The organism is Bradyrhizobium monzae (assembly GCF_021458635.1).
Lineage (GTDB): Bacteria > Pseudomonadota > Alphaproteobacteria > Rhizobiales > Xanthobacteraceae > Bradyrhizobium.
In genome coordinates this window covers 1-57,671 of record NZ_JAIRDQ010000018.1, presented here as the reverse complement: position 1 = coordinate 57,671, position 57,671 = coordinate 1, and the positions used below count along the sequence as shown (strand labels likewise).

The window sequence follows — 57,671 nt, the reverse complement described above, 5'->3', positions numbered from 1 at the left end:
TACATGTGTTAAGCTTCTCAGGCCGATTCAAGGTGATAGTGAGTATCTTCTCGACGAGATCATATTTGATGGTCTCATACATGGTGTTTCCTTCACTTGTCGTCTGGATGAACGGTCAGCTCACCGCGAGCTTGGTTTGCTTTAATGTTTCGGTCAATGCTTCCTCGAATATCTCAAGGCCTTGATTTAGCGTGTCGGAATCTATCGTGAGTGCAGGCAAGAATTTTACGACCTGATCGACAGGTCCGCATCGTTCTATGATCAACCCCTTCTCGAATGCCTTGCGTGTGGTGGTCTCTGCGATTTCGGTCGTTCTGCAATCAAACCCCAACACCATGCCCCGCCCTCGAACAGCAAAAACATTTCCATGTTGGGATGCAATGGCCTCAAGTCGGCGGCGCATGAGGCTTCCCATGCACTCAACGCCCCGTGAGAAAGTGCGACAGCGCCAGTAAATATCTAGGGCTGCGGCTGCAGATACGAGCGCAAGGTTGTTACCCCGAAACGTTCCCGTGTGTTCCCCTGGTCGCCACGCGTCGAACTCTTCTTTGATCAATAACATTGATAGTGGCAGACCGTACCCACTTAGCGATTTCGATAGCACGACAATATCTGGCGACAACGCTGCGAATTCGAAGCTAAAGAATTCGCCCGTGCGACCACAGCCCATCTGGATATCGTCAACGATGAAGAGGGCGCCAACAGCTTTTGCGATAGCCTGAACTGATTGCAACCACTCCCTGCGAGCTACATTTATGCCGCCTTCTCCTTGTACAGTTTCGACGAGGATGGCAGCTGGATAGTCGATGCCACTGCTCTCGTCTAACAATATCGTTCGCAGATAGTCGGCCGTATCCAGAGCGGACCCAAGATAGCCATCATAGGGCATGAAAGTCGTGCCCGACAAAGAAACGCCGCTGGCTGTGCGGTAGAAACGACTACCGCTCGCGGCAATCGCTCCTAAACTCATGCCGTGATACCCATGCGTAAATGAAATGATGTTTTGACGTCCGGTGACTTTGCGTGAGAGCTTTAAAGCTGCTTCGATAGCATTAGCCCCCGTTGGGCCTGTGAATTGGAAACGGTATTGCAGGTCCCGCTCCTTTAGTATGACAGAGCTAAAGGTCTTCATAAATTCGAGCTTTGCGGGAGTGGCCATGTCGAGCCCGTGGATTACGGCATCCGATGCTAGATACTCGGTAAGAGCCGCTCTAATCCGATGATTGTTGTGGCCGTAGTTCAACGCTCCAGCGCCGGAGAGAAAGTCAATGATCTTTCGACCATCGTCCGTTAGCATGATCGAGCCACGCGCTCGACTAAAAATCGAAGGAAACGAACGTGAGTACGAACGGACGTTTGATTCAAGGTCTTCAATAACCTGCATTCTACGTGGCTCGCTAATCAATCCATCCATGGTCGCATTCTCCGCAACAGATGAGCAAACGCACACTTCTCTCAGAATGCGCGAGTTGTAGATAATAGCTACCTAGGACGTGCGGCGCGCCATCTCTTGGACGCCGCGCTTCCAGAACGGCTCGCTCATTTACCTGAGAATTGGGAGCAATGGGCCTACCAAGGTTGGTGGTATCTGTGATTCAGAGTTACACTCATGTCGCTTCAAGTTGATTTCAGAAACTGAACGCCCCTCAGTGCTTTCGAAATTAGATCCGGGTTGAGGCCGGTGGAATCAAGGGGCCAGTTGGTCGTGGCCGGGAAACAACCTGCGCTGCGGGCCGAGCCAACCGCCAATAGCTGCGCAGGATGCGCAACAGCTGCGAAGAGAGCATGGCGCAACGGTCCTTGCCGCCTTTGCTCTAGCTGTCGATGTCCGTGATCTTCAGCAAAACTGCCTCAGACAAGCGCAATCCGGCGGCATAGACCGTCGTCAGCGCCGTTCGGCTCTTGAGGCTTGGGATTGCTCCCAAGGAGCGCACGACCTCGTCGGCGGTTAGCCAAAGAGCAGCGGTCGGTCCGCACCCTGCACATTCGCCGGCTCGAGATTGCTCGCATCGCAAGACGGACCAACTCGGCAACAATATCGGCGTTATGGTCTACGGTGAGTTCGACTGCGACATGGCCGCAGCTTACAACGCGCGTGATCTTAACCGCGCTGACCATCCGGTAGAAACGATTCAGCATCTACGTCTCACGTCGGAGCGAGCGTGCACACTATAAAGCCGATGAGTCTGCTGCGCTGCTCGCCCGCCCAAAGCCGCCGCGGGACACCTTCCCCCAGAAGCGTAGGGTATGGCATTCGAACTTTAGCCGTGAGGGCTATATTGCCCCGGTAAGGCGAGTTATCGACTTGATTTTGGCCGGTCACGTCTTCCAAGCCAACATTGCGCAGCGCTTCAGCGCCAGGTTGCCGACGTCATTCGATCCGCTCGCCGTCTCCTGCCAACTACAATCACTGAACCCAGCACCCTTTGGAAGCGCTCCTGCGCTATGGGAAGCTCACCATTGCATCGAGCTCGCCGGAACAATTCCTAAAGCTTCGCGGACGCCGAGTCGAAACGCGCCGCCGTCAGGGCATGATCGCGCGTTCCGCTGAGTCGAACGAAGACCAAGGCAGCGCTGAAATCCTCCCTGCGTCCGAAAAGGACCGTGCCGAGAACATTATCGTCGTCGACCTCGCACGCCGCGATCTGTCACGTCTTTGCAGTACGCATTCGATCGAAGTTACAGCACTGTGCGACCTCGAATCCTATACCTTGGTGCACCAGCTCGTGTCGGTCATACGGGTGAACTTGCAGGAGGCCAAGACGCTATACATCTTTCTTCGAGCCTGCTTTTCCGGCGGCTCCGTTACCGGGGTGCCAAAGGTGCGATCGATGGAAATTATTGTGGGAACCGAGCGTGTGGCGCGCGAGATTTATTGCGCGGCGATCCGCTTCAACGGCCACATGGACACGAACATTGTCATCGCACTGTAACGATCGACGACGACCGGGTTGTTTTTATGCGGGCAGCGGCATAACTGCGATCTCGGATCCAAAGGCCGAATACAAGGAGACACTGCCAGGGCGCAGCGGGATCTTTGACGCGTTTCGTGCGGAACCGGTGCATTGTGACTATCATCATCGACAGCTACGGCTCCTTCGTCTTCAACATTGCCCGCTGTTTCCGCAAGTTTGGTGCAGCAACGGAGTTATCCGGAACGACGTCGCCAGCGTCACCGAGCTTATAGGCTTGGCGCCGCGCGCACTGGTCATCTCCCCCGGTCCCCGAACTCCAATTGAGCCCGAAATATCTACCAGCGTCGTCCGCGAACTTTCAGGTCGCGTTACAATTCTCGTCATCTGCCTTGGACAGTCTACACGATCGAAGAACTTCAGCGCACGCCTTGGCAGAATCGCCTCGCTTAGCTGGGCGCGCTAAACGCGTAGGTTGGCGCTAGCCGAGGCATGAGCATCAGTGGGAGCGGCGCGAACTATGCACCTCGGCACAGCCTCATATTCGGTCGGACATTGGAATGCTGCCGGCCCTCATATTCTGATGTCGGGAATGGGACACCAGTTACCGCGATCCTTGACGGAGGGCTAGATCACAATCACGGATAACAATTCTTCGACTACGATCATCTTGCGGGCTCTTATTGAATCTTCGGCCGGTTAGAAATCCTGATCTACCGCCCAGAGGCACGCCAACCGCAACAATGCCCCGGTCACGAGGTGGATGCGCCGTCGCGACCAACATGCCACGCCAGTTTCGCACATTGGTTGTGTCTAGGTCCTGAAACTTAAAAAGCCTCCGGGGAGCATCCCGGAGGCCATCTTGGAAGTCAAACTTATTATCTGAAGAGCCGTTTCTTGTTGGGAAGAGCTGGCAGAGACTCAGAAGTTGCGCTGGGCGTGGAGGAGCAGCGTAAGGCTATTTTGATCCCTCAGCTCATACGTACCAGCCGGCTTTGCGATACTGGACTGCACTGGCAGCGTGACAGTGCTTCCGCTCGCGAACTTCTGGTCCAGCATCGTGTAAGCCAATTCGGCCAAGAAGGTCAGATTCTTGACGGGCGTCCACGAGGTGTATGTACCGACAGTTGCATAGTTGAAGTCAGGGTTACAGCCCGCAACCCCGCTCGACAGCGCGAGGCCTGGGACGAACGCACCGCAGATATAGCCCTTGGCTGTGCCGTTATAGCGGACAGCAGCCCACCCGCCGAAGACAGTAGTGGCCCAGCGCGGATCCCAGTTGTGCGTATAGCCACCATTGACGCCGTAGGTTGTGGTCAACTGCTGGCCTTCGCCCGTAACGAAGACTGTGTCGGAAAGACCAGCAAGTCCGAGACTCTGGTACGCACCCGCCAAACTCGTGCTATTATACCTTGCGAAGCTGGTGTTCATAAAGTCATTGAAGGTATAACGGCTCGCCCCGTAGGCGTACACGCCTGATACGTTGAGCGTGTCACCCGGGCCTGTCGGCAAGTTCTTAATCGACAATCCCAACTGCCCAGCCCAGCCCCACTTGTCAGAGGGATGGCCAGTAGTCTCGGTCGCGCCATAATAGGCAGCATGATTCTCGTGAGCAGCGACCGACGCCTGGAAGAGGCCCCAAGCCTGGTCAACACGAAGCATTGCCACAAGGTCTGGAGCGCGCGAGCCACCGAAGTCGGAGGCACCGTACACACCGGTGGCTAGTCCTGCAGGCGTCGCGCCGCTCACGTTCCAGATGTTGCTTGTGTAATTGAGGACCTGTTCCTGGGCAGCCACAGAGGCCGTGATCCCCTGACCGAAGTCTGCGGTATAGGCGACCTGATTGACCCGATCCCAACCACCCGCGCCTGGTAGCTCGTTCCAGTTTGCCGGATATTCGGCCCAAGGCGTCGTGAACTGCGACTGCGCTCTACCGAACGTAAAGCCAGCAAACTGAATGAAAGCGTCGTAGAAAGTCAGCGCGGGCCCGGTGGTGCTAGTCGTCGTCGCACCACCGCCGGCACCCGTATAACTACCCGTTGTCCAAGTGAACAGGACTTGGGCGTAGGTGCGGACCAGGCCATACTCGGTTGCGGTGCGCGTATCGATATTCACGCCCTGACGAGCACGGCCAGTATAGTAGTTGCTGAGGCGGTTCTGCGCGCCAGCCACACCGGTGTCGGGTGCAATGGCAATACTATTGCCCCCCAACTCGGCTTGGGCACGAAGATACCCGCTCAGCCTGATGCAGGTATCGGTACCCGGAATGTAGTAGAATCCGACACCATATAGCGAGCAGACCTTCACGTACTCGACGGCCTTGGCCTTCATCGGAAGATCGGCCGCCTGCGCCCCCGCGCCAGCAAATATTGCCACAGAACTGAGGATAATGCTCTTTCCCAGCTTCATGAATAGAACTCCAAGCTCGTTTCCGCCGTTAAAGATCCGCCGCTAGGGCGCTCGCCTAATGCGAGCGCTTGACGGAACGACTTCGAGGCCCCCCTTGTTCGGCTTATCTCCATCGTGTGGGCAATATTAGCGCCGCCTATCGTCGAAGTTCCCTTATTTGGGCCGAAGTCACCTCGAAATTCTGCGTTTGAATGGCAAGATGCGCAGGTTTTAAGTCTACGAAGCGTTCGTCAACCTCCATGTCTGCGCCCGCAAGGTATTGGAGGTGATCTAAGCTTTGACACTAGCGCGTCGCAACGCATCCGCCTCGCGTCGGACCGGCCGCCAACCTTCGCTTCATCGCGCCTTGTACACTTCCATGGTCAAGATGAAGAGCCGGCTCGCAGTTGAGTCAAAGAACTCCCAGTTACCTGGCAGCAATGGACCGCGTTGGAGTTTGGAACAAGCAATGCGAGCGTATTCGGGAAAATCATCCGCTTCGCGATGATGATGGGCGTGGCTTGCCCCCCCTCCTGGGATTCCGAGACCAGCAAGAAGGGCGCGCTTCTCAGGGACGTGCCCCTCGCACCACACAGCGCCCCGCCTTCGGCGTGGCGCCCCACAATCCGCTCGCGAGGGACGGTGAGCTTGGGTGGTTTCGATCGCCCTGAGCACGGCGCTAAGAGACGCGCCCTCGATTTGTTCGCGAGGCGGCGGCGCAGTACTGAAGCCCTCCGCGCGGGAGATAGACGGCATTGCTTCCACTTTCTTCCGGCAGAGGAATTGAAATTCCACCTGGAGCGGTCATTTTTCGAGGACCACCATATCGGATAGAGACCAGCAAAGTCGCACTCTCGCTCCCGGCGCTGGCCTTGACTCGGCCCGGTCGGATATCATCTTGGCCGTGATTTTCAAAGCGTTCTCCGTTTCAACAGTCAGGCGGGTCATGCCGCCGATAAACGAGCTCGACTTGACTTCGCCACTCAGGACATAACTGCCTTCTTCAACAGGCTCGTCGCAGTCGCAGATCCGCACTTTCTCGGGTCGGATCATAGCCAGGAGCTCCGTTCCTTCGGTCCATCTGCCGGTGGGAACCGCAACAGAGCTGTTTCCCGCGATCACCATGCCCCCGGCGGCCCCAATTCGTCCGCTAATCAGATTAGATTCGCCGATGAACTCGGCGACGAAGCGGTTGCGCGGCTGAAAGTACAATTCATCCGGCGTTCCAACCTGGGCGATTTCGCCCAGGTTCATCAGGCAGATGCGATCAGACATATTGAGCGCCTCTTCCTGATCGTGGGTAACGTAAATGAAGGTTGTTCCCAGGTCCTTGTGGAGACGTTTGATTTCTCCCTGCATTTGCTCGCGCAGGTTCTTGTCAAGCGCGCCGAGGGGCTCGTCCATCATGATGATCGTCGGCGAATAAACGATGCACCGCGCAATGCCGACGCGCTGTTGCTGACCGCCGGACAACTGGCGCGGCTTTCGATCCTCGAAGCCGCGGAGCCCGACACGCTCGAGAGCCTCCATCACCTTGGCGCGAATCGTCTTGGAAGGATGGTGGCGCGCACGCAAGGGATACGCCACATTCTCGAACACGGTCATGTGCGGCATCAGCGCGTAATTCTGAAACACCATCCCAATCCCCCTCTCGCGTGGAGGCATTTGAGTAATGTCGCGCCCGTCGAGGAGAATAGCGCCCGTTGTTGGCCCGATCGCGCCTGCGATCAGATTGAGCAGAGTAGTCTTACCCGAGCCTGAAGGACCAAGCAGTGTCAGGAATTCGCCCTTCTCCACGCTCAGATCAGTCGAATGCAAGGCCGTAACCGGACCGAACATCTTAGATATGCCCTTCAGGGCAATCGCGTGGGCGCCGCGACCGTCAAGATGAATGCCGCCCTGCATCCGGTTCACTCCTTTACCGGCACCGTACAGGCGACGTGCAGAAGTCCGCCACCTGGGTACGCCGTCCTGCCGGCCATGAAATTGAGACTCTTCAATGGCTTCCTCTTTCCTTATCTGAGGTGTCATACAGTGTTACGTCCTTATGCGGCCAAACCGGATCGCCAAACGGGACCGGTCAGCCATCGATTGGAGTTGATCTCTTCAATGCGACGGCGACGATGCAAACGACCAAAGAGACTGTCATCAGCAAGGTGGAAACTGCGGCGATGACCGGCGACACCTCCCATTCGATGGCGCTGAACATCTTCACCGGCAGGGTAATCGTGTTGGTGCTGGCCAAGAACCAGGAAATGATGACTTCATCGAACGACAGCAGAAAAGCAAAGAGTGCAGCACTCACGAGCGACGGAACGAGCTGTGGTATAACGACCGTCAGAAACATCCGTATCGATCCAGCCCCCATCAGTTCCGCACCGAATTCGAGATTGCGGTCGAGTTTGTGAACGCCCGCTATGATCAGAAGCAGTACGTACGGCAAGCCATGCATGACGTGACCGAGCACCAGCGATAGCGTCGTCCCGCTGATCCTAAAGTAGGAGAAGTAGAGATAAAGTCCGAGGCCCGAAACGATTGTAGGGACAACAAGCGGGCTCATGATTAGGCCAGCAACAAGTCTCTTGCCGACGAATTCGTGGCGTGCGATCCAGTATCCTGCAGGCACGCCGGCCAGCATTGCCAATACTGTGGATCCCAGTGCGACCTTTATACTCTCGAAAAGGGGGTCTAGCCAGCCGGGAGAATTGAAGAAGATTCTGAACAGGTCGAGTGAATAACTCGTCGGCGGGAAAGTCAGCGCATTTGTCGGGCCGAATGCCATAGGTACAGTCACGGCGAGCGGCGCCAAAAGGAAAATATAGACAGCCACGGCCAGCCCGGTACCGATTAGACGGTAGCGACGGGCATGCGGGTCACGAATGTTGTGCGACACGATACACCCTACAGCTTATGTCGACGCCGAAGCGCCAGAGGAGCGGCAAAAACCAAAGCCATGCCGAGCAAGAACACACTAATGGCGGACGCTTTGGACCAGCTCAATACCTGTCGGTTGTAGAAATCGACGAGATTTGACAGCATTTGATCTTGCGAACCGCCGAGCAGCGCCGGAACTACGAACGAACCTAGGGACATCACGAAGATGCTGAGCAGACCGGCAAACACACCGGGCAGACTCATGGGAATAGTAACCGTCCAAAATATGCGGGCGGGCCGGGCTCCCATAATAGAGGCCGCGCGGTAGATTGCGGGATCGATAGCGAGCAGGCTAGCGAGAACCGGCAAGACGACGAGCGGAATGAGATAGTTGGTCATGCCGATAAGTGCACCAATCCGATTGAGCACCAGTGGTAGCTGGATCTTCATATCAAAGGCCCAGCTTAGAGCGCTGTTGATGATCCCTTCACGCCCCAAGATAATCGTAAATGCGAAGCATTTGACCAAAACACTGGTCCAGAGCGGAAGGAGCACGAACATCATCAAAACTGCCCTGCGCCGCGCTGTTTGACGAGCGAGGTGCAACGCGACGACAAATCCGAGAAGCAAGCTCAACAACGACGCCGAAGCGGCAATAACAAGCGTTGTACCCAGCGTTCGCACAAATAGACTACTGGTGAGAACTTCGCGGAACGCCACCAACGATAGGGCCGATCCATCGACGCTGGTATAGAACACGTACAAAAGAGGCGGCAACGTGATCGCGGTCGCAATCAACGCAGCCGGTGAAAGGAATATAGCTTGGGCGCGCATATTGGTCATTCGGTGCATGAGCGTTCTTCAGCGGGTTAACCGAAAATGGAGTGACAGAGCGTACACGACGTGCCGGTCATCTGTCCAAGCAGCGACTGCGTCTCAAGTTATGAGCCATTCCTTGAAGCGACGCGACACCGCCTCGTAGTTATCTGCCCAGTACTCGCTGTTCACCACGAGATGGCTGGGCTTATTCAAATCTGGCTGCCACTTGCGAGCCTCGGGCGACAACATCGACGCGGCCATCTTGGACACCGGAACAGTGCTCACTTGGTTCGCGAGCCGGGCCTCAACTTCGGGGCGCAGCATGTAGGCGATAAGCTTCATTGCGTTTTCCTTGTTCGGCGCGCCCTTGACCACTGCAAGGGTGTCGGTATTGAGCACGTTCTGCTCAAAGGAGAAGGCCAACGGTACCCCGCCATCCGGGTCATTCGTCGTTCTGGCGCGGTTGCTGTAGATCAAGCCGAAATCGACCTCGCCAGCCTGCAAAAGGGTGACTGATTGAGGAGCCGTCGGAGGCCAAACGGTATTCGACTTTATGCGATCGAGCGCCTTGAACGCACGATCGAGATCTAGAGGATACACGTCCTTCACCGATACGCCATCGGCAAGCAGCGCTGCCTCTAGCGTCCCGTCGGGCACAGGTCGCATGCCGCGACGCCCCGGAAACTTCTTCAAGTCGAAGAATTCAGCAAAATTCGTCGGATGATTTCCCGGACCATATTTCTTGGGATCCCACGCCACACCCATGACAAACATTTCATAGGTGGCGAGGTCGCTTGTCAGCGGCACCGCTAAATCCCTCTTGAGTTCAACGATAGAAGGATCAAACCTTTCCCAAAGGCCCTGCTTCGATCCAGAAGCTAGCCACGTGCCACTGCCCACATAAATATCCCATTCGACATTGCCCGTGAGCAACATCGCCTTAACTTTGGAGAGATCCGGCGCATTTACCAACTTGACCTCGATTCCCGTCTCCTTGGTGAACGGATTCGTCACGGTTCGGACGAAGGCCTCCTCGTAACTTCCGCCGTACGAGACCATGGTCAAAGAACTAGAAGGAGCGGCAGCACGAGAGGGCCCGGTCACCATGGGCGCCATGAGCACGCCCGCCGTCCCAGCAAGGAAGGAGCGACGCGTGACGGTCGAGACGGATCCGTTCATAGAATTCCTCCTTTTTCAACTTGGCTATGAGTTCTCAGGTGACACCCGCGAAAGCTTGCCTATCGGACAGATGGCAAGTCACCGAACGACCCGAAATTTGGTTTCAGAAGCCGATAGCATCGTGAGACGCTTCTTCTCGAACGAGACGCTTAGCTTAAGCCCTTTCGGGAGGTCGGACAGCTGGCGCCGACGGCTACAATGACGGCACAATCGTCCAACCTTGTTGGCATCACCCGCAAGAGCAGGCCATCGCGAGAAGCCAATACCACCTCAATACTCCTCCCCTTAGCGAAGCTGCTTTGGTTGGAAATTTTCTTGAGCGCGACTCTTACGATATCCCAAGAGCCGAACTTGCCTATCTAGGGGCTAATTCGCCGAAATTCTGCTCTTATGAGCTCCATATCGCCGGAATTCTACACCGCCGGCGCCTACTGCCCTTATGTTCCGATGACTTGTCTGCTTGATCGTCGAGATGAGCGGCCGCGAGGCACCGTGCGAGATGCGGGGTAAGTCAAGTGAAAGCAAGGACAGGATGAGCGATTCTGCCGATCGCGCATTGAGCAAGACTGCAGTCGTGGTCCGCAGGCGCGACGTCTGACTGACCTCTCCCACGACGATCGCCGTGGAGCGCCCGTCTCTCGAACATCGTTGCCCCGCGCAACAGATACAGGTCGCGAGCGTGAGCCGCCTCTTAGTATCGCATGGAACGGCCGCTCGCCTTGGCGACGAGCGCAGCCTTATCCGCCAAATCGTGGAGCGCGGGCCGCTCACCGGTAGCGTTTTTCAGGACTACCGAACCGCAGCGATCCGCTGGTGAGCCACGAGCGCTATCGCAAGATGACGTGAGTTGGCGCGACGCAAAATAACACACGAAAGCTATTCTGGCCGGGCCGGATCGTCGACATCGGAGTCTACCGCCATTGAGGCGGTTATCGATGCGCCACTTTTTCCAGCGAGCCCGGCAAGTCACGCGCGTCGAGTCCGAGACAGCCAGATTCTTCACCATTTGTCCGCTCACGTTTTAAGATTTCGCGACACTCGGCTCCCATGCACCGGAAATGAGACATCCAAAATGGGCGCCTGGTGTCAGTGTCAGCGCAGCATCCATGCGGTTAGAGACAAGCCTGCCGGCCAAGTTCGACACCGCTCCTGCCAGATCACCTTTCCCCTAGTTGCTGGCCGCGTCAGAACAGCTCATCTCAGCACCGTCGGGGAAAAGCGGTCACGATAGTGATCGAGCCACGGCCGGTCGGCAGCCGCATCGATCGTCAGCTGGGCTATTCACCCTTGGGCCGGCTGAACGCAGAGCGGGCCAAAATCAACGGCATACCCGTTCATATTTGCAGGATTCCTCCAATTCCGGTCGATCTGCGCGGTCTTTAAGCGGTCGAGCCGCCCTATGTTTTCGGGCGGTTGAGTCCGAGGTAGCTCCCCTTCGGCTAGAACAGGCGAGCACAGAGATATGCGGCGCGCGCGAACGTGCCGCCGATAAGACCGCAATGGTAGCTCTAAGGAGGTAAGTAGCCGTGGGAACCGCGATTCAAGCTTCGTCGGAAGCAAAAGAAGGCCGCGATCAACTTGAGTGCGTGCAGGGTCGAATGAACTTTGCTCGACGCACACCCGACGAAAATGCTCCCGCAGCTGCTACGCCCGAGGGATTTGACCTTCCCATGGTCAGCTACGCGGTTTCCATTCGTAATGCGCGTCCAATCGTGAATGACTTATCTCTCGACCGAGAAGGCTTCAAGCTAATTAAGCACAAGGCATCCAGTGTGAGTGAGCCTGATCCAGAAATCATGGCGCAGAAGTATCTGGCTGAAATGGTGCCTTTCATTAAGGACTACTTCAACGCGTCGCGGGTCACCACAGTAGATGTTGGTGGCGTCACCGTCCGTTCTATCGACGAAAGTTCTGTTGCCCGCGCATGGGGAGGAAAGAATCAAAGAACACTGAGAAATTTTGGGGCTGGATTTGCGCACGTCGATTACGCCCCCGTGGCTTGCCCTCTGGTTGCCGCGCGCGACGCTCAACTGCAGGGCATTGAAATTCGTCCCTATTCTCGCTTGATGATCATCCAGGCTTGGCGCGCACTGTCACCGCCTCCGCAGGATTTCCCCCTGGCGTTCTGCGATGCATCTTCTATTCTGCCTGCTGATCTGTTCGAGACTTATCAAAGAAAGTATGGCACCAGTATTCGGACTTTATTTCTCCATCACAATCCCGCTCATCGCTGGTATTATCTTCCCGAGTTGAATTCTGACGAGTTCTTTATGTTTAAGGGCTACGACTCAGATAAGCACTACGACCCGCGGTCAGCTCACGCGATGTTTGACAATCGGCACGCCTATCCAAATGCCAAGCCCCGCAAGAGTGTTGAGGCTCGGTTCTACGTCTACTACGACTGAGCCGCCGCTCGTCCGTAGCTTCAATCGCCGCGCAAAAGCGTGGGTTGAAAGTACGGTGACTTTTTCGCTTTGGACGGCGTGATGGTGACTACACTTCTTAGCTCACGTGAGTAGCCCTGCTCGGAAGTACGGCGGGCTACTTCGTAGTCGATGGCGCGACGCTGCCGATCGCCATTGCGACCGCCACCGACTGGACTGTCACGACAAAGTAAACTAAGGTCCAATCGGTGCTGGCAGCGACGCTTGGGTGTCGCAGTCAATTCTCCATGCAGGTGCCGCAGCCGCTGAATGGCGCCCGGCCAGTTGTCGGTCATGGAGACGCTACGAACGGGCAAATGATCTACTAGTGGCGCCGATCCTTGTAACCTACACCGCCTGTACGCCGATGACGCCCGGCGGCTGTGCTCGAGGTCCGATTGTCCCACCAACGGTGCGCATAGCCGCAGTGTAGTGTAGCCTGCCATCGCTGCTGCAAAAGTGCCCGAGGTGATCGCAGCAGCGATAGGCGTCCCCTGCAATTCGCCGCTTGAGAGGGAGGCCGGTCCTCCTCTCATGGGTTGCTACGATCGTCGTATTATGGCTTGCGCCATGGGACGTCTCACCTGGTCTATGCGGGGCAGCTATCGTTGCAATTTGAAGCGGATCTAGGTGAAGCGTGCGCCCCCCGGCGACCGAGCCTTTGAGGTCACGGAAACAACGTCGTTTCGAACGGATTCGTCCGCACGCGAGCTCTGAGCATGCATAACACACAGAGCTGCGAACAGTTGCCTGCGCTAGTGCGGCCGCGTTTCGATCCCACTTACGACGACGCGCACCTCGGAGCCTGATCCACAGCCTGAGCATCGATCTGCTAATCATGAGGATGCCGCCAAGATGGCGCGGGCCCGATTGCTTGATTGCTTGTCACACTCACCTAAGCCTATCGGTGATGGCCCTAGGTGCGGCCCCGTATGGATGTCGCTAGTAGCAGTTTCCTCCCATTGTCTCACTGAGTGCAGAGTTTCGTCGACAAAAGCCCCAAGATCGAAGAAATTAGGCGCTCGGGCTCGGCGATAATTCTGGTGAGATCATGCGGTCGCCCACTGGGCTGACCCCAAATATTCTGACGGGCGGCGATCATTGTTCGATGTCTCCCTTTCGCGAAGGATACTCCAATTTTCCTTCTCACATTTCGCCACTCTCGACACCAACGCATGCCGATGGAGCTAAGACAATGCCGATTACCAAGGCGCCGCAGGCGTTCCCTCGAACAGAGTACCTGCGCAGGCTTACCGCTGTAAAATCGGAAATGGCACAGCGAGACGTCGACGCGCTTGTCGTCGCTGACTCAGCGAACATTACTTACCTCACGGGCTACACCGCCAGGTCGGGAACTGATCCGAAAGGACTGGTGATTTCGATCCGAGAAGATGAGCCGACGATCATCTTACGTAAGATGGACGTGCCGGCCGCCCTGCATCAGACGTTCCTGGAACGCAGGACGGTGATCGGCTACCCGGAAAACTTGGTCGCCAACCCCGAGAAGGATGGGTACGACGCGCTGATCGATTTCCTTTTCGACGCTGGCCTCGCCCACCACGGTGTCGGACTCGACATGAGCGCCCTTTCGGTGCCGACCGCAGAGAAGTTCAAGACGCGTCTTTCGAAAGCGAAAATCGTGGATTGCACTGGCGTTGTAGCCTGGATCCGAACGGTTAAGTCAGATCTCGAGATCGCCTACATGAAGGAGGCGGCGGCTATTGCCGATGCGGGCGTCATGCGCGCGGCCGAGGTGATCCGTCCTGGCGTGCAGGAATCTGACGCAATCGCCGAGATCGTTGCGACGCTGGCGCGCGGCGCCAATGGCAAGGTCGGCACTTGGATCGCGACGCCATATTTGTGTTCTTCGCCGCGCACAGGAACCAGCCACATCACGTGGACCGAGGATATCCTTCACCCAGCTTCTCAAATTAACCTTGAGATCGCCGGTGTGCGCCATGGCTACACCGCACCAATCTGCCGCACCTACTCAATTGGTAAGCCCTCCGATCGTCTACGGCGCATACATGAGGCTCAACTTGCTGGTCTGGAGGCCGGGATAAGCACTATCCGGCCGGGAATTACCGGCGGCGACGTCGCTGCAGCAATCGATCGCGCGCTCGATAAGCACGGCGTCAGGAAGGAGTCCCGCTGCGGCTACGCCATCGGCATCGATTGGCGGGAAATGACCGCCAGTTTTAGCGAGGGGGACGTAACAGTGTTGAAGCCGAACATGACGTTTCACTTGCATCTGGGCAATTGGATGATCGAAGAGGATTTCGGTTATGTCATCAGCGAGACAATTCGGGTGACAGACTTCGGAACCGAAGTCTTGACGAAGGCGCCGCGGAAGCTTTTCGAGCTTTGCTAGAAATGTGAACTCTCAGGAAGTAGTCCATTCGGTCCTGCACGAGGAAGCTGAGCTTGCTAAAGCTTCAGCATCTCAAGAGAGAACCGAATGGACACTCATGAGAATGCACCATTGGCCTGGACAGGCAGTGCTGTTGTGGACGCGACGAGCCATAAACAACAATCCGAGCGAGATCCTGCTGCCGAGATCACTCTCGGGGTCATTCGGCACGAATCGGAAGCCGAGGGCAAAATGCAATCTTCGCCCGAAAGGGAGAGGACCCCGGCGAAGAGATCACATTCGACTACCTGCGCTGGACCCGCTCGAACTGGAGAAAACGGCCGTTGATCGGATGGACCGTGTAAAGTCATGCTTTGCGGTTTCAACTCCGGGTCCGTCCGAGCGTTTACAAGTGCCCCATGCGAGCTTCCGAGCGCCGAGGTTGCGCATTTTTTCGTCTGTCAGACGAATAGAAAGCAAGAAACACGCGCTGTCGCTCCTCTACTCTATGGAGATATCATCAGTTGAGCTGAAGCAGTTCTTTCGGTGAATCTAAGCGGCGCTAAGACCCATGAACGCCTGGGTGTCAACGAGTTGAGTCCCCGATGCATCCTGACGAAACCACGCAACTCTTTGCGTGGACGAAATAGTGACATCGTCTCGGGCAACTATCGTCTTGAGGCCATGTCTGTCGATTGCACCGGCGATCGGCATCGCGAAATCGAGGCGATTTCCCGACCCGGATCTGCCAAACAACCGCACTGCTATACCGATGAGATAGACAAGGCGAAGTACGGGCTGCGCCGGTGCTTGACGCTCACTGCCACACCGCGAAATGCAACTTTTCGCAGGCAAGATCACAAGTATCAGTTGCCAGTGACTGCTTGGCACACTAGCTCGCATCGTGCGGCTCTCGCGCGCAGAACAGACCGGGTTGAAAGGGCTGCGGTCCAAGTGCAAACCCATTTCGGGCAACTACTGATCTGGTCCAGATTCAGGGTATTGCAGGGTAAGCAGGAGTCGATATGACCAATTCGGCGAAGTCGCAGGCATTCGTAGCAGACGGCATCACGGCTCCGCTACGCTTTGCAGCCTTCCGAAACAGATGGCTTGCAAGCCTCCTCGCTTACCTCGGCATCCTGATCCAGCTCGTCAGTGCGGCTTGGGCGATGACTCAGATGACTTCGTCCGCCGGCAAGGTCGCGCTCGTCCAGACGGCGTTGACTCTGCCGGTCATGGTCATCGCATTGCCCGCCGGCGCGATTGCCGACATGCATGACCGTCGGATCGTGACGCTGATAGCCCTCGCGATCGCACTTTGCGGTGCCACCGCAATCGCAGCGCTCGACTGGTTCGGCTTCACCACACCGAATCTTCTGCTTGCTCTTTGCTTTGTGATCGGCTGCGGCATGGCGTTGCTGACCCCAGCTTGGCAAGCCTCAGTTAGTGAACAGGTGCCGGCAGAAGCTGTGCCCGCAGCTGTTGCGCTCGACAGCATTAGCTACAACGTCGCCCGCTGCTTCGGGCCCGCGATCGGTGGCATTGTGGTCGCCAGCGCAGGCACAGGCTCGGCCTTTGCGCTCACCGCATTGCTGTATCTGCCACTAATAGTCGCGCTCTTCCTTTGGAAACGAGTGGTTGAGCCGTCGCGGTTGCCGCGCGAACGGATGGGCCGTGCCATTGTTTCGGGCGTGCGATACATCAGCAATTCGCCGTCGATCAAGATTGTGCTGACCCGTGCCATGGCAACTGGCGTGATCGGCAGCTCGATCTCAGCCTTAATGCCGTTGGTCGCACGCGATCTTCTGCATGGCGGCGCGCAAGTTTATGGCATCACGCTCGGCGCTTTTGGCTTTGGTGCGGTCATTGGGGGACTCTGTGTCGGCGAAGTGCGTAGGCGGATGAATGGGGAAGCTATTGTGCGTACCTGCACGTTCTCAATGGGTTGCGCGATCGTTGCCGTGGCACTGAGCCGCGGGCCGGCTTTGACGGCGGCCGCACTGATCTTGGCCGGCGCGATGTGGATAATGATGCTTACGGCGTTTAATATCGGTGTGCAGTTCTCAGCGCCGCGCTGGGTCGCGGGCCGATCGCTTGCTGCCTATCAAGCTGCGTTGTCGGGCGGCATCGCCATCGGGAGCTGGGGCTGGGGCGCCCTCACCGATTCCGCTGGCGTCGAGGTCTCGCTGCTCGTCTCCAGCGGGCTGATGCTTACCTCGCCGCTCTTAGGTATGTGGTTGCCCATGCCGCGTGTCGGTGCGAGGGGTGAAGAGACCGAGGTGCTTGGCGATCCGGCGGTTCGGCTTGCGCTGAACGAGCGCAGTGGCCCCGTGGTCATCGAGATCGAATATCGAGTTGCGGAGGAGAACGCGCGGGCATTTCATGGCATCATGCAGGACGTGCAGCTGTCGCGCCAGCGCAACGGAGCGTACGGCTGGTCCATCGCGCGCGACACTGCCGATCCCGAACTGTGGACGGAGCGATACCATTGCCCGACGTGGCTCGACTATTTGCGTCAGCGCAACCGCTGGACTCAGTCGGACCTGGCGCTGGATCGGCAAGCTCTTGCTTTCCACATAGGCTCCAACCCGGTGCGCACCCGCCGTATGCTGGAGCGCCCCTTCGGCTCGGTGCACGGTAGAGACGGCGTGCCGGACCGCGACGTGACGGCTGCCCGGTAATTGCACGGAGTGGCGAGAAGCTTCAAGCTCACGTTACCGCGCCTCCGCGCCGACTATCCGGGGCAGTTGAGTATCGGGTCCGTGCACAACGGATGCGAGCAGCACCTTGTGTGCGGCGGCGTCGACCGCACTGTAGTGACACCTGGTTTGATCGCGGTAATTGCGGCTCGAGGACTTCCTCCGCCAAGAGGTGCCGGGGCTCGGCCTCAGGATGCCGACCAGGTACGGCCGAAATTCAGCACCGCGCCGCGACAAGCCGCGAACTTTCCCGTCAAATTTGCAAACGATGACGTAATTGCAGTCAGCGCTCGAGGCACGAAAGCTCCGTTATCGTCGAGCTCTCGCAATCAAGCGATTCGGAGGAGCTGTCATGAGGCAATACGTCGGCCTGGATGTCTCGCAAAGAGAGACCTCGGTTTGCGTGGTTAACGAGACTGGTCAAACGCTTTTTGAAGGAAAGGCCAAGTCTGATCCCGGCGATCTGTCCAAGCTGCTTCGCAAACATGCGCCATTGGCGGAGCGCATCGGCTTTGAGACGGGCGCGATGGCAAGCTGGCTTTGGCACGAGCTTCGTAGGGTTGAACTCCGCGTCGTTTGCATCGATGCTAGGCATGCGCACGCGGCACTGTCGGTCCGCATGAACAAGAGCGATCGGAATGATGCTCGGGGCCTTGCCGAACTGGTGCGGGTCGGGTGGTATCGAGAGGTCAAAATCAAGAGCGAGGAGAGCCAGAAGGTTCGAGCGATCCTTGTCGCGCGATTCCGCCTTGTATCCATACGCCGGGATATCGAGAACCAGGTCCGCAGTCTGATCAAGGAATGTGGGTTACTATTCCCTCGCGCGATTGGTCAGCAGTTCCGTAACCAGGTCGGCGAGCTATTGGGCGAAGATCATCAACTCCTCAACGTGATCGGGCCGCTCCTGTCGATTCATGAGCATATCTGCCAGCAGCAGAGCAAATTCGACGACGAGGTCCGCCGATTGGCGAAGTCTGACGAGACGACGCGTCGCCTGATGACGGTCCCTGGTGTTGGCGTGGTGACTGCCTTGACGTTCCGCCATACGATCGATGACCCGTCTCGCTTCCGATCGGCCTCGGCAGTCGGGGCCTATCTCGGCCTCACACCTCGGCGCAACCAGTCTGGTGAAACAGACACTAGTGGCAAGATATCCAGATGGGGCGACAGGCTTCTCCGAACTTACTTGTTCGAGGCAGCGACCGTCCTTCTCTATCGGACCAAAAAATGGTGTTCCCTCAGGGCCTGGGGAATGAAGCTCGCGAAGCGGATCGGTATGAAAAAGGCAAAGGTCGCCATTGCCCGCAAAATCGCAGTGGTCCTCCACTGCATTTGGGTCGATGGCACGTCGTTCGACTGGGGCCACGCGCCGGTCTGACCTTATTTTGTAAGCTCCTGGCCCGGTCCGCCGGGCCGGCGATGTCCCGCTGGGACGGTGGTCGTGGTGACCTCGGTCAATCGGCTGGTGGCGGCTCGTCCGCACGCCGTTGCAAACGATGAGGCACCCGATCCGGACATCATCATGAGGCGCTTGCGACCTCGGAAAGGACCATGACCCCAGCGACGGGCAGCGGATAGTTGAGATTTAGGTGACGGCTAATCGACCAATACTACCGAGCTGGCTATCGATCTACTAGCCGCGCTCGCCCCGTCTCCGCGACCCCGACCCGCTTCAACGGGCCGAGCGCTACAGTCTTGCCGATTGGCTTCAAAAAGAGAGTTGACATCAATCCGCAATTAAAGGGCCGATTGACAGGGGAAGATTAAGCTTTCCCTCCCGAATCGCTGCGGGTCTGCTTCACTTGCATCTTCGCGTAGGTTGACATCAGGCCGACTTCGGTGGTCAGCGTCACGAGCCTGAAGCCCATGTTGATCGCGCGCACGGCGCCTTCGGCGCCGCTGCAGTGAATGCAAGGACTGAGATTGCGCTTACCGCACTCCTTGACGATCTTTTCATAGATCTTGAGGATCTCCGGGTCGGTGTGATCGAGCTTCGGCTCGAGCCCGTAGGAGAAGCCGAGGTCGGACGGTCCAATATAGACGCCGTCGATGCCCTCGACGTCAAGGATAGCCTCCATGTTCTCGACCGCAGTTTTGGTCTCCATCATCGGCAGCAGCACGATCTCGTCATTGGCGGTCTTTTGATAGGAGCCCGCGGTGCCGTACATGCCGGCACGGATTGGTCCGTTGGATCGGACGCCCTTCGGCGGATATTTGGAGTAGGAGACGAGGTTCTTCGCTTCCTGCGGCGTGTTCACCATCGGGCAGATCACGCCATACGCGCCGCCATCGAGCACCTTGCCGATGATGCCGGGCTCGTTCCAGGGCACGCGGACCATCGGGGTGACCGGATGCTTGCCCATGGCCTGGAAGCACTGCACCATCGAGAGATAGTCCTGCACGCCATGCTGCATGTCGACGGTGACGCTGTCGAAGCCGCATTGCGCGATCATCTCAGCCGAGAAGCCGGAGGGAATCGCCAGCCACGCGTTGACCACCGCTTTGCCAGAAGCCCAGATTTGTTTGACCTTATTGTTCAGCATCGATCATGTGTCCTCTTGCAGTTCTTCAAATGCGAAGGCCTTGCTTTCGGCCCCGCCGGATATCGGCTTCACCGAGCCCTCCCCGCGCGATGGCCACGATTGAATCGGTTGCGGCGAAGTCGGCTCTCAGGCTTGCTTGCCTGGACCTCTTGCGATTGGTACCGAATCCCCAAAGTCGCAATTTTCCAATGTACATTATGATACCGCCGAAATGCTGCGCCTATTGGGGAAATGTGAAGCTTATCATGTGATCGAGCTCCTCGTGCGCTGACACGATGTGAACGCCGTCGTTTTCGGGATCGTGCCGCGCATGGGCGCTTTATTTCCGCCTAGCACGGCATTGGCCCGTGCTACCTCGTCAAGTTTCTTGAAACCGCTACGCTCTCTAGCGTGTTGCCCGCGTGAGCCCAGCAGCAATGCCGCGCATGCCAGGGAGGACCATCAGAGTTGACGACCGGCTTGAGATTCTCGGTATCGCCCGAGTAGCTCACCTTTGCTCAACGAACAGGCTAGAGCTTATGCACGAGCTCTGAAGTGATCTCGGACAAGCTACGAATGCCCAAAAAGGCAAGATTTCGGTCGATTTCGGCCTGGAGCAGGGAGATTGCTCGTTGCACGCCAGCCTCACCGGAAGTGGCTGCCGCGTAGAGAAATGGCCGCCCAACAAAGACGAAGTGTGCGCCGAGCGCGAGCGCTTTGATGACGTCTGTGCCCCGGCGAATTCCTCCGTCGAGCATCACTGTCATGCCAGCTGCATTCGCTGCAATCTCCGGCAAAGTTCGCAATGCGGAAAACGCGTAATCAAGCTGGCGGCCGCCATGGTTCGACACTATCACGCCATCGACTCCGCACTCCCGCGCGATGCGGGCGTCCTCCGGCGATACCAGCCCCTTGACAACAAGCTTGCCTCTCCAGCGGTGCCGGATCAGTTCAACATGTTTCCACGTAAACTGGTCACGAGGGCCGAACTTCCTCGTGGGGTCATTCGACAGCGCCGGCACCCTGAGAGTTGCATCCATGTTTTCAAGGTGAGGCATGCCGTGATTGATCACGGTGCGCGCCCAGACCTTCACGAGCCATGTAGGATGGCTCATAGTGTCCCATAATACCCGCGGCGTGATGGCGACGGGTATTCGGTAGCCGCTTCGGATGTTGTTCTCGCGAATTTGCGGGATAGGAACGTCGGCGGTGACGACGAGGGTCTCATATCCGGCTCTGGCGGCGCGATCGACCAACGACACGACGCTAGCCTCGTTCGCCGGAAGGTAGAGTTGGCACCAAGCACCAGAATTTTCGCTCTGCACGTCCTCGAGCCTGATGAACGAGAAAGCGGAGAGGATCATCGGCACGGTCGTCGCCTTCGCAGCGCGGGCCAGCACGATATCGCCGCGGTATGCGCACAGAGCCGAAGAGCCCATGGGCGATATGCCGAACGGCGACGCATATGTGTGGCCAAACAAAGTCGTGGTCTGGTCGCGGCTCGAAACATCGTTGAGCACGCGTGGTACGAAACCATATTCGCTGAACGCCTTACGGTTGTCGCGCATCGCAGCATCAGTCTCGGCGCCGCCAGAAATATAGCCGTAGAGGAAACTCGGCAGCCCCCGACGCGCCACCGGCTCAAAGTCATCAAGGCAGAGGTAACGTGCAAGGCGTCGAGGCACGCGCGGCGCCGTCGTCCTGGTAGTCGGCGCGGGCATGGTGGTCACGCTGGTCTTGTGGAGCACGCTACAGGATCCGTTGTTCTTTGCTCGTGAGCGTAAAACGATCGCAGCCCGAGACCGCGCGAAGCTCGGTCCTCGCCGGCTATGAAGCCGGTGTGACGAGCAGCAGGCGAGCTCCCCGCCAACGCAGGCCGATTAAAGCTATCGGCTAGCGCGCACCGAATCACGGCCGATGTTCAGCGTCGACGCAGAAATGCTGCAAATATTCGAGCACGCGCTCAGCGCATGATTGAATACGAGTGGCGCGAGTACACGATCGACGGCGACGCTAGCTTCGAGCACGCTCCATTTGAGCTCCGGCAAGTTCCTCACTTCTAAAATATCGAGGATCTCGCTGTCTGGGCGACCTCGAGCGGAAGTAGGGCTGAGGGGCAGCGCCGACCCGCGAGGCCCGGCGGCGCTGCCCCGGCGCATATAGATGATGCGTAGACGCCGAGTTGAAGATCTTCTTCAAGATTTTAGGTCGCAGTGGCATCCGCCGATAAGCTCCTGCGTCGTCCCCGCTGGGTCTGCTCGAACTGCCAACCAACACACCCGACAATCGCGTCTGCCGACTCCTAAGACTTCAAGCCGCTACGTTCCTGAACTTGTGCCTCTGATTTGGGAAGCTTTGCCGTACCACATGAAGGAGATGGGGCGGCATGGGGAACGGGCTCTGTCCCTCAAGAGCCACGCGACATGAGGAAGTCGTGCTTCGCTGCTTCTCGTTGGAATACAGCACAATCTGTCTCGTCGCGCCTTAGAAGCTGCCGTTTAGTGGCACGCAACGAGAGAGTCTCGCGCGCCGGCGATGGTAGACAAGTGGAGCGGCGCGCGGCGCGCTATAGCCGCCGGCAATCTGGGTGTGAAGACAATTTGTTAGCCCTGATTGTCGCGGAGCGTCAATCAGGTGAGCGTTTTGTGTCGCGCGCGCTCCGGGGGGGCCCGGATCCGCTAGCATCACAGCCGCGGTCGCCAGGAAGTACGTCAGGAGTACGGCGGGTGTCGTCGTTTTCCCTTCCTACGACTGTTCCCGCTTAACAGGTCGGATCGAACTCTTGGTGAGGGAGGCGCGTCATCGCTTGCCCTTCTCCCGCATAAAGTCAAAGTCGCAGCCCTCGTCGGCCTGCATGATGGTCTCGTTGAACAGCCAGGCATAGCCGCGCCGTGCTTCATCGGGCGCAGCGGCCGGCTTCAACGCGGCGCGACGGCGCTCCAGCTCGGCGGCATCGACCAACAGCTCGATGCTGCGCTTGGTAACGTCGAGCTTAATCATGTCGCCGTTCTGCACCAGCGCCAGCGGCCCGCCGACAGCGGATTCCGGCGTGATGTGAAGAACGATGGTGCCGAACGCGGTGCCGCTCATGCGCGCGTCCGAAATGCGCACCATGTCCTTGGTGCCGCCACGCGCGAGCTTCTTCGGGATCGGCAGATAGCCGGCCTCGGGCATGCCCGGTGCCCCCTTGGGGCCGGCGTTGCGCAGCACCAGCACGTCATCGGAGTTCACGTCGAGATCGGGATCATCGACCCGCAGCGTCATGTCGGCGACCGATTCGAACACCACCGCGCGCCCGGTATGCTGCAGCAGTTTTGGGCTCGCCGCCGACTGCTTGATCACCGCGCCGCGCGGCGCGAGATTGCCATGTAGGACGGCAAGGCCGCCTTCCTTCTTGATCGGATTGTCGCGCGACCTGATCGCATCCTGGCCGGGCACGTCTTCCGCATTGGCGACGACATCGCGCAGCGTCTGACCGCTGATCGTCTTGGCATCGAGATCGACGAGATCGCCGAGCTGCGCCAGCAATTTCGGGACGCCGCCGGCGTGATGGAAATGCTCCATGTAATGCTCGCCCGATGGCTTGAGATCGACCAGCACCGGCACCTCGCGGCCGATCTGGTCGAACATTTCGAGATCGAGCCGGTGCGGCGAGCGATGCGCCATCGCCGTCAGATGGATCAGGCCGTTGGTCGAGCCGCCGATCGCCTGCAGCACGACCTGCGCGTTCCTGAACGAGGCCTGCGTCAAGACTTCGCTCGGCTTCGGCCCCTTGGTCTTGGCCATCTCGGCGGCAACCCGGCCGCTCGCCTCGGCCAGACGGAAACGCTCGGCATGCGGTGCCGGAATGGTTGCGCTCATCGGCAGCGACAGACCCATGGCCTCGATCATGCAGGCCATGGTCGAGGCCGTGCCCATCACCATGCAGGTGCCGACCGATGGCGCGAGGCGCCCGTTCACCGCGTCGATCTCGGCGTCGTCGATATCGCCGGCGCGATATTTGCCCCAGAGACGGCGGCAATCGGTGCAGGCGCCGAGCACCTCGCCCTTGTGATGGCCGACCACCATGGGACCGACGGGAATGACCACGGTCGGCAGATCGACGCTGATCGCGGCCATCACCTGCGCGGGAAGCGTCTTATCGCAGCCGCCGATCACGATCACCGAATCCATCGGCTGGGCCCGGATCATCTCTTCGGTGTCCATCGCCATCAGATTGCGCAGATACATCGAGGTCGGATGCGCAAAGCTCTCGGCGATCGAGATGGTCGGGAACACGAACGGCATCGCGCCCGACAGCATCACGCCGCGCTTGGCGGCTTCGATGATCTGGGGAACGTTGCCGTGGCAGGGATTGTAGTCGCTATAAGTATTGGTAATGCCGACAATCGGGCGCTCCAGCGCGTCGTCGGAATAGCCCATGGCCTTGATGAAGGCCTTGCGCAGGAACAGCGAGAAGCCGGCATCGCCATATGAAGTCAATCCCTTCCGCAGTCCACTTGTCATATTACCGTCATTTCGGGAGCGCACGGCCCGGAACTCAAAAGCTGGTGCCGTGGTCCACGCATCATCTTTTGCGACATTGCCCCGCACGTGTGAGTCTGGCTTTGTCGGTATGGCCCCCGTCATAGCCAAATTTCACTAACGATTACTGCAATGGATGGCATAGCGGCGCCAGAATTCCGCGTACATGCGCTTCTTTCGCCGAATTTCAGCGCCTCGATCCGGCCGCACCGATAGAGAGTGCTGGAGCCGATTTGTTAGCACCGGCTTCAACTCAGAGCGGCGTTCGATTAGGCTTCCAGCTGTTTGAATCTATCGACCGGTTTGGGACGAAATTGATGGTCCCGACGCCCCTAGGATGATCGTGAAGGCAAAGGCCTTTGATCAGAACGCTGTCCACCATGGCAGCCGTACTGGCATCATCAGCAAGTTTCTGCGTCGCGCGGGCTGACGGGCGAGACGCTTCGTGACGATGGAGCCGCAGAAGCAGAGACTCGGCAGCGACAAGCCGGCGATGACAAGCGTCGCCTCCACTGTTACCCAAAGCAAGGGACTAGCCAGAATCGGCCGTACGCAGCCAACGGCAAGGTCGGGCCATAGATGCCGGCATGGAAGACATACAACAGCGGCAGAACACGATCTCGGCCGCGATTAGCGTGCCGGCGACATGAAGATCCCTTGCGTGCGGGGGCCGTTGATCCGGGTCATGGTGTTCGAACGATTCGGCCGGGGAGAAAACATGATGCAGAGTGCAGACGGGCCGAGCCGGCCCGTCCGCATTCAGCGATCGATCAACTCTGAATCCACTCCAGGAAACGAGGGTTCACTTTTTCAAAATTATTCGCCCAATACTCACTGCTGATAGTAACATTTTTGGGGTTGCTCAAATCCGGCAACCATTTCCGCGCCGCTTCCGACATCAACGCCTTGGCTTTCGTGGACGCCGGCAAGAGGCCCAACAGATCATATAGCCTTGCCTGAACTTCCGGGCGCAGGATGTAGGCGATCAGCTTCATCGCGTTTTCCTTGTTGGGCGCGCCCTTGAGTATGCCGAGAGAGTCGGTAATGATCAGGTTTTGGTCGAAGGAGAATGCCAAAGGCACTCCGCCGCCCTCATCGTTCGTCGCTTTGATACGATTAACAGAAGTGTAGGTGAAATCGACCTCGCCTCTCTGCACCAGGAAAATCGTTTGAGGAACTGTCTGCGCCCATACGATACTCGACTTTATCCGGTTGAGCGACTTGAACGCACGATCCAGATCCAAAGGATAGAGATCCTTTGGCGCCACGCCATCGGCGAGAAGCGCGGCCTCCAGCGTCTGGTCAGGAACGGGACGGAAACAGCGACGCCCAGGGAACTTCTTCAGGTCGAAGTATTCGACAAAATCTGACGGATGCTTGCCGGGGCCGAACTTCTTTGGGTCCCACGCAATTCCCATGGTTACAACTTCATATGTGACGTCCTCGTTTGTCGGCTGAATCGCCAAATCCTTGAGGTCGAGCATGGATAGGTCCAGCTTCTCCCAAAAGCCCTGCTTGGATCCCGAAGCGGCCCAGGTGCCTGGGCCGATGAAAATGTCTATCTCGACATTGCCCGTGAGCTCCATGGCCTTGATTTTATCGAGACCGGGCACGGGAACGTTCTCGACCTTAATTCCCGTTTCCTTGGTGAAAGGCTCGAACACTGCCTTGACCGTGGCGTCTTGATAAGATCCGCCGTAATTGATGATTGTAACCGTGTCGGACTTGGCCGCGGCACGCGCGGGGCCGAGGACCGCCGACGCCATGAGCGCACCGGCCGTGCCGGCAAGGAATGAGCGGCGCGAGGCCGTGAAATCGCTTTTCTTCATGAATCTTCCCCTTTGCTGATGCCCAAAACACCTGACGGATACGATCGGATTGGCTGGTTGATGACTCGAGTCACGGGCGTTCCGAACCATTCGACCGACAATGGAGCACACGTGCGGGCCGAAAAGCCTGCCCATGGCAACAAAGCAATCGACCCAGCATCGCGCGAGCGCAGTAAGTTCGCTCTCGACTAGACTACGTAAACTTAGAAAGCACGCGCTCAAGAGCATTGTGCGCGGCCTCCGCGACGAGGCAAGCTTGTTTTTACCGCTTGTTGGACTTCGCTACGGTAACCCTGCACTCACGTTCACGTCGTGCGTTTGATAGGATAAAAATGCAGTAATTCTGCATTCGTTGATGTTAAGTGCAGAAAAATCGGTGAATATCGTTCGGTTACGATCAGCCACAAGTCCTACATCTTGGCTCGTGTGAAGCGGTATGACCTTCGCACCACGGCTGCGACAGGCCCACGCTATTGAGCAATCGGCCAGGGAACGCGTACTTCGGAAACGCGAAAGCCGGCTAGGAAGCGGGCCGCCGATCGAGAGGATCAATTTGACCGAGCCGTATGTGCGCGCGCGACGTTGAGGGCCCGGAGCGCCGCGGCGTCGAGCCGCTCGCGCCCATAGGACCGGTGAGCCAGAGGATGCCAAGGAGGTTCGAAAGCCCTGCTCGGGACGCGGCCGACAACCGTCCCAGGCACGGTAGAGCTCACAGAAACGGCTGTAGCGGTAACCATCGCGTTCGGCCGCGATGTATTCCTCCCACAGGATCAACAGCGTCAATGCTTGCACTTGAGCTCGCGGTGAACCGCCGCCCAGTCGGTCTCGGCACGACGTCGATGGCCCTGCTTGGTGCCGGCGCCGGCGAACAGCCGGGCCTCGAGAGCCGCATCCATAACGTCCTTCGGGAGCGGCAGGACAGCCCTGCCGCCTCGAGCCGGCGGATCGTCAGCCGCACAGTTGGAGGCGCAGCCCCCAATCCGCCGTGCGATCTCGCGGCCCGCATTCCAGCCGACGTCAGTCTCATCACATCGCGCACGTGGCGCATCGCAAGCCTCTCCGTCGGTATCGAAGGCGAAAGGCGTCGGAGTGTTCGCCCTGGCCGACACCTCCCGCAAGCCGTCCATCAAAGGGAGAGCTCCTTGCGGGGCACGGTTGCCTGTGTCGTGATGGTCGCTACCGAGGTGGTCGTCTGTCTTTCGAGGGGTGAAGACGGGCGCTCGATGCTCCCGTCGCTAAAACGTCCTGGTCAGGTGACTGGAGAGGGCTTGCGCACCACAGCCGCGCCGGCAAATTGCTTGAGGTCTGCGCCGGTGTCCGCCGCCATTGACTTCGGTACCGACAGGCCGACTGATAGGAGACGCCGCGCAACCATGTGATCGCTAGGCTTGTTCACGCTTTCAACAGCAATCAGCCGTTCTCCCTTATAGAGGAAAATCGAAAACGCGTCGCTCCCCGGCTCACCACGCAGCACCGCCCCGTCGGTATCAGCGGCCAATCCGGCAATCTGCAGGCGGGCGCTGCCCTGATTGGACCAGAACCACGGCAGGCTGTGGTAAGGGCTAGGCCAGCCGGTCAGCCCGGCGGCGAGGCAACGCGCTTGGTCGATCGCGTTCTGCACAGATTCCAGCCGGATGAGGCCGCTGCAGAACGGGTTGGGATGAACGGCGCAGTCGCCGATCGCAGAAATCGCGGGATCGCTGGTGCGCAGTTCCGCATCAACCACGATCCCATTGTCTACCTTGAGCCCGGCGGCGGCCGCCAGCGCGTCGTTGGGTAACACGCCGATCGCCATCATAATCGCATCTGTATTGATCGTCGTGCCGTCAGCAAGGGTGACCAGCTCACGAGCCGCATCCTTGCCGACAGATTTGACAGTGTTGCGGAACCGCAAGCGGACTCCGGCCTTGGTGTGCAACTGGCGAAAGTAATCACTCATCACTGGCGAGAGCACGCGGCCCATCAGCCGGTCGGCAGCTTCGATCACATCGACCTCGATCTCGCGGCTGCGGAGCAGAGAGGCTACTTCAAGGCCGATGAAGCCACCCCCGGCTATGGTGACGTGGCGAAATTCGGCAATCCGCGCCGCGAGGTTGTGGGCATGGGCAAGCGTGCGTAATTCCAGCGGCGTGCCAACGCTGACCCCTGGAATGTCCGGCACTCGATTGCGCGCGCCTGTGGCGAGCACGAGATGGTCGTAAGGGAGTGGTGTCCCGTCGGCCATCACGACAACGCGGGCGACGCGGTCGATACGCTCCGCGACCGCCCCGAGGCGTAGCTCGACCGAGTTGGCGGCGTAGAAACTCTCCGCGCGCAACAGCATCGCGGCCTTGCTCGCCGGATGGAAGTCCTTCGACAGAGGCGGTTTCTGATAGGGCAGATTCCGCTCTTCTCCGATGAGGATTATGGACCCCGTGAAGCCGCGCTGTCGCAACGAAGCCGCCAATTCGACGGCCGCTTGACCGCTACCGACGATGACCACGCGTTCCAGCCGCCCTTGGCTGACTGCAGCGCCTTCAGTGTGGGCCGTATTTTTGCTGCTCACTTTCTGTGCTCCCAGCTGGCCATTTTTTTCGTTCGGCTCGAGTCAGCGCTCCATCGCCTCATGATTTTGCTCCCGCATCATCGTCATACTTATGCTGGCCAACTACAGCAACAGTCTGACCCAACCAGTGGCGGGAATGGATATACGATAAGAAGGCCACATTCGGAATCATCGGCATTGCGACGCCGCTTCCGAGCTTGAAACGGAAAACTCGGCGCGCTGCTCACGACATGCAAGCTCAGCGGCAATCAATTCGGCGCGCAGATCACTGAAGCCTACTCGCCAATCTCGTCGGTGACCGGGCGAGCCGCATCGAGGTCTCATTCCTTTGCACGTCGCGAAGGCATCAAAGCCGGGCGCGCAGGGCATCGGTGAGGCTCTTACGATTGTGATCAGATACCGGAGAGGCACAGGATCACCGAGCGACCGAAATAACAGCCTTTGAATATCAGGGGACTCTCGTGAAAGGGAGGAGCACTGTAGCACTAGTTCCGAGTGCACCGTACCAAGAGGTCACAACGCTCCGGCATGTTTCCGGCCCGCTGGGCCTCACCGTCGCGGAGGGAGGTCAACGTACCTGCGTGTCAATATTGACTGTCCGGCATGCGCACGGTCAGGCCCTCAAGCTCGGCGCTCACCTTGATCTGACACGATAGCCTGCTGTTTGCGCGTCGCGGACAAGCTACGGAATCGAGCATCGCGTCCTCCAATTCGTCCATCGTTTCCAGTCTATTGATATCGTTTTCGTCGACATAGACGTGACAGGTCGCGCACATCGCGTTGCCACCGCATTCCCCCACGATGCCCTCGACGCCGTTGAGCACCGCACCCTGCATCACGCTGTTACCGTTCTCGATGTCAAAAGAGCTTCGGGTACCGTCTGCAGCCACGTAGTGAATGAGTGTCATTTCAGTCAGATCTCTCGCGAATAGCCTGCGAAGGGCTACACGCCCTTGCGATAAAAACGACATGGCGAGCTAAATCGCCGTCACTTCAGAGCCGCCCGCGCAGGATCGACTGCCCTGACAGCGACGCGGGCCTGCAGAAAACGTTCACGGGTGGCGCGCGGCCTCCGACCGTTTCCAGGACTCCAGCTCCGCTTTCGACGAGTAGCGCATCCGCCTCCTTGCGCTCAAGTGTGATTACGTCGCCATTGCCGTCGACAGTGAAGAGCACCTCACCGCCGCCCTCCTCGTTACCGATCTGCCACCAGCGCCACGCCAAAAAAACTTCGTTCGGCCGCGCCAGCATCGCCAAAGCGCGGCGGTTCTCGTAATTGACGACCTCAATCCCGAGCTCGTCCTCGACCGCCCCGCTCGCCCCTTGTACGAGCCTCGCAAGGTAGGCGGACTTGCCGGCTCGCGCCTCGGCATCTATTTGCGTCTCGACGATGACCACGAACATGATCACTCCCAATGGCGATGGCCTGATCCGACTTTTGCACGGACGTAACAGTACCAGCCGCTACGGCGGCTTGGGCCAAGTAACTTTTTTAGCGGTTGTTCTTCGGGATGACGTCGCCGCGGCAATGTCGCGCGTCAGTTCCCGAGAATCGATGACCGCGCCGTCTGCCGATTTCTCGGGCCCTACGTGTCGTTCAGCGGCGGCTGGATTTGGTGTCGTCGCAACCAGGCCAGACCGATGCATCAAGTGCGTGCATGACTTTTGTGCTTCATCACGTACTGCGGTTCTGTTCTCGGTGATTCTTCCTTGAAGGCCTGCCATCGTCGGCAGGCCCGTTCTCGTTTACGTCAAAGCGCTCCTTAGCCACCGCCCAGGCTCACGCGAACCTCGCCGTCGACAACGTTCACTTTGCATTTGCGCAGTCGCATCTCCTTCAGAGCGAGGCAGCGCCCCGTGACCAGATCGAACTCGTGCCCATGCCATGGGCAGATGAGGATCTCGCCATCCCGGCTCCAATGGAATTTCCAGTCCGTAGAGGCGTTGCACCTCATCTCGCCGCCAACCCGCCCGGCGCACACCGGTCCGTATTGATGCGGACAAACATTGATCAGAGCATGTAGATCGCCATTGACGTTGAACACCCCGACTTCCTGCGTGCCGACCTGAACGATCTTGTGCGAGCCGGGCGGAAATTCGCTTGCCGACCCGACCGGATATTCGACCGGCGCTCGCGCCGACCGTGGCGCCTTCGTCTCAGCTTCGGCAGCACGCTCGGCCACCTCGTGATTGTCGCTCATGCTGGCTGCTTCTCCTTTTTCGTAAGCCTCTCGGGGATCGGGAGCTTGAAGAGGCTGAGCGCGTTCTCGCCCATGATCTTGCGGCGCTGCTCTTGCGTCAGCGGCAGCCGCGCCAGGCAGCGCGGATGGTCGAAGTCGTGGTGCGGCCAGTCAGAGGCGAACAATGTGCGGTCGGCGCCCCCATAATGCTCCATCGTCTCGACCAAGTATTTCGGATTGACCGGCTCCTCAACCGGCTGCGTGGCGAACCACATCTGTCGCTTCATGTAATCGCTCGGCCGCTCCTCCAGGAATGGCACCTGCCGACGAAACTCTTGGTGGTAGCGGTCCATGCGCCACATCATGCCGGGCACCCAGCCGACACCGGCTTCAGTGAAGACAATTTGAAGTTTCGGATAGCGCGCCGGCACGCCGGTGTGCATCAAGCTCGCGAGGTTGGCCATCATCGCGAATGTGTGCCCTATGATTTGCTTCCCAAAGTGATTTTCGAATTGGTTGATCTGGGTGGGGAAGGCCGGCGAGGTCACCGTCACGCTGTGCAGCATGACCGGAAGCTCCGCAGCCTCTGCTGCCGCCAGGATACGATCGTAGCGGCGATGGCCCCAGAGCGGGTCAACGCCGGCGGTGGGCAGGTAGACAGCGACAACGCCCGGCGTACCGGCGTAGCGCTCGATCTCCCTGACCGTCTCCTCTGGGTTCTGCGGACAAGCCATGACGGCGCCGTAGAGACCGTTACCCTCGCGAAGCCACTCGGCTACCATCCAACGGTTGTAGGCGCGCGACAGGGCGGTGGCGTACTCGATGTTCGACAGGAGCGCAAAGCCCAGCAGGTAATCCGGCAGCAGGATGCCGTAGTCGACCCCCAGCGCGCTGAGCTCATTGCGCATCGCTTGCGGGGTGTCAACGCTCCTACTCGCATGACCGCCGGGGAGCGGCGGGGTCGCAACCAAGGCAGGACAATAGCCGGGAATGTCCAGGTAGCGCTGTGGAATGCTACCGAGAAGCTCGAGCGACTTACGCCACGGCATTTCGCAATAAGGAGCAATGTACTGAGGAAGATCGTTGAGGTGGACATCACAATCCACAACCACCATTCCGTCTGTCGCCGCTCGGTTGGTTTGTACAGACATTGGCTCACCCTCCTGCATCATTGATCGACGCGCTATCCATGCACAACGGTCGCACTTGTCTGCCGCGTCGACCGTCAAATAGTTTTTAGCACTCGGTGAAACAGAAAACCGTCAAATTCCGTCTGACGGCGGCGCAAAATCGAGAAAATCTATGAGCCAGGGCCGAAATTCTTCGTGGTGATATTAGTTCGGAACTATATTGCGCACGTTGACGGTCTTTTGCGGCCAGCAGAGCTGCCCGCGAGGTGCCGGGGAAGACTTGGTCCAACCCCCTTCAGAAACCGGGTGGGCGATCGCCGACCGCCGGGTCAAGCGCGACTCTGAAGTCCGCGCCAGCGAATGTTGATCACAAGCTCGCGCCGGCGCTGGCCGCTCTCGCGCACGCCGACGCGAGTATTGCCGCCCCAGGCCATCGTAGATGCTACACCACACTCCATGTTCTTAGCATGCGGTCCAGATCCGATGGCCGAATCGGCCAATTGCCTCCCCCATCAGTCAGGATTTTCGAATCCGCGGCTCCGCTTCGAGCGTCGAGCCAGTAGTTGTCGCGAGCCGATCGAGTTAGCGGACGAAGGCCTTCATGGTCTGGCGATGAACCTGATGCGACCTCCAGACTACCATTTCCTTCCAGTCTGCTCCCTGGGGATAGAAGTGCAGCTTGGTGGCTCGGCGAATCTCGCGACCAAGATCCGAGTCAACTTCGTTAGGACGATACTTGAATAGCCAATGGTCTTTTCGCAGGACAGTTCGTCCACTCGGATAGGTCCCGAATTCGGGACCTATATAGATGCGTCGATCGCCTAGAACTCGCTCCCAGAGCGTGTCTTGCGTCCCCACGATCGGCGCCGATGATGAGTTTCCGAGTTCGGGCGAAGTGACTGATGCACCAAACACTCGAACAGCCTTCTCATAACCTTCACGTCCAGCGGATTGTTCGGTTTGCAACTCGCCGTACCCATAGGGACCAAGACCCGTATGGTAATCGACGATGACGACTTCATCCTTACTTGTAACGTCATAGTCTGCCACGATCTGTTCGAGCGTGCGCCTCGCCTCGGATGGCTCAGCGCCACCGTAGAACATGCCATCAGGATGCGTGTACTGTCCGCCCGTGAGTGCGAACCGAAAGTTCGGTACGCCGTGCTTTGTCTGGTAGGCGGCGATTGCAGCCTCGGCGCGCGCGATACTCGCCTCCGAAAGGTCCGCTGGAACGAGGTGGTCGGCCAGTTCTTGGTACCCAGGGTTCGCCGGAAGCGGTGCCGCAAAGTCGACGAAATTTCGATTAAGGTCGATCCCCTCAGCCGTAACCCGACGGTCCCACGCAAAGCCATAACAATTCAGTGCGTGGATAATGAGCATTCCGGTTGATGGTGGCAGCTTCTCGTGAAAACCAGCCTCCAGGAAGAGGAGCTGTCCCGCAGATCCGCAGTAACCCTCCACCCCATGTGTAGCGGATACTAGAACTACAAGGCGGCTTGCGTCTACAGGCCCAAAGTATGCGACATCGGTGAACAGCTCTTCACCCGCTGGTCCCGTTGAGCTGCATTTGTAAGGTCGGGACCCGGGAGCGCGCGAAAGAAATTTCCGTCGCGCTTCATGGTACGTATCGGAAAAAACCGTCTTTGCAATCTGCGCCGCAACGTCGAGATTCATGTCCGCTCCTTCATGCTTGTCTTTCGATCGAGTTAAATCACGCATCGAGCGTTGCGCCGAGCCGAACTGCCCTGGTCCGGGCTAACGCGCGTGTTGAAGCAATTCCGCACTGCGCCCGGGCCCCTAACGACAAGCTCAGCGTAACTGACGGCTGATCGTGGAAGACGGCGAAGAAGCTCACTAATCTTGATTCGTCCGCACTGAAAACGATTCGCGCTGGTTTCGCTCGCCGACCTCATCCACCAGAGCTGGCCCCTTCTCCCTACTTTTAGCTCCGTCAGACGCACGCTACTGTTGTCAGGCTAAGAGGCCGCTCCAATGGCGGCACCTTCAGCTTTCGCGCGCTGGAAGGCGAACGCCGCAAATGCAGTATCTTGAATACCGGTACCGGTAAGATCAGCGATACTAATCTGCGCGTTGCTTGAGCGGTCCGTTTTTTCCCGCGATGATGTCCGCAAGCTCTAGGAAGGTAGACGTTTCGGAAATCGCCCCCGATGCCAATGCGTGGTGCAATTCACCTAATCTTCTCGTCTGCAGCAAACTGTCTGCCATGTAGAGATCCGCGCGGGCAATCGCGGTGGGCTCGATCTCATTCTTGTGTTCAGCATCCGAACCCATCGCTGTAATATGCTGTCCTGGCTCGAGCCATGCAGCGCTCAGGACTGGACTGCTCGCAGGTGTTGTCGTGACAATGATATCCGAGCCACTAACGGCGAGAGCGGGATCCTTGTAAGGGATTACCGATATGCCGAGATTGCTTGAGAGCCTTCGGAAAACCCTTTCGCTTTGGAGAAATCGCGAGCCCAGATTCGCGCCTCTTTGACCGGGCGCACCAGCATCAGGGCCTCCAACTGCAACCTAGCCTGCACGCCCGCTCCAATAATCGCAGCCACGGCAGTATTCTCACGCGTAAGGTACTGCGCTGCCACAGCACCCGCTGCGGCCGTGCGGACGTCAGTGAGATAACCATTGTCGAGCAGAATAGCCTGCGGAATGCCAGTTTCGCTGGAGAAGAGTGCCATCATCCCGCTTGCACTCGGCAGGCCCATCTTCGGGTTCTCGAAGAAGCCAGACCTATTTTCACGGCAAAATAGTCAACACCAGGTGTATAAGCGGTCTTTACCGTCCACCTCACCCTGATGGTCGAATATATTAAGCCGGAGTATTGGCGGCATCTCTACCGGTTTTGTAGAGAGAGCATGGAAGGCGCCTTCTACACACTACACGGCCGCGCGGTCGAGCGGCACGAGCGTCCTAAGCTCTTGCTCCGTTATGATCTTTACCATCGCCATTACTCTTCAAATGGGGCACGCTCGCCCTCTATGACGCGGCGGTGCAAGAGCGGATCAACGTTACGACCGGATAGCACGACCACCAAAGGTCCTTGTATGTTCGGAACTTTACGGGCGAGCAGTGCGGCGATGCCTGTCGCACCCGCTCCCTCAACAACCTCATGTTCTTGTTCGTGAGCATAGCGAATGCCCGCGGAGAGCTCACTTTCTCGGAGCAAGATGACATCATCGAGGAGCTCCCGACACATCGTGAACGTCAGCTTGTTGTTTAGACCTATCCCTCCACAAAGGGCATCCGCTAGACTCTCGTACTCTTTGACTTGCACGGGATGGCCGGCATCAAGACTGGCCTTCATAGCCGCCCCTCGTTCCTTGGTGAGTCCTATGATCCGCGCCCTTCCACATGCCTTTCACGGTCGACGCGATCCCAGCCGACAGTCCTCCACTCCCCAAAGGAACGAGCACAGTAGCAACGTTTGGCACGTCTGCCACGATCTCGAGACCGACCGTGCCCTGCCCGGCTATGATTGCGGCATCATCGAACGGGGACACCATTACTCGTCCTTTTTCGGTGACCAGCCGATGGAGCTCGCTCTCCGCCTCGTCGTAAGAATTGCCTACAATCCGGACATCCGCGCCTAGGCGTCTGATCTCGGAAACTTTGTTCTCCGGAACGAATCTGGACATACAGATTGTCGCGGATGCCCCGGCTGCTTTCGCGGCATGGGCAATGGCGCGCCCGTGGTTGCCGGTCGACGCCGTTGCCCCCCGGGCTAGCTCCTCTTCTGTAAGCTGCACTATGGCGTTTGTGGCTCCGCGCAGCTTGAATCTGCCGGTCGTTTACCGATGCTCCATCTTGAGGAACACGTCGACACCGCAAAGAGAAGATAGGCCTTTTGAGTGGATAGTGGGCGTTTTGATAACGCAGTCGCGGATGCGACGATGTGCCTTAAGCGCTTCGGGAGTGCGGTCGTCAATTCCAATGCGGTTGCTTGGTCGCCGCCCTTTGTTGAATGAGTTGTCTCCACGTTAGACTCCTTGGATACTCGATTTGAGTCTCCGATGGGCCGTCATTTTATGTTGAACAATATGCCGCTCCGCAAAAGGTCTTTTCACGCGTTGTCATATGTGAAGGCTCAGCTTTCAGGCGCAGAACTGGTGAAGCGCACCGAAAACGGGCAGTGGCCGGAACCGGCCATCCCGGTGCTTCCTTCTGCATAGGTTACACCACCTTCCCTTGCACGGATCGTCAATGCATGTCGCGTTTCTTTAGTAGTCTGACTACAGCATCCCGCGACAAACTTGGTCTTAGTGCGTTCAAGTTTGAACCGCATCCGACATGTCGGAACTCACCCGCACCAGCATCTTTCCGAAATTGTTGCCACGCATCATGTCGATGAAAGCTGTTGGAATGGTGTCCAGGCCTGTGCGAATATCTTCGCGATACTTGACCCTCCCCGCAGCCACCAGCGGCCCGACATAGGCTAGCATCTCATCAAGGTATTCCTCGGCGAAATCGCGAGCCTCGACGTTCTTAGCCGTGACGTTTCGCGTTTTGAAGATTGGCTCTGCAAGCTTCATCAGCGCCGCACGCTTGGCGACGCCACCATCCTCGTCGCCGTAGGTGGAGATGGTACCGCAAATGGTCATTCGAGCGTCCTGATTGAACAAAGGCAGCACGGCCTCGAACACCTTGCCACCTACATTCTCAAAATAGACGTCGATGCCAGCCGGGCATACCGCGGCGAGATCAGCCTTCAGAGTTGGCGAAAGGTGGGAGACGCAGGCGTCGAAACCCAGATCTTGGGTTACGAATCGGCACTTGGCATCACGGCCTGCGATTCCTACGACGCGTGCCCCTCGCTGCTTGGCGAGTTGGCCGGCAATTTGTCCCACTCCGCCCGAGGCCGCCGAAACGACCACGGTTTCTCCAGATTTGGGCGAAGCCATCAGATCCATTCCTGCATACGCTGTCAGGCCCAGCATTCCCAGCACGCCCACGGCATGCGAAATGCGCCCTACGGACGGATCGAGCTTGCGCGGGACCATATAGGCGGGCCGCCAGACGCCCTCGCCGATCAGCCCGTACTCAGCCCAACCGTTGGTGTCGAACACGAAGTCGCCGGGGGCGTACCCGTTGAGCTTGCTCTTGATCACCTGGGATACGGTGCGCGCATGACAGGGCGCGCCATCCGGCGCGATGCGTTCGCGCGCGTAGTACCATTGATAAGGATCAAGGGACACATAGATGGTCCTGGTCAGCGCTTGCCCCGGACCGGGCGTCGGGACCTCGCGTTCCTTTCGCACGAAGGTGTCCGCCTGAGGGAAACTCGGCAGCGGTCCATCCGCTAAAGTCCAGTATTGATTTCCTGTCATCGCTCAGTCCCTCTTCTTGGCGAAGCTCACGATGTGGAGTTGCCCTCGACATCCATTCTCAAAGCAACGCTGGACGCTGTGATCTCGCGCCAGTCTCAGTTGGCTGGTAGGACCTCTTGGTCTTATGTTTGCTACGCGATCGAACATTATCTAGGTTGCGAAACCCGAGAGGTAGCTGATGTCCTAATTCCAATCCCGCGTACCGCCGATGGCTAATCTCAAACACTTCCCCTCAAAACAAGATAGCCCCAATGTCGCGAAGCATTTCACCGCTCATAGGAATTCATCGTAGAATTTCGGATCAGCCGCCCAGTTTTTGGCAGATTCTCTGCGCCGTTTGTTGCCGTAGTTTTTGGCGGTTATTTCCGATAACAGGCAGAGTGAAAATCGTCTTGGCACACAGCATCTGTGCGATGGGCCGGGGCTATGTCTCGGTGGTCCTGATGAATTGCGGTCGGCAGCTGGAGCAACGCATGGGCGACGCGCCGCTGCATACCATCATGATGATGATGGTCGCCGCTGATCTGGCCGGGCATGATCGACTATTCTCTGTTCGCGTTGATCGACTCCTTCACGCAGTCGGATCACGGACTTGAGGTAAGCCGCGATACAACCAAGGAGATCAGATTCTAGTCTAGACGTTCAGCGACGAGCGACAGCATGGGCGCTGCGGAATTGACCGGCGGAGTAGTGTCAGCCGGTTTCCGAGTGCGCAGAGCGAATCGTGCCCACCATCGCGGGCGAGCTGCCGTGGGTACAGCGCATCCGCGCCTTTACCATCTTCGCTCTGACTAGCCTCCTGCTGCTTCGCTCCGATACGCCATCGACATTTGCGGCTGGGCTGCTTCGATTGCAACTGCCACCGACTGGATGATTGCTGCAAAGCGCACCGCGGTTTGGACTGTGCTTGCGGCGAGCCCCGCGTCCCGTAGCACGTTCTCATGCGCCTCCATGCAGGCGCCGCAGCCGTTGATGGCGGAGACCGCGAGCGACCACAGCTCGAAAACAACCTTGTCGATGCCGGGATTGCTGATGACGTTCATACGTAGCCGCGCCGGCATGGTTCCGTACTCCTTGTTTGAAGCAAGGTGCACGAATCGATAGTAGATGTTGTTCATCGCCATCACCGATGCCGCGGCCTTGGCGGCCGAGACGGCCGCCGTGGTCAGTTTCTCGGCGGCGAGCGCCTCGAACGCCGAGATCAAGAGCGGATTTCGAGAGGCTACCGCGCATGCCAGGAATAGACCAAATTTGGCCTCTTCGTCGAGCGTCACATCGGACACCATTGACGAGAGGTTGAGCCTTACATCCTTCGCGAAGTCTGGAATGCGGCTCTTCAGTTCGTCGATCGACATTGGCGCGTCATGCCACCTTCAACGTTTGGCCGCCGACCTCGCGGTTGCAAGGGCAGAGCTCGTCGGTCTGTAGGGCGTCGAGCACACGTAGAGTATCGCTCGGTGCGCGGCCGACGTTGAGGTTGGTCGCGTAGACGTGCTGGATCATGTTGTCGGGATCGACGACATAAGTGTAGCGATAGGCGACGCCGTCGGGTGAGCGCACGCCGAGGCCGTCGACCAACGTCCCGTTGGTGTCGGCGAACTGCCAGATCGACAGCTTGTGCAGATCCTTGTGATCGCGCCGCCAGGCGAGCTTGCAGAACTCGTTATCGGTCGAACCGCCGAGCACCACCGCATCGCGCTCCTCAAAGTCTTTTGAAAGACGGGCAAATTCCGCGATTTCGGTCGGACAGACGAAGGTGAAATCCTTGGGATAGAAGAAGATGATTTTCCATTTGCCGGGAAAGCTACTCGCCGTCAGCGTTTCAAACGCGCTTTGTCCCTTTTCCTCCTGAGCGTGAAATCCAGGCTTCACGCCGACGACTTCGAACGAGGGTAGCTTACTTCCAATTCCGAGCATGATTTGCTGTACCTTTCCTGTAGACTCTGATCGCTATTTCACGCGCGACTTCTGGCCGCGCGGTAGCAAAAGTTTATAACCGCCACAAATGCCGAACGTCGGAAAGACCCCCGCATCGATCGCCCATCGGTCCCCAATACAATCACCGGCTCACCATGGCTGGCCGAACCGTCACAAAGCTGGCTAGAGACGCCGACTGGCGTCGGCCCCACGTCAGGCGCCTGAGCCCCCAGGCTAGCGACATGTCGGTAGCACTCCCGACTTGAGGAGAGGCACCGAATAGGCACTCGCCTTGACCTGAAATTCGATGCAGAACGGGCTTCGAGAGAACACTAATTCTCAGAGTTGAGGGCCTCCAGCGCCTGACGATGAACCATATGGCACCTCCAAGCGACCATCTCCTTCCAATCCGACGCTTGCGGGTAAAAATGTAGCTTGGTCGCGCGTCTAATCTGGCGTCCAAGGTCGGAATCAGCCGCCTTTGGCTGATGCATGAACAACCAGTGGTCATTTCGAAGTACCACTCGTCCGGCGGGCCTTTGGTAAGTTCCAAATTCCAGGCAGACGTAGGTATGTCGGCTCCCTAAGGCACGCTGCCAAAATGCGTCCTGACTACCAAGAATAAGCACTGATGAGGAGGTGCCAAGATCCAGCGACGTCACCGAGGAGCCAAAGATTTTCACGGCTCGCTCATAACCCTCTGGTCCCGACGACTGCTCACATGCCAGCTCACCATAGCCGAAAGGTCCGAGCCCGGTGTGGTAATCAATAATGATAACGTTCTCGCGACCCGCTATGTCAAAGTCCGTCGCTATCTGCTCGAGAGTTCGCCTGGCTTCAGTGGGTTTAGTTCCCCCGTAGAACATGCCCCCCGGCCTGGTATGCTGCCCACCCGTTAATGCCTGTCGAAAGGCTTGTTCGCCGTGTGCTGCTTGATATGCCGCGAACTCAGCCTCCGCGCGCCGGACTCCCTCCTCTGAAACGTCCGCAGGGACAACATACTCAGCCATTTCCTCGTATCCAGCATTTTGCGGGAGCGGTTCGGCAAAGTCGATGAAATTTCGATTGAGATCGCACCCCTCTGCCGTCACTCGGCGGTCCCAGGCGAAACCGTAGCAATTGAGGGCATGGACAATGAGCACGGCCGTAGACCGCGGAAGTGCTTCGTGGAGCTTAGCTTCCAAGAATAGAAGTTGTCCGGCGGACCCGCAGTAGCCTTCTGCGCCATGCGTGCCGGAAACCAGGACAAGGAGATTCTTAGCGTCTGGGCGTCCGATATAGGACGCATCCGTAAAGAGCGCTTCGCCATACGGTCCGGTCGCGTGGGACCGATACGCTCGCGACGTCGGCGCCGCTGCCAGGAATTTACGCCTCGCTTCGAGATACGTATCAGAAAACACAACCGGAACGAGCTGCTTTGCACTATCAAGATTCATTCTGCTCAACCTACTCCCCGCGATCCAAGTGGTGCCTCAAGACGCAGCGCCATTTGACCGATTTCCATGCCAGTACCGCTGTCTAGTCTTCATCAACACCCGATTCCGCATGTGTTGCCCCACCGAATTCTTACTGCCAGCTGACAATCCAGCCGATCGACCCCATCACTATGGCTAACATGCCGATATCAAATTCGCCGATCTGTCGTTCGGGATGGGGCGGCATTCTCACGTCGACGTTGGAAATTTGATGAATTTCATCATGCTTCGGCTTGCTGCAGCGATGGAAGCAACTCGGAGGCGACCGGCCTTAGCGGAGCCGAACGCAGCACAATCGCCATAACTGCGGCGGACGACGAAATCCTTTCACCCAACACCGGCTTCGTCGCATTCAACCATTCTCAGACGTCTGCTCCGCAACATGGGACAGGCATCACCCTCAGCTCGGATAACAACCCAGTGCATCGCGAGGCGAGACTGACACTTCACAGCGTAACTCTCGAAACGCCTCCAGCGGACGGCACCCTCCAGCTGAACACGGCTATCGCGCCTGTGTCTCCGACCGGTATGCGGCGCTGAAGATCACGATCCAAGGCTCCTAGAGGCAGGACATCCTCAAAGTAAGAGGTCATAAGCTTAAGCCCGCGCGCTCGAGAAGCCTACCGACGGAACGAGACCGATCACTTCAGCAAGCTCCACATCGTGACGCGCCTCAACGGAGCCGGGATGCAGGCAGGCCGACGCCGATCTCGTCTTCGGCGCGCCGGCGCTGATCGCTGTTGATCAACGCCAAGCCAACTCCCGGCCCGGACTGCTCAGCGGCGACAGCTCGGCGGACTACTTAAAGTAGACGAAAAAGCGAGTTTCGATACTCTCCCGGGGCGTCGCGTCCGGGAACGCTCGACGATTATCGAATGCCGTGTGGGCCGACCTCGGATTGCCATAATCTTCCGAATCGTAGCCCTTGAAGAGGATGAACTCGTTAGGCTTCATATCCGAAAAGTAATACCAATGCTGCCCAGGGCTGTGTTGAAGAAGCCAAAGCGCACTTTCGATGTCCACACTTGGATCGGTACGACAGTCCTCGACGATATCGGTATCAACGACCGTGCTGCCATCCACCAACGCCAAGGGGAAATCCTGCGGCGCTGGCGAAAGGGCGCACCAAGTCTGAATGAGCATCATTCGGGAATACGACCGAGATCGGAACCCATTAGCTTGATCGGAGAGCGCGGCTATTACCGGGGCGGACTTCGGCGAAAAATCGATATGCGCAACTCGCGCGCGCCCACGGGTAGCCCCAGCGACTTTGGCCGCGTCAGCAGAGCGATGGATGGCGGCCCCAAGACCACCTTGTGCGTAAGGAACAACCCAAGATGCATTGAAGTGGCTTTTGAGAAAGGACGCCATCTCTTCCACATACTTGGAAGTCATGACCCGCGGATCGCTTTCATTCAAGCTAGAGATCGCGTGGTTCACGAGAATAAAACCCTCTCGGTCAAGCGAGAGCTTATCTACGATGGGACGCGCGTCGCGAATTGATACCTCATGGCTTACAATTTGGTTGACATATCCAGACACCTCGTAAGTTGGCCCCTCGCGGGAGGTCCGTGGAACAAACCCAATCTCGCCCTTCACGGAATCAAGCTGATCACGTTTCACCTGAGCCGCCGTATTCGCTCCCATCGCGTCTACCTATCTCTCTCGCTAGCCCACTGGCGCTAGCCCACTAATTGTTGGCAGGTTAACGTCAATTCGCCGATCCCGTGAGTGCGAAATTTGGTCCGCAGCGGGGAATTTCTGCAAAAATTGACTGCTTTTCGCTTCATTTCGACGCCGCCGTTGACGAGAAGTGGCGCCCGCTGGATCCGAGGTGCGCAAAAAAATAGTTCGAAGTCGGCTGGGATCCTAAGGCACTTGGAAACGTCCGGAGACCGAAGCGGGTCCAGGTGGTGTCACCGAGGAAATTGACGTTCTGGGTGATCAGGCCGAGCTGCTTCAGCGACCAAGAGATGCGACTTTGATAATGATGCCTGGCGAAGGCGATCGAACCGACTTCTAGGAAGGCTTCTAGCTGTCTCTCCTCATGCTAGTCCAGCGAACGAAGCTCAGAAGCTCGTATGTCTGGAGGGCGCGCAGCCACTTCACTTCGGGAGCTCCCAGTCCCTCGTTAGGCGAACCGACGACGAGAGGCTGGGTTAGGTTTGCGGCGTCAGCCGGCGCGTATTGACGTAAAGCTCGAGGACAAGGATGATCCGGCTGACCGGATCCGAGCCTGCGAAGGTGGCTAGCTCCTCGTGCGGCGCGACGCCGCGTAAGGAATCGACTCTGTCGAGCACGTACAGGTCGCCCCCAAAGATCGTGGTTGGCACGCTTTGGGTTCTACACATTGTCAAACTTTGGCTCCGCCATGTCGCCGCTAACCGCGCAATTGCGTAGCTGCGACAAAAACCGTCCGTTCAAACAGACCGACATCGAAATTCTGCGGAATTCAGGTACTTTTTGCAGCCTTTCCGCGCGTCATGCCACTTATCATTGGTTACGAAACATAATGTAGGATCCCGCAGCGGCCATGGACAAACCGACGCAAACAACAGTTCTGATTACAGGCGCGAACGCAGGCATCGGTCTTGCTCTCGCCACGCGATATGCTGGTGAGGGCGCTGCGGTCATTGCGACGTGTCGCAATCCCGCAGGCGCGGATGATCTCAAGGCGCTCGCAGCATCTTCCGGCGAGCGCGTCCGGATCCTGCCGCTGGACGTGGCCAACGAAGTGTCCATCGCGTCTCTCAAGAGAACCCTTGGCGATGAGCCAATTGATATTCTCATCAATAATGCTGGAATGAATCTTCAGCCGAAGAACCAGGTTGTGCCCGAAAACTGGATGACCGTCATGCGCGTCAACGCGCTCGGGCCGATGTTGGTCGCGCAGGCATTCCGCGACAACTTGGTGATGAGCTCGCAGAAGAAGCTTGTTGCGATCACGAGCATCCTCGCATCTATCAGCACCGCCAGAGACGGCAATTTCGCTTATCGCCAATCGAAAGTCGCTCTGAATATGGGTATGCGAGTCCTTTCGCGAGATTGGGCGGATGATGGGGTTTTGGTCGGTCTGCTCAACCCGGGATGGGTCGGCACCCGAATGGGCGGAGATTATTTTTGGATCACTGCAGACGAGTGCGCCGAAGGTCTCTCCCTGAGAATCGCCGAGCTGTCGCCGGCCAACAGTGGTGTATTTCAGGACTACAGGGGTGTGGTGAGTCGCTGGTGACCATGTGGTTTTTCGCACGATGGACGCTTGTCTAGTAGGTACGACGCAGCCGCATGACTTAGCTGGTCAATGGGGTCGTGAACGCTCAGTGAGTGTCATAGTCTCGTAGCGATGGGCGGCTGGGTTTTGGCTGCTGAAGTCCTTCAGCCGGCTCTAACGACTTAGAGCCGTGCTTGCATCGATCAGCCGGTGTTCGCTCGAGTCACCTGTCCGGCGGCAACGCTCACCTTCTTCTCGAGCGTCGCCGCTTATCTCAGCGGTCCGCTTGCCCCGTCTGCAACTGACGATGTCGTGTTGGGCTCCGACCGCTACTACGCCGTTTCTTTGATTTTGGCTGCGCAATCTTCGAAGGATCGTGCCAAACTTCGGCCCAGTCGGGATGTCTCGGCAACCCCATCAGCTGCGTTGCGACTCTCGGACCACTGCACGCCGAGCCCCAGGATCGAGGGAGGCCCTCAGGCTGATATTCGAATGGAATCGTGCCTGATCATGGGAGCTCTCGCAACCCGTAATGCGCTTTATTTTGTCCGTTGTTCGTTAACAGCATGCCAGATTCGGCGGCTAATGGGCTTTGGCATCCTCAGAGCACCTTGCCTGGATTCATGATGCCGAGCTGGTCGAACATTGCTTTTACTTGCCGCATCAATTCCATTGCGACTTGGTCGTTCACGTCGGGTAGTTCATTGCGCTTAAGCACGCCAATGCCGTGCTCCGCGGAGATCGACCCCAAGCTTGAGCCGATCGCATACGGGTCTGCGTTGACATCATTCCAGCGCGCCATGAAGTCGGCAGCATTCGAACCGATCGGCTGACTGATATTGTAATGGATGTTCCCGTCGCCGAAGTGTGACCTACGGCTACCGGCCGAGCTTCGGGAATCAGCTTGGTAACGGCGGCATCGGCCTCTTCGATGAAGATTGGCACCGCAGACACGGGAATGGAAACATCGTGTTCGATGGAGCCGCCTTCCAGCTTCTGCGCCGCCGACACTTCTTCGCAGTAGAGAGACTTCTTCGCAGTAGAGAGCGTCTCGCTGGCCAAGGTTGGCGGAGATTACCGCATCGTCGATGATATCTCGGTCAGGAGCCTTCGTAAGGATCGTCTCCAGTGTGGCTCGCGCATCGTCGCGCGGAGAGGACAGTTCCAGCAGCACATACCAGGCGTGCTTGCTCAAGAGCGGCTCGCGGACATCGATGCCGTGGCGAACCGATAAATCGACCGCAAGGCTTACGTGTCAGGATGGCCGGCCCACAATAGACTCCGAAGGCCGTCGAGAGGCTGGATGGCTCGATGAACAGGCGATCGATCCCATCGACTGCTACGATATCTTCTAGCCGCTCAAACCCGGCCACACTCTCGATCTGAACGAAGGAGGTAAATTCCCTCGTCCGCCCGCGCGAGACATAATCGTATGCTGCCCGCGCGCTGCTCTCGTGAGGCCCGGCGCCAAGCCGCGCGCTCTGGCAGGACCATAGCAAACGGCCCGCATGAGTTGTACAACCTTGGACGCTCAACTGAAGGCCTAGCACCGTGGGAAAGCCCACGTCGAGGTGCTGCTTTTTCAACCCAAGCATCCCCAACCCCTACGCGCGCGACCAACTGAACCGGAGAGGCTGCTATCGCCTGCAGGCGTGGTAGGTGGGTGTGGTTCGGCGCGTGCTCACTGTCGAAAGGAGCCTATCGAAACTGGAAATCGCGCAAATCTCAGCAGTGTTCGCTACGCCACGGCCTTGAAAGCCGAGTTGCACGGTCTAACCGGCGCCTCCTTGAGGATCTTCGTTTGCTGAGGGCCGAGCTGACCGGTCCGCCATCAAAGATGCGATCAACTCTGAATCCACTCTTGGAAACGAGGGTTCACTGTCTCGAAGTTATCTGCCCAGTATTTATTGTTGATGACGATGCTCTTGGGGTTGTCCAAATCAGGCAGCCATTTGCGCGACTCTTCCGCCATCATCGTCTTGGCTTTCTTGGACGCCGGCAAGCAGCCCAACAGGTCAAATAACCGTGCCTGAACTTCGGGGCGCAGTGTGTAGGCGATTAGTTTCATCGCGTTTTCCTTGTTTGGCGCGCCCTTGAGTATCCCGAGGGAGTCGGGAAGACCCACGTTCTGATCGAAGGAGAAGGCCAAGGGCACTCCGCCGCCTGCATCATTCGACGCTTTGACGCGATTGGCAGAAGTGAAGCTGAAATCGACTTCACCTCTCTGCACAAGGAAAACCGACTGGGGAGTTGCCTTAGCCCATACGATATTCGATTTTATCCGATCGAGCGACTTGAACGCGCGGTCCAAGTCCAAAGGATAGACGTCTTGGGGTGATACACCATCCGCGAGAAGTGCGACCTCCAGCGTCTGGTCTGGAAAAGGGCGGAAAGAGCGGCGCCCAGGAAACGTCTTTAGGTCGAAGAACTCGGCAAAATTTGACGGATGCTTGCCCGGACCGAACCTCTTCGGATCCCATGTTATCCCCATGGTCACGATTTCATATGTCGCATAATCGCTTGTCGGCTCGATCGCCAAATCCGCCAAGTCAAGCATAGATAGGTCCAGCTTGTCCCAGAAGCCCTGCTTGGATCCCGAAGCTGCCCAGGGGCCTGGACCGACAAAAATGTCTATTTCGACGTTGCCGGTGAGCTCCATCGCTTTGATCTTGTCGAGGCCAGGGACGGGGATCGTCTCGACTTTGATTCCTGTTTCTCCGGTGAAAGGAGCGAAGACTGCCTTGACTTGGGCATCTTCATAAGATCCGCCATAGCTGATGATCTTAACCGTATTGGAATTGGCCCCGGCCCGCGAGGGGCCGAACGCCGCCGATGCTACCACGCCGGCCGCGCCGGCAAGGAAGGAGCGGCGTGAGGCCGTGTGAATGCTCTTCTTCATGGACAGTTCCCCTTGTTGAGGCGACTCTAGACACGCGGTGGATATGGCCGGCGCGCGTAAGCTGACGATCGGGTTATGGGCCCTTCCACACAGTGCGACCGAAATGGAGAGCGATCACACGTGCGGGACGGGCCGAACAACTTTCTCGCGTCTCGATCAACCAGCCCCAACGAACGCGCCGGTCTGTGGTCCCCCACTACGGTGCACTTCGTATGAAATGCCCCCTTTTTCGCCTCAGCCTTACCTTGCTAGTCTGGCGCAGAGTAGACTTGCATTCGCGTTTGGGTAGCGCGTTTCCAAGGCCACCAACGCAGCAATTCTGCATTCGGCCACACGACGAGCGGAAAAACGGCGATATATCGTCAGGCTACGAGCGCGACCACTTTGCGTCTTTTCTGAGGCTCAATGGTACACGACATGGCGCGAATGCCGTCGTGTCAGACGACCAGCCAAAGTAAGACCGCCTCGAAAGCCGAACCGCTTTGACCCCAGAGCTGGTCGCCGGGGCAATGTTAGGTACCGCAAATATCGTGAGTACTTGGCTAACCTCTTCGCTCCACGGCTAAGCCACGCGCCGAAGGCCCGGTTCATCGCGCGCTCGCGCCGGCCAGAAACCTCGGCTGTGTGCTGCCTTCATCGAATTGACAGCCGCGCGACATCGAACCTGCGCCCCCGACAGTTTGCCAGTTTGCAACTTGCGGGACCCGAAGGTAAGTGAGGGCTGGCTATCCTTTCGTCGGGGGCCTCTGCACGTCATTGTTCGAGCGGTTGTATTGAGTACTAAAGGTTAGTGTCGGGAGTTCGGCGTTCGCCGGAGTGATATCGGTCGCCGCTGATCTGCTCCGGTGGCCCTACCGTTGTCCCCGAGCCGCTTCCGCCAATACGGCGAGCCCGGAGAACACGATGAAATTCATCGAATTACCGACGTCTATGTGAAAATACCGCGCCATCCGAACGAATATCAGCGAATTTGATATCAACGCAGAGCTATGTTGATGGACAAAGTACATGCCGAGGCTCGGGTCTTTCGTTTCGTCGCAAAACAGTCGCAGCAACGCATGAGCTGCGGCCGGTGATTTGCAGTGCCTGTCTTTCTAGCCGACGGCTCCGGCGATTGTAGTAAATTGAGGAGGATCTTTATGAGTTCAGTCGAGAAACAAGCGCACGGCGGACCGAACAAGGAGGAGCGCTTTCGGGTCGTAAAGGCCGATCGTCTCACCAGCATCTGTGTGGCGCTGCTACAGGCGGCCGGCGCATCGGAGGGGGAGGCGCAAGCGGTCGCCACCGGCTGTGTCAATGCCAACCTCGCCGGCCATGACTCCCATGGCGTCATCGCCATTCCACGCTATATCGCCAGCATCAAAGCGGGGCACATCGTACCGGGCGCGGAGTGGAGCATCGTGCAGGAATCCCCAACCACAGCCGTTATTGATGGCCATTGGGGCTTTGGTTTCCATGTTACTTCCAGGGCAATGGCGCTCACGATCGAAAAGGCAAAGAAGGGCAACGTAGCAGCCTGCACCGTATTCCGCCAAAGCCATGTCGGACGGCTCGCCACTTATCCCTTGATGGCGGCAAGCGCGGGCATGATCGGGCTTGCGACCGCTAGTGCCGGCCTCTCAACAAAAACCGTCGCGCCCTTCGGCGGACGCGAGGCTCGCTTCAGTACCAACCCGATCTCGATCGCCGTGCCCTCCGATCTGGAAGCCCCGTTTCTTCTTGATATGGCGACATCGGCAGTCGCCGGCGGCAAAGTCCGAGTGGCGGCCGCGCGCGGTGAAAAAATCCCCGAGGGCTGGCTCATCGATGTTGACGGACGGCCCACCACCGATCCGCGCGACTATTTTAAAGGTGGCGCGTTGCTGCCGCTCGGAGGGACGGAGGGTTACAAGGGCAGCGGCCTCGCCGCAATGGTGGACGTGCTATGCGCGCTTCTGACTGGCCTTGGTTTCGGCGTCGACCCGAGCGATCGAGACAGTAATGGGTGCTTCATGGCGGCATTCAACGTGGCAGCGTTCCGCCCGCTTGATCAATTCAAGAAAGAGGTCGCCGATTTCGCGCGCTATCTTAAGTCGACGCCGCCGTCCGAGGGTTCATCCGGAGTGTTCTACCCCGGCGAGATCGGATACTCCCGCGAGCGGGAGCGGAGGGCAAACGGCATCGAAATCGAGAACGAGACCTGGGAAGGGCTCCACGCGCTTGCGCGTGATTACGGGATTGCGACCGAACTTGGCCTCGCGTGAACTGGGCGAACGGCACGGACAGGTGGCGCTCCCCATTCAGGAGGGCAGACTGCCCGAAGGTGCAAAGTGGTGTCTGTAGCTGCTCGACATTTCGCGGTTGCGGGTCGCATCTTCAGAGCTGGTAGGCATCACATGACCTCCTTCCGCGGCCGGGGGCCGATCACCATGGCACTGATCATCACGTCTACATAGCCAATTACCAACCGCTTCGTGGAGCTCGCCCTCCTCCACCGCGCTGATCGCCATGGCGAGGGTGACACCCCAGAAGCGTTATATCAGCATGCATAGCTGTCGAAGCGTACTGTCGTGCGCCCCACCCGAATGATTTCTATTTTGAAACAAAGGCCGGCAAACGTGTCATGGTCAGCGCCGTGATCACCAAATATCTCAGGGCGAAACCGACACTTCCGCGAAAAGCAAAAGACTCTCACGCGCTGAATAATTCTATTGAAAGCCCGTTGGCTGCCCTGTTGGGTGCGATAGCCGCTGTACCGCCGGATTAAGGAGAGCGGCTATCAACATCCTCTCGAGGGCAGTCGGCGAACGCGCGACTTCACGGAAATACAGATACGATCGCGTCAAACCGCCTCCGCGACAGAACCGCATCAGCCGCCATCAGAGAGACTTCCGGAATTCGGTGACAAGCCCGACGTTTAGGTCAGGAGGATGGGGCCAGGGACCCAGCAGGCGGCGAAGATCCGAGGCCACTTAGAAGGACGTATTTCATCTCAACATACTCCTCGATCCCGTATTTGGACCCCTCGCGACCGATCCCGGATTCCTTAATCCCGCCGAATGGTGCGACTTCAGTCGAGAGGACTCCATCGTTGACGCAGATCATACCGTACTCAAGCGCTTCCGCGACGCGAAAGACGCGCGCCAGGTCACGCGCGTAGAAATACGCGGCCAGACCGAAGCGCGTGTCATTGGCGAGACGAATCACTTCAGCCTCGTCTTTGAACGGAATAAGCGTGGCGACGGGGCCGAAAATTTCCTCACGACTGATAGCCATCTCTGGCCTCACGCCCGTCATGACTGTGGGTTCGAAGAATGTGCCGCCCAGCTCATGGCGCTTTCCGCCCAACTCGATCCTGGCCCCGCCCGCAACCGCATCCGCCAACAGTCGCTCGATCTTTTCGACCGCGTTCATTGCGATAAGCGGCCCCTGGGTGACACCTGCATCAAAGCCGTCTCCCACCTTCAGCTGACTAACGCGCTCAGACAGCTTCTGCTGGAACAGTTTATAGATACCTTCCTGGACAAAGAACCGGTTTGTGCAAACGCAGACTTGACCCGCATTGCGATACTTTGACAGAAGCCCACCCTCGATTGCAGCAGCGAGATCGGCGTCATCGAATACGATGAACGGCGCATTGCCTCCAAGTTCAAGCGAGACTTTCTTCACTGTTGAGGCACATTGGGTCATCAACTGCTTGCCGACCTCAGTGGACCCTGTGAAGGACAACTTCCGGACGAGCGGGTTTTGTGTCAGCTCGAGTCCCACGGAGCGGGCGCGGGTGGTAGGCACGATATTTAGGACGCCAGCAGGAAGCCCAGCGCGCATGGCAAGTTCGGCCAAGGCGAGCGCGCAAAGGGGCGTTTCGTCCGCCGGCTTGACAACCACCGTGCAGCCCGCAGCGAGAGCCGGCGCCACCTTCCGCGTGATCATTGCCATTGGGAAGTTCCAAGGCGTGATGGCCGCCACCACCCCAATCGGCTGCTTGAGAACCAGAATTCGCTTGTTCGCGCTGTGAGTCGGAATGACGTCGCCGTAAAGGCGTTTGCCCTCCTCGGCAAACCACTCGATGAAGGCGGAGCCGAAGCTTACTTCGCCGCGGCTTTCGGCAAGGGGCTTTCCCTGCTCAGCTGTTATCAGCGCAGCGAGATCATCCTTCGCCGCCATCACAAGATCGAACCACCGGCGAAGCACGGCCGCTCGCTCTTTAGCAGTGAGCGCACTCCAGGCGGGAAACGCCGCCGCCGCGGCCTCAATTGCGACCCGCGCGTCAGAAACGTCCAGGTCCGCAACGTCCTTCAGCACCTCGCCGTTAGCGGGATTGCTCACCTTGAAGCGACGCCCATCTCCGGCACTGGTCCAGGTGCCATCGACGAATGCGTCCCTGCGAAGGAGTAGAGGGTCGGCAAGATTGAGCATTGCGGTCTTTCCTAAATTGAAGACAACCGTTCTCTCGCGGTCGCCCTCTTCAAAGGGAGTTTGTCTGCAGTTCTACATGAGCAGCACAACGCAGGCCCCTGCGCGTGGTGGAAGCAAGTGTAACTCTAGTCCACTACGCGGGCCGAATCCCGCTGTTTTCAGCCCGTCTAGCGCAGGAGTCCGCCGCAGTTGAGGGTCTGCACGCGCCTTCGTAGAGATTAATATCTGCTACCATTTTCTTACGTATTGATAGAACCGAGTAGAGGGTTCGTGAGACGTGGCGGGAACGAGCTGTTATGCCTCTTGCTGCTGTGGGCAACTTCGCGTTCATGAACTTCTCATCACCTATTCGGACAACCTTCCGCCAGGCACGCATTAGTATGGGAAGGGGAACGCGGCTTGGGGTACAGTGATGTGCCAACAGCCGCCGCGCACTCCTTTTGCTTCGCTCGGAGGCAGCTCGCATTGGAAGATTCACGGGTAGTCGGAATTTTATTTGCCACATCGAGCGGCGGGTTGCCTTCTCAAAGTGAGAGAGCGCCTCTCGCTCCTGGTCCTTCAATCCTGGTGCGTCGCGGATGGCCGCAGGCCCAGACGCTCGCGCAACGAGATCGCGAGCGCCGTTAGCATCTGGATGTCGATAAACCAAGACTTGCGCCTGAACGCTAGGCTGGCTCTCGTCGAGAAGCTCAGAAATGGAAGAGGTATCGCAGGTCGCCACCACGAGGATCTTTCTAGCGTGTGATTGCGATTGTTGACTGTAGCCTCGACGCCCACACAATGCTCGCTGAGCTGCGATCGCCAAGCTCATATGACCTTGGGAAGAATGACGTAGGCCTTACGAACCGTCTCAATAATGTTCCATTCCCCGTTCGTGTTCGGATGGAAATATATGGAGTCTCCGGCTTCGAGAGCGATTGTCGCACCACCATCGGGCGTAAACGTACAACATCCGGATAGAAAAGTTGAGAACTCCGCCTCGCTTACTTGACGGCGCCATCTTCCCGGCGAGCATTCCCAAACGCCGGCGCTGGTCACGTCGCTCGAAGACTTGAAAGCGACCTTACTGCGCATAATGGAGACCGGATCGCCGATCGGGCGGGAAACCGGACTGATGCTGTCGAGTTCATCGACCGGCAGATTGACGGAAGCTTTGAGGACAACTGGAGCCATGGTCTGTTCCTTCTCGTAAATGAAATGTCAGTTGCGCCGTGAAGGCACATAACCGACGGGAGCGAGGTTCGCGAGCGCGAGAGTAAGGGGGTCAGGGCGGCGGGCACGGTCTTCCAGCCCCTCTTTTCTGCGCAATGCCTCGCGCACAAGGATGGAGCCGACATAACGGAAAGGCTCTACCGGGAATTTCTCCACATCGTCACGGATCAATCCGCACTCGGACCACTCGTTGACCTCGTCAAGAGCAAGCGAGGCAAGTATCTTTCCACCCAGAACAGTTGGCCCGACGCCCTGACCGGAAAAGCCGATGCCGAAAAATACGCTGGGGTGATTGTCTAGACGACCAAAGAAGGGCAGACCATCCACAGACCTATCGATCGGACCGGTCCATGAGGATTCGATGTCCGTGCCATCGAGCATCGGGTAAAGCTTGCGGAAGCTATCCTCCACCTCGCCGGTTCTGGGCGATGGCCCTTCATAGTGATCCGCTACCTGCCCGGCGAATGCGAAATGCCCTAGCGACTTGCCGAAAACAATACGGCCATCCGGCGTATTTCGGTAATAGTTCAAGAACATGCGGGAATCACATATTGCGACGCCCGCAGTAAATCCGATCTCGTTTAGCTTGTCGGGCCTGGCCGCCGTCGCGATCATGTCGCTCGATACGATCGCGACCTTGCGCCGCAAATAGGGAAATTGAGCTCCCCATGCGTTCATGGCCAGAACGACCTTCTTGCTTGAAACTGAGCCTTTGGCCGTTATCACCCTTGGCGTTTCGGTGCGCTCAAGACGGATCATAGGCGAATGCTCATAGATCGCCACGCCCAGTTTCTGGGCGTGACTTCGGAGGCCGAGGGCAAGTATGGCCGGTTGGACGGTGGCGGCATCTGGTTCGAACACACCAGCTAGGTTGCGATCCGTGCCGCCCAAGCGTACCACTTCCGCGTTGTCGAGAACCTCAAAAGGCCTCACATTGTGCTTGGCGAGTTCATTAATCAGGATATTCCAGCAACCGATTTGCGGCGCGGAGGTCGCAGTCCACAACCATCCATCTGCACGAAATTCCGCCTCTATTGCATTCTCCCGGCAGAAGGCGCCGATCTCCAGCACCGCTTCCGCCGAACTTTTCGCAATTCGGGTAGCTTCATCGGTGCCACATATCTTGTGCAACGAAAGATACTTGGCCCAATAGCTGGTGATGAATCCGCCATTGCGGCCGCTTGCGCCCGCTCCGCACAAGTCCTTCTCCACCACCGCGACTTTGAGCGAGGGCGAGCGTTCTTTGATCCGGATGGCTGTCCATAAGCCGAGGTACCCGCCGCCGACGATCGTCACATCGGCCGTGACGTGCGTCGACAAGGACCGCGCATAGGGCTCCCCAAGACGGTCGAACGCCTGCTTCAGCCAAAAATTGTCCATCGCGACCCCGTTGAAAATTGCCTAGGCATTCAAAATAGTGCTATCGAGAGCATATTTGCGTCGCAGTTTCCTGTGGTTCGGATGATTTCCTGCATCATCCCGGGCCTTTCGCGGTGAAATTCGTCTCAAGGCCGGAGGCGGTTTATGCAATACGATCGAATAGACGCTCGCATCCTTGAGATCGTGCAAAAGAACAACCGCCTAACTTCCGAGGTGATCGGCGAAATGGCGGGGCTTTCCGCTACGGCGTGTCAACGACGATTGAAGAGGCTTCGTTCGGAGGGGATTATCGAGGAGGATGTCTCGATCGTATCGCCGAAGGCGGTAGGAAACCCTATTCAAATGCTTGTGCTGGTAACCTTAGAACGGGAGCGTTCAGATATAATCGACAGATTCAAGAAGGCCATCAAATCGTCGGGTGCAGTCGTCAATGGATTTTACGTCACCGGCGACGCGGACTTTGTTCTCTACATTACGGCGCGCACCATGGAAGATTATGAGCAATTCACCCGCCGATTCTTCTACGAGAACAAGGATGTCAAGGCGGTCAAGACAATGGTCATAATTGATCGCGTGAAGGTGGGCTTCGCTGTTCCAATTGAGGCTCCGCCAGAGGAGTGATGCGCGCGCCCATTTGTCTCGGCCCGCGGATTTTATGCCTTTCAGGCCGGCATCACACCTTGCCTTGACAGCGCGTTCAGACGAAGGCGCAAGATCGGGCGTTGATACATCGCGATAAACCTACCCGTCCACTCCATCCGGCATCGATACTTACGTGCTCATTATGAATTTCGTGCGACTCGCAGAGGCATTCAGAGCGCAGTCGCGTAGGCCCGTGTTGCTTTGAAGGGCGCGGCTTTTCGTTACTGGTTCTATCGGGACTGGAGCCGAGGCGCAGCTTCCCTCGCCGGCTTTCCGAAAGAGCTCAGATTGCTGCTCTTGTGGACGCTAGAAAGGCGACATGGATGGCTCTCGATTCAGCAATGTGTCGTAGACTGCCGCCACTTTGGTACATCTCAGCAGATGTCTATTAGCTGATCCGCCGAGCATAAGGCGGCCGTGAGACTGTACAAAGCTCACACCGTCGCGCTCGATCAAGCGCTGGCCCAATCTTTATCATCCACGTCAAAGGGAGCGCACCTCGTTGTGAGGTCGTTACGGAAAAAGACCTCGGGTGCGCTTAGCCGATTGCACCACGTGAACACCGATCGCCATGGCCGCCATGCGATGAGAGATCTTTTCGCGGTTCGCGCGAGCTATCGTTTGCTGAAACGAGCGTTCGAGAATTCTGTAAAGACGATCGAATACTTCAGCTTCTTCCCAGAATAATCGCTGGAGATCCTGGACCCATTCGAAATAGCTGACGATGCCCCCCTGCATTGCAGAGAATATCGGGGAGCACAAAGATTTCGTCGCCTCGTTGGTTCAGGATAGCGTCAGCCTCGGGCGTAGTTGGACCATTGGCCCCTTCCGCGAGAATGCGGCATTTGAGCATCGGGGCATTTTCGCCCGTAATCACCCGCTCGATCGCAGCCGGCACTAAGACATCACACGTGCTGACGAGGAGCTCCGAGGGCTCAATGAGCCCCTGGGTAGAGAAGCCGGCAAGTTGCCCTCGCTCTGCAACGTGGCGCCGCAGCCGGACCAGGTCGAGGCCGGCGGGATCGTAGTAAGCGGCCGTGTGGTCGCTGACGCCAATTATCTTGAAGCCTCTCTCGGCCAGCGAATATGCTGTCACTGACCCAACGTTGCCAAACCCTTGAATGATCGCTGTCGCGCTGCCCGCCTCGATGCCAAGGTGCTCGAGCGCGCGACCAATGAGATAGGCTACTCCACGCCCAGTCGCTTCTCGCCGACCAAGTGTGCCTCCTGCTGATATCGGTTTTCCGGTGACGATCTCGTTGACCGTCTGTCCCTGATACATAGAGTATGTATCCATAAACCAGGCCATCACCTGCTCGTTCGTCCCCATGTCCGGAGCCATAACGTCAGTGTGCGGACCGACAAAAGGAATCATCTCCTGCATGTAGCGTCGAGATAGCGCTTCGAGTTCGCGTGATGAAAGCGCGTGAGGATCGACGGGGATGCCTCCCTTTGCTCCACCATAGGGAAGTCCCGCCAGCGCACATTTCCAGCTCATCCAAATCGCCAGAGCGGCGACTTCACCAATATCCACCGATGGCGCGAATCGCGTTCCGCCCTTGGTTGGCCCCAGAGTAAGGTGGTGTTGCACTCGGTAGCCTTGGTAAACCTCCGTCCGGCCGTCATCTCTATGAATTGGGCATGATACTGCGATTGCGCGCTTCGGGTAGAGCAGTCGATCCCTGTCCATTTCCGAGATCTGCAGGTGATTAGCGACGCACTCGAATTGCTGCCTGGCCATTTCGAACACGGGGCCGCCATAGATTACTCTATTCATGTATCACATCTTCCGATTTGCCTGTTTGAGCGTGAATCAGAGGGCTGAGGTTTGGGAGAGGGAAAGCTGCCGGCCCAGGAGGGGAAACCAATGAGCGTTGGCGGCGAAGGAGGATTGCGACGAACGAGTTCAGGAAATAATGCTCATCCCACGTAAATTGCATCCAGCAGCCGCAGTTTTAGAAGCTGCTGCGACGTCCGCGCATTCGAGTCCCTCAACGCCCTTCGGTCCCGACCATTGCTAGTAGTAGAATACGCTCGGCACGGAGAAGATAGTCGACCAACCTCTGTCGGAATGCGCATTTATTATGCGGTTTCTCATCTCTGTTGCAGAAGTTAATCGCGGAAGCTCAGCCAAACGTTCCCTCGCCTCTCGGTCTGACGCGCCTACCTTCACGGCGGCCAAAACCCGAGCTCGTAGAGACGGGCGGGGGGCGGAAGCCATTGGTGTCGTCAACTGCGCGGTGCTGACAGGATTCACGCGGGACTACGTTCCGCTCGTGGCCTCACTCACGTGCCGGGCCGACGTCGCATTCGGCCGCAAAGCACAATTTGACCACGAGAGCTCCACATTCCTGAAGCGGTTGGACCTGACGGCCACAACATGGTCAGGACGGGAAAGAATCCCGACCGAGAGAGAGAGAGAGAGAGAGAGAGAGACGTGAGCTGCTGGCCGGTTCAGTGGACGGCCGGTTAAGCTAATCCCACCTTCTCGAACTCAACAACGCTGAGATACCCGATGGTCGAATCACGCCGGGTCGCATTGTAGAACCCAACGAACACATCTGCTCTGGCCTCGTTTCTCGGTAAGCGCGAAGCCGATACCCTGGCTTCAGAGTTAGAATGGATATGCGAAGAAGCCTCCGGCTTGGAACGGAGGTTTGGATGGGATTGGACAGCAAAAAGAACGTCCATTTGGACGGCTCACCGGTAGGGCCGGTGAGCCGGCTGGAGGTCCTCGAAGGACCGTCGGGGCGCCGTGTGCGTTCGGAGGCTGAGAGAGCCCGGATTGTCGCGGAGAGTCTGCTACCCGGTGCCCAGGTGT

Annotated in this window: 37 protein-coding genes and 5 pseudogenes (1 of these 42 running past the window's edge); 9 read left to right on the top strand and 33 right to left on the bottom strand. The window is 57.9% G+C overall.

Annotated elements, in window-relative coordinates; translation table 11 throughout:
- The 3 genes and pseudogenes from K3F49_RS37805 to K3F49_RS37795 all read right to left on the bottom strand — a co-directional run.
- Positions 1–82, bottom strand: the start of a protein-coding gene (locus tag K3F49_RS37805) for a crotonase/enoyl-CoA hydratase family protein (RefSeq protein ID WP_234685940.1). It extends 806 nt beyond the left edge of the window; only the first 82 of its 888 coding nucleotides appear in the window; the start codon lies at positions 80–82; the stop codon falls past the left edge of the window.
- A gap of 33 nt (positions 83–115) precedes the next feature.
- Entirely contained in the window at positions 116–1,384 is a 1,269-nt protein-coding gene (ectB, locus tag K3F49_RS37800) for a diaminobutyrate--2-oxoglutarate transaminase (protein ID WP_234685941.1), read from the bottom strand.
- Between the two features lie 306 nt (positions 1,385–1,690).
- Positions 1,691–1,952, bottom strand: a pseudogene (locus tag K3F49_RS37795) (tyrosine-type recombinase/integrase); the annotation flags it as partial.
- Between the two features lie 474 nt (positions 1,953–2,426).
- Between K3F49_RS37795 and K3F49_RS37785 the strand changes: the two are divergent.
- Positions 2,427–2,933 carry a chorismate-binding protein gene (locus K3F49_RS37785; protein WP_234685939.1) on the top strand — a complete coding sequence of 169 codons (507 nt, stop codon included), beginning with the start codon at positions 2,427–2,429 and terminating at the stop codon, positions 2,931–2,933.
- Positions 2,857–3,378, top strand: a complete 522-nt coding sequence (locus K3F49_RS39575) for a glutamine amidotransferase-related protein (protein WP_346657399.1) — start codon at positions 2,857–2,859, stop codon at positions 3,376–3,378. The genes K3F49_RS37785 and K3F49_RS39575 overlap by 77 nt, the downstream gene beginning before the upstream one ends.
- Positions 3,379–3,833: 455 nt before the next feature.
- Here K3F49_RS39575 and K3F49_RS37775 read toward each other — a convergent pair whose 3' ends face one another.
- The 5 genes from K3F49_RS37775 to K3F49_RS37755 all read right to left on the bottom strand — a co-directional run bounded on the left by K3F49_RS37775 (position 3,834) and on the right by K3F49_RS37755 (position 10,172).
- Positions 3,834–5,321: a porin gene (locus K3F49_RS37775; protein ID WP_234685938.1), complete on the bottom strand. Its 1,488-nt coding sequence runs from the start codon at positions 5,319–5,321 to the stop codon at positions 3,834–3,836.
- A gap of 783 nt (positions 5,322–6,104) precedes the next feature.
- Positions 6,105–7,205 (bottom strand): ABC transporter ATP-binding protein, encoded by a 1,101-nt coding sequence (locus K3F49_RS37770; protein ID WP_234685937.1) that lies wholly within the window; start codon positions 7,203–7,205, stop codon positions 6,105–6,107.
- Positions 7,206–7,380: 175 nt separating this feature from the next.
- Positions 7,381–8,193: an ABC transporter permease gene (locus K3F49_RS37765; protein WP_234685936.1), complete on the bottom strand. Its 813-nt coding sequence runs from the start codon at positions 8,191–8,193 to the stop codon at positions 7,381–7,383.
- An 8-nt stretch (positions 8,194–8,201) separates the two neighbouring features.
- Positions 8,202–9,026, bottom strand: coding sequence for an ABC transporter permease (locus K3F49_RS37760; protein ID WP_234685935.1), 825 nt, complete (start codon positions 9,024–9,026; stop codon positions 8,202–8,204).
- Between the two features lie 84 nt (positions 9,027–9,110).
- Positions 9,111–10,172: an ABC transporter substrate-binding protein gene (locus K3F49_RS37755; RefSeq protein WP_234685934.1), complete on the bottom strand. Its 1,062-nt coding sequence runs from the start codon at positions 10,170–10,172 to the stop codon at positions 9,111–9,113.
- Positions 10,173–11,698: 1,526 nt separating this feature from the next.
- On the opposite strand from K3F49_RS37755, the gene K3F49_RS37750 reads away from it, so the two are divergent.
- From K3F49_RS37750 to K3F49_RS37735, 4 genes are all read left to right on the top strand, one after another.
- Entirely contained in the window at positions 11,699–12,577 is an 879-nt protein-coding gene (locus tag K3F49_RS37750) for a CmcJ/NvfI family oxidoreductase (RefSeq protein WP_234685933.1), read from the top strand.
- Positions 12,578–13,790: 1,213 nt separating this feature from the next.
- Positions 13,791–14,966: a M24 family metallopeptidase gene (locus tag K3F49_RS37745; protein WP_234685932.1), complete on the top strand. Its 1,176-nt coding sequence runs from the start codon at positions 13,791–13,793 to the stop codon at positions 14,964–14,966.
- 1,004 nt (positions 14,967–15,970) lie between these two features.
- On the top strand, positions 15,971–17,626 hold the full coding sequence (locus K3F49_RS37740) for an MFS transporter (protein ID WP_234685931.1): 1,656 nt from the start codon (positions 15,971–15,973) through the stop codon (positions 17,624–17,626).
- Positions 17,627–17,996: 370 nt separating this feature from the next.
- Positions 17,997–19,022, top strand: coding sequence for an IS110 family RNA-guided transposase (locus K3F49_RS37735; RefSeq protein WP_234685930.1), 1,026 nt, complete (start codon positions 17,997–17,999; stop codon positions 19,020–19,022).
- Between the two features lie 385 nt (positions 19,023–19,407).
- Here the strand turns inward: K3F49_RS37735 and K3F49_RS37730 are convergent, their stop codons facing one another.
- The 19 genes and pseudogenes from K3F49_RS37730 to K3F49_RS37640 all read right to left on the bottom strand — a co-directional run bounded on the left by K3F49_RS37730 (position 19,408) and on the right by K3F49_RS37640 (position 43,408).
- Positions 19,408–20,187 (bottom strand): HpcH/HpaI aldolase family protein, encoded by a 780-nt coding sequence (locus K3F49_RS37730; protein ID WP_234685929.1) that lies wholly within the window; start codon positions 20,185–20,187, stop codon positions 19,408–19,410.
- Positions 20,188–20,696: 509 nt separating this feature from the next.
- Positions 20,697–21,914 (bottom strand): alpha-hydroxy acid oxidase, encoded by a 1,218-nt coding sequence (locus K3F49_RS37725; protein ID WP_234685928.1) that lies wholly within the window; start codon positions 21,912–21,914, stop codon positions 20,697–20,699.
- Between the two features lie 1,051 nt (positions 21,915–22,965).
- Positions 22,966–24,672, bottom strand: a complete 1,707-nt coding sequence (locus K3F49_RS37720; RefSeq protein WP_234685927.1) for an IlvD/Edd family dehydratase — start codon at positions 24,670–24,672, stop codon at positions 22,966–22,968.
- A 788-nt stretch (positions 24,673–25,460) separates the two neighbouring features.
- Positions 25,461–26,519, bottom strand: a complete 1,059-nt coding sequence (locus tag K3F49_RS37715; protein WP_234685926.1) for an ABC transporter substrate-binding protein — start codon at positions 26,517–26,519, stop codon at positions 25,461–25,463.
- Positions 26,520–27,212: 693 nt separating this feature from the next.
- Positions 27,213–27,567, bottom strand: a pseudogene (locus tag K3F49_RS37710) (IS21 family transposase); the annotation flags it as partial.
- A gap of 201 nt (positions 27,568–27,768) precedes the next feature.
- Positions 27,769–29,064 (bottom strand): NAD(P)/FAD-dependent oxidoreductase, encoded by a 1,296-nt coding sequence (locus K3F49_RS37705; protein ID WP_234685925.1) that lies wholly within the window; start codon positions 29,062–29,064, stop codon positions 27,769–27,771.
- Between the two features lie 584 nt (positions 29,065–29,648).
- Positions 29,649–29,972, bottom strand: coding sequence for a 2Fe-2S iron-sulfur cluster-binding protein (locus K3F49_RS37700; RefSeq protein WP_234685924.1), 324 nt, complete (start codon positions 29,970–29,972; stop codon positions 29,649–29,651).
- An 85-nt stretch (positions 29,973–30,057) separates the two neighbouring features.
- Positions 30,058–30,468 (bottom strand): hypothetical protein, encoded by a 411-nt coding sequence (locus K3F49_RS37695; protein WP_234685923.1) that lies wholly within the window; start codon positions 30,466–30,468, stop codon positions 30,058–30,060.
- Between the two features lie 359 nt (positions 30,469–30,827).
- Positions 30,828–31,265: a Rieske (2Fe-2S) protein gene (locus K3F49_RS37690; RefSeq protein WP_234685922.1), complete on the bottom strand. Its 438-nt coding sequence runs from the start codon at positions 31,263–31,265 to the stop codon at positions 30,828–30,830.
- Positions 31,262–32,395, bottom strand: coding sequence for an amidohydrolase family protein (locus K3F49_RS37685; RefSeq protein WP_234685921.1), 1,134 nt, complete (start codon positions 32,393–32,395; stop codon positions 31,262–31,264). The genes K3F49_RS37690 and K3F49_RS37685 overlap by 4 nt, the downstream gene beginning before the upstream one ends.
- 561 nt (positions 32,396–32,956) lie before the next feature.
- Positions 32,957–34,048, bottom strand: coding sequence for a DUF2817 domain-containing protein (locus K3F49_RS37680; RefSeq protein ID WP_234685920.1), 1,092 nt, complete (start codon positions 34,046–34,048; stop codon positions 32,957–32,959).
- 302 nt (positions 34,049–34,350) lie between these two features.
- Positions 34,351–35,340: pseudogene (locus tag K3F49_RS37675) on the bottom strand (cyclodeaminase).
- Positions 35,340–36,195 (bottom strand): annotated as a pseudogene (gene eutB, locus K3F49_RS37670) (hydroxyectoine utilization dehydratase EutB). The pseudogenes K3F49_RS37675 and eutB overlap by 1 nt, the downstream one beginning before the upstream one ends.
- 462 nt (positions 36,196–36,657) lie before the next feature.
- Positions 36,658–37,716 (bottom strand): MDR family NADP-dependent oxidoreductase, encoded by a 1,059-nt coding sequence (locus K3F49_RS37665; RefSeq protein WP_234685919.1) that lies wholly within the window; start codon positions 37,714–37,716, stop codon positions 36,658–36,660.
- Positions 37,717–38,507: 791 nt separating this feature from the next.
- Positions 38,508–39,071 carry a carboxymuconolactone decarboxylase family protein gene (locus K3F49_RS37660; protein WP_234685918.1) on the bottom strand — a complete coding sequence of 188 codons (564 nt, stop codon included), beginning with the start codon at positions 39,069–39,071 and terminating at the stop codon, positions 38,508–38,510.
- 7 nt (positions 39,072–39,078) lie between these two features.
- On the bottom strand, positions 39,079–39,633 hold the full coding sequence (locus K3F49_RS37655) for a peroxiredoxin (protein WP_234685917.1): 555 nt from the start codon (positions 39,631–39,633) through the stop codon (positions 39,079–39,081).
- Positions 39,634–39,965: 332 nt separating this feature from the next.
- Positions 39,966–41,069: a DUF2817 domain-containing protein gene (locus K3F49_RS37650; protein ID WP_234685916.1), complete on the bottom strand. Its 1,104-nt coding sequence runs from the start codon at positions 41,067–41,069 to the stop codon at positions 39,966–39,968.
- A gap of 837 nt (positions 41,070–41,906) precedes the next feature.
- A complete protein-coding gene (locus K3F49_RS37645) occupies positions 41,907–42,731 on the bottom strand; it encodes a CmcJ/NvfI family oxidoreductase (protein WP_234685915.1) in 825 nt (274 codons plus the stop codon).
- 536 nt (positions 42,732–43,267) lie between these two features.
- Entirely contained in the window at positions 43,268–43,408 is a 141-nt protein-coding gene (locus tag K3F49_RS37640) for a hypothetical protein (RefSeq protein ID WP_234685914.1), read from the bottom strand.
- A gap of 233 nt (positions 43,409–43,641) precedes the next feature.
- Here K3F49_RS37640 and K3F49_RS37635 point away from each other — a divergent pair, with 233 nt between their 5' ends.
- Complete coding sequence (locus K3F49_RS37635; RefSeq protein WP_234685913.1) at positions 43,642–44,340, top strand: SDR family oxidoreductase; 699 nt, start codon at positions 43,642–43,644, stop codon at positions 44,338–44,340.
- A 580-nt stretch (positions 44,341–44,920) separates the two neighbouring features.
- Here the strand turns inward: K3F49_RS37635 and K3F49_RS37630 are convergent.
- Together K3F49_RS37630 and K3F49_RS37625 are read right to left on the bottom strand one after the other, a co-directional pair.
- Entirely contained in the window at positions 44,921–45,514 is a 594-nt protein-coding gene (locus tag K3F49_RS37630) for an FAD-binding oxidoreductase (protein WP_234685912.1), read from the bottom strand.
- A 648-nt stretch (positions 45,515–46,162) separates the two neighbouring features.
- A complete protein-coding gene (locus tag K3F49_RS37625) occupies positions 46,163–47,218 on the bottom strand; it encodes an ABC transporter substrate-binding protein (protein ID WP_234685911.1) in 1,056 nt (351 codons plus the stop codon).
- A gap of 1,139 nt (positions 47,219–48,357) precedes the next feature.
- Between K3F49_RS37625 and K3F49_RS37620 the strand changes: the two genes are divergently transcribed.
- Positions 48,358–49,461, top strand: a complete 1,104-nt coding sequence (locus K3F49_RS37620; RefSeq protein ID WP_234685910.1) for an Ldh family oxidoreductase — start codon at positions 48,358–48,360, stop codon at positions 49,459–49,461.
- Between the two features lie 658 nt (positions 49,462–50,119).
- Here K3F49_RS37620 and K3F49_RS37615 read toward each other — a convergent pair.
- From K3F49_RS37615 to K3F49_RS37605, 3 genes are all read right to left on the bottom strand, one after another.
- Positions 50,120–51,616 (bottom strand): NAD-dependent succinate-semialdehyde dehydrogenase, encoded by a 1,497-nt coding sequence (locus K3F49_RS37615; protein WP_234685909.1) that lies wholly within the window; start codon positions 51,614–51,616, stop codon positions 50,120–50,122.
- 807 nt (positions 51,617–52,423) lie between these two features.
- Entirely contained in the window at positions 52,424–52,789 is a 366-nt protein-coding gene (locus K3F49_RS37610; RefSeq protein WP_234685908.1) for a cupin domain-containing protein, read from the bottom strand.
- Between the two features lie 27 nt (positions 52,790–52,816).
- Entirely contained in the window at positions 52,817–54,208 is a 1,392-nt protein-coding gene (locus K3F49_RS37605; protein WP_234685907.1) for an FAD-dependent oxidoreductase, read from the bottom strand.
- Positions 54,209–54,352: 144 nt separating this feature from the next.
- Between K3F49_RS37605 and K3F49_RS37600 the strand changes: the two genes are divergently transcribed.
- Complete coding sequence (locus K3F49_RS37600) at positions 54,353–54,829, top strand: Lrp/AsnC family transcriptional regulator (RefSeq protein ID WP_234685906.1); 477 nt, start codon at positions 54,353–54,355, stop codon at positions 54,827–54,829.
- A 534-nt stretch (positions 54,830–55,363) separates the two neighbouring features.
- On the opposite strand, the pseudogene K3F49_RS37595 reads toward K3F49_RS37600, so the two are convergent.
- Positions 55,364–56,627 (bottom strand): annotated as a pseudogene (locus tag K3F49_RS37595) (Glu/Leu/Phe/Val family dehydrogenase).
- Between the last annotated feature and the right edge of the window lie 1,044 nt (positions 56,628–57,671).

Excerpts from the sequence above, each read along its gene's own strand:
- ectB (WP_234685941.1), bottom strand. The coding sequence starts at position 1,384 with ATGCAGGTTATTGAAGACCTTGAATCAAACGTCCGTTCGTACTCACGT.
- K3F49_RS37775 (WP_234685938.1), bottom strand. The coding sequence starts at position 5,321 with ATGAAGCTGGGAAAGAGCATTATCCTCAGTTCTGTGGCAATATTTGCT.
- K3F49_RS37770 (WP_234685937.1), bottom strand. The coding sequence starts at position 7,205 with ATGCAGGGCGGCATTCATCTTGACGGTCGCGGCGCCCACGCGATTGCC.
- K3F49_RS37760 (WP_234685935.1), bottom strand. The coding sequence starts at position 9,026 with ATGCACCGAATGACCAATATGCGCGCCCAAGCTATATTCCTTTCACCG.
- K3F49_RS37755 (WP_234685934.1), bottom strand. The coding sequence starts at position 10,172 with ATGAACGGATCCGTCTCGACCGTCACGCGTCGCTCCTTCCTTGCTGGG.
- K3F49_RS37745 (WP_234685932.1), top strand. The coding sequence starts at position 13,791 with ATGCCGATTACCAAGGCGCCGCAGGCGTTCCCTCGAACAGAGTACCTG.
- K3F49_RS37740 (WP_234685931.1), top strand. The coding sequence starts at position 15,971 with ATGACCAATTCGGCGAAGTCGCAGGCATTCGTAGCAGACGGCATCACG.
- K3F49_RS37735 (WP_234685930.1), top strand. The coding sequence starts at position 17,997 with ATGAGGCAATACGTCGGCCTGGATGTCTCGCAAAGAGAGACCTCGGTT.
- K3F49_RS37730 (WP_234685929.1), bottom strand. The coding sequence starts at position 20,187 with ATGCTGAACAATAAGGTCAAACAAATCTGGGCTTCTGGCAAAGCGGTG.
- K3F49_RS37720 (WP_234685927.1), bottom strand. The coding sequence starts at position 24,672 with ATGACAAGTGGACTGCGGAAGGGATTGACTTCATATGGCGATGCCGGC.
- K3F49_RS37715 (WP_234685926.1), bottom strand. The coding sequence starts at position 26,519 with ATGAAGAAAAGCGATTTCACGGCCTCGCGCCGCTCATTCCTTGCCGGC.
- K3F49_RS37700 (WP_234685924.1), bottom strand. The coding sequence starts at position 29,972 with ATGACACTCATTCACTACGTGGCTGCAGACGGTACCCGAAGCTCTTTT.
- K3F49_RS37695 (WP_234685923.1), bottom strand. The coding sequence starts at position 30,468 with ATGTTCGTGGTCATCGTCGAGACGCAAATAGATGCCGAGGCGCGAGCC.
- K3F49_RS37690 (WP_234685922.1), bottom strand. The coding sequence starts at position 31,265 with ATGAGCGACAATCACGAGGTGGCCGAGCGTGCTGCCGAAGCTGAGACG.
- K3F49_RS37685 (WP_234685921.1), bottom strand. The coding sequence starts at position 32,395 with ATGTCTGTACAAACCAACCGAGCGGCGACAGACGGAATGGTGGTTGTG.
- K3F49_RS37680 (WP_234685920.1), bottom strand. The coding sequence starts at position 34,048 with ATGAATCTCGACGTTGCGGCGCAGATTGCAAAGACGGTTTTTTCCGAT.
- K3F49_RS37665 (WP_234685919.1), bottom strand. The coding sequence starts at position 37,716 with ATGACAGGAAATCAATACTGGACTTTAGCGGATGGACCGCTGCCGAGT.
- K3F49_RS37660 (WP_234685918.1), bottom strand. The coding sequence starts at position 39,071 with ATGTCGATCGACGAACTGAAGAGCCGCATTCCAGACTTCGCGAAGGAT.
- K3F49_RS37655 (WP_234685917.1), bottom strand. The coding sequence starts at position 39,633 with ATGCTCGGAATTGGAAGTAAGCTACCCTCGTTCGAAGTCGTCGGCGTG.
- K3F49_RS37650 (WP_234685916.1), bottom strand. The coding sequence starts at position 41,069 with ATGAATCTTGATAGTGCAAAGCAGCTCGTTCCGGTTGTGTTTTCTGAT.
- K3F49_RS37635 (WP_234685913.1), top strand. The coding sequence starts at position 43,642 with ATGGACAAACCGACGCAAACAACAGTTCTGATTACAGGCGCGAACGCA.
- K3F49_RS37625 (WP_234685911.1), bottom strand. The coding sequence starts at position 47,218 with ATGAAGAAGAGCATTCACACGGCCTCACGCCGCTCCTTCCTTGCCGGC.
- K3F49_RS37620 (WP_234685910.1), top strand. The coding sequence starts at position 48,358 with ATGAGTTCAGTCGAGAAACAAGCGCACGGCGGACCGAACAAGGAGGAG.
- K3F49_RS37615 (WP_234685909.1), bottom strand. The coding sequence starts at position 51,616 with ATGCTCAATCTTGCCGACCCTCTACTCCTTCGCAGGGACGCATTCGTC.
- K3F49_RS37610 (WP_234685908.1), bottom strand. The coding sequence starts at position 52,789 with ATGGCTCCAGTTGTCCTCAAAGCTTCCGTCAATCTGCCGGTCGATGAA.
- K3F49_RS37605 (WP_234685907.1), bottom strand. The coding sequence starts at position 54,208 with ATGGACAATTTTTGGCTGAAGCAGGCGTTCGACCGTCTTGGGGAGCCC.
- K3F49_RS37600 (WP_234685906.1), top strand. The coding sequence starts at position 54,353 with ATGCAATACGATCGAATAGACGCTCGCATCCTTGAGATCGTGCAAAAG.